Source organism: Janthinobacterium sp. PC23-8, from assembly GCF_002250505.1.
Taxonomy (GTDB): domain Bacteria; phylum Pseudomonadota; class Gammaproteobacteria; order Burkholderiales; family Burkholderiaceae_D; genus Janthinobacterium.
This window is the reverse complement of record NZ_NJGY01000001.1, coordinates 2775082-2832752: the sequence shown is the minus strand read 5'-3', so window position 1 is coordinate 2832752 and position 57671 is coordinate 2775082. Positions and strand designations below refer to the sequence as shown.

The following is a 57671-nucleotide window of genomic DNA, read 5'->3' as shown; positions in this document are numbered from 1 at the left end:
CCAGCTTGCGCGCGGCCAGTCCCTGTTTGACCTGCGCCTGCGCGCTGGCGTCGACCATGTCGGGCTTGATGCGCACGATCAGGCTGCGCTCGCGGTATTCCAGCGAGGCCACCACGCCGCGCCCGGCCAGGCCCCCCAGGGCCTCGCCCAGCGCCGCGCTCATGCTGGTGAAGTCGTCGATGCTGGCCTGGCCACCCTGCAGACGGGCGGCGGCGATATTGCGCCGCATCTGCTCCGCTTCCAGGCCAAACACCGGCGCCTCGTTCGGATACGCGGCCTTGAAGGTTTGCTGCATCGAGGTGTTCACAGTGGCCGCTTCGCGCTTCAGGCGCGACCATTCGATATTGATGCCAAGCAGGTTGACGATCACGGCAAGCAGCGCCAGGCGCAATGGCCAGCGCCAGCGCACCCAGTCGCGCGCGGCCGCGCCGCCCGCCCCCAAGGCCGGCGCCAGATCCAGCGGCGCGCTCTTGCTGGCGGCGATCCAGTGCGCCCAATGGTCCGGCTCCACCGTCACGCCGGCCACGTCTTGCGCCAGCTGCCGGTACTGCGCCAGTTCATCCTGCGCCACGTAGAGCGTCAGCGGCACGTCGCCGGCAAACGCGCGCGCGGTCGCCAGCGCCGGTTGCGGCTGCGCCGGCAGCACCAGGCCCAGGCCTTCCTGCGGCGCCTGGCGCAAGGCCAGTTCGATGCCCTGGCTGCCCGTGTGCAGGCTGGCCGCTACGCCGCCGGGCGGCAAGGGCAGGCACAATTGCGATGGCAGCACGGCCACCTTGCGCGCGCCCTGCGCCAGCAAGGCCTGCACCAGCACGCCGACCCAGGCGCGCTGCGCCACGGCCACCGTGCGCAGGCCGGCGGCGTCAGGCGCGCCGGCAGCCAGCACGCAGTCCTGCGCGTCGCCGAGGATATGTTCCTCCACCAGCCCAGGCAGGGCCGCGCGCAGGCGCGCGCCGGCCAGCGGCGGGGTCTTCAGGCGCAGCAAGGTGACGTCGGCCGCCGCCAGCAACAGCACCACGCGTTGCGCGCCGGCGATCAGCTGGCCCAGGCTGCCCAGGGCGGCACTGCCCTGCTGCTGCAGCGCACCGCCGTCGCCGGCCAGCACGAAGGCGCACACTGCGGCGGCGTCAAGGGACGCCTTGGCCGGGTGGCGGATATACAAAGTTGTCAAAGGAACTCGCTTTCAGGTTTTAATTTTCCCGCAACCAGACCAGGCTGGTGGTGCGCTGTGGGTTCGGCTGGCGCCACACCAGCGCCTGCGCGTCGAGCGCCGCGCGGTCCAGCCGCACCCGGATCACGGTGAGGAAATACTGGCTCTTCACATCGATATCCACACCGTCGATCACGTTCTTGCCGTTAATATTATTCTTGAAGTTGCCCGCATCGACAAACTTTTTCCGTGGATTGCTCAAGGTCAGCGCGCTCGCTTCGGAAACCGACATGTCGGTCACCGCCGACAGCACTTCGGCCGAGGCGGTATTGACGTTGACCGGCGTTGCCTGCGGCAGCACGATCACGTAATCGCGCAGCGTTTCGATCGCTTGCGCGGTATAGCCGGGCACCGCCAGCAAATCCTCGATCTGCGTCATGGCCACCGGCTCGCTGCCGCCGGAGGTAGCGGTGTCGGTTTTTTTGTCGCTGCCATCCGTCGGTGCGCGCGTCCTGGGACGCGCGCGCGCCACCGCATCGGCAGTGGCCTGCGCCAGGGCGCTATCGAGCCGCAAGTTGGCGAGCAGGCGCTGGTAAGCGCGCAACTGCCCGGGACTGGGCATGCCCGTGATATCGACCAGGTTGGTCAGATTGAAACGCGCCTGCGCATCGAGCGCGCGACCCGACACGGTGGCGTCGAATTTCTCCATCTCGACCTTTTCACGGTCGACGTAATCATCGAGGCGCGCTTCCTCGATCGGCGTGGCCCAGATGCCGTCAAGCGCCGTCAAGGACGGATTGTCCTGGCGCAGCCAGAAGCGGGCAAAGTCGACCATGCCGCGCATGGCCCATTGCGTCTGCAGGCGCTGGCGCTGGTTTTCCATCGAGCGCACCTGCACCTGCTGCTGCCAGAACAGGCTGGCCACCACCGTGATGGCCAGCGCCGTCAGCAGCAGGGCCGTGATGACGGCCACGCCGCGCTGGCGGGAGGGAACGATAAACGGTTTCATCCCGGCCCCAGCAGGAAAACCTTGGACAGGCCGGCGGCCTGGCCCGGCAGCTGCAAGGTCACTTCCAGGCCGGCCAGGTCGTCGGTCTTGCTGCCGGCGCCCAGGGTGATCCAGTCGGGCGTGCCATTGCTGGCCAGGCTGCGCTGGCCGCGCATCGCCATGCTGCCGACGCCGCGCAGCAGCACCACGCTGGCGTTGGCGCCATCGGTATCGTCGCGCGCCGCCTGCCACAGGGTGTCGAGCACGGCCAGGTCGCGCGTGCCGTTCGACTCGCGCCGCGTCAGCACGCCGCCGACCAGGCGATAAGTTACCACCTGCAGTTGCTGCGGCTGCTGCTCGGCGACGGCCTGGCGCACCAGGATCAGGCGGTCCGGCTCGGCCGACAGGTAGCTGCGGCCATTGAGCAGGGTCTTGCCGCCGGCGGTGACGGCGCTGGAACCGGCCAGGTGCTCGCAATCGCTCTGCATCTGCGCAAACGTCAGCTGCATGCCGCGCGACTGCTCGAGCTGGGCGTTCAACACCTCGCGCGAGCGCACGATGCTGTCCAGGCCACGCCAGCCCAGCACGGCGACCATCGCCAGGATGCCGATCGCCACCAGCAGTTCGATCAGCGTAAAGCCCGCGGCCGAATGTGGGCGCGCCATCAGTCGTTGAACGCCAGCAGGACCAGGCGCACGATGCGCCGGGCCGGGTACTGCGCGTCATAGACGTTCACGCGCACTTGCCGCATGCGCGGATTCGGCGTGGCCACCACTTCTTCTTCGCAAATCAGTTTCAGGTCGCCCTGCGGGCAATCCTCGGTCCGCTTGCCGGTCTGCGGAAAGGTCTTGGCCAGGCGCAGGCGCACCAGATGGTTTTCGGCCGACCAGGTGGCCATCATGGCGCTGCGCAGGCCGTCGCTGTTTTGCGTCAGGCTGCCCACCGCGCGCAGGGATGCGCCCAGCGCGGTGCCGACGATCACCAGCGCGACCAGTACTTCTAGCAGCGTGAAACCGCGTTGCGATGCAAGCAGAGGCGGACGGCGGGAAAGACAATTCATTATTGCTCGACCGTAAAGTGGCCGATGCCGTCGGCGCGGATGGCGACGCTGCGCTCGCCGCTGGCCAGGGTCAGCACGAAGGGCTTGTCGACCGGCTCGCGGCCGAACACGATGCGCAGCGGCTGGGCCACGCTGGTCGACGGCTGCACGCTGAGCAGCATCGGCGTATTGACAAAGCTGCGCTCGCGCAGCAGGTCATCCTTCGTCACGGCCTGCCACAGCTTTTCATTGAGGACCAGAAAACGGTACTGGTTTTCATCGGCTTCGAACGCCACCTGCCGGCTGCGCACGATGGCTTCATCGCGCGCCAGTTGCAGCAGCAGCGCGATGCGCTCGGCCTCTTTTTGCAGCGCCTGCTGGCCGTTGGGCATGGCGTTGAGCGACACCAGGCCCAGGGTGATGCCGATAATGACCATCACCACCAGCAGTTCAATCAGCGTAAAGCCGCGCTGCAACTGGCGTTGGGCACGCATGAAAGGCATGGAATAAAAGCTTACTGGTCCCAGGAGCCGATATCGGCGTCGTCGCCGCTACCGCCTGGCTGGCCGTCAGCGCCCAGCGAGATGATGTCGACTTCGCCCTTCAGGCCCGGCGACAGATACTGGTAGGGATTGCCCCATGGGTCTTTCGGCATTTTTTCCAGGTAGCCGCCCGCTTTCCAGCCATTCGCGGCCGGGCCGGCGGTCGGTTTTTCCACCAGCGCGCGCAAGCCCTGCTCGGTGGTCGGATAGCGCTGGTTGTCCAGCCGGTACAGTTTTAATGCCTGCATCACGGTGGCGATATCGACCTTGGCGGCCGCCACTTTCGATTCACCGGTACGGGCGATCAGCTTGGGCACCACCAGCGAGGCCAGGATGCCCATGATCACCACCACCACCATGATTTCGATCAGCGTGAAGCCGCGCGCGCGGCGCTGCGGTATCGAACGGGTTGCTGCATTTTGCATAAGAAAAGAGAGAAGTAGGTCAGTGGAATGCAGAGTATAAAGCCGAAATATGACAAAGCTTGTCATATGGGGACAATTTACGAAAATTTATCGCCGCGTGTTCAGACTGACAAGACGCATTGGGCCGCTTGATCGCCACACACCGGGCAGGCCGGGTCGCGCGCCACGCGCATGCTGTCCCACTCCATGCGCAGGCCGTCGAGCAGCAGCAAGCGCCCCGCCAGCGACTCGCCGATGCCCATGATGAGCTTCAACGCTTCGGCCGCCTGCATGCTGCCGACCACACCCACCAGCGGCGCGAACACGCCCATGGTGGAGCAGGCCTCGTCGGTAAACGACTGGTCCTGCGGGAACAGGCACGAGTAACACGGCGCGCTGCCCGTGCGCGTATCGAACACGCTGACCTGGCCGTCGAAGCGGATCACGGCGCCCGACACCAGCGGCACCCTGTGCGCCACGCAGGCGCGGTTGACGGCGTGGCGGGTGGCGAAATTGTCGGTGCAGTCGAGCACCACCGTGGCGCAAGACACCAGTTCGGCCAGGCGCGTGTCGGCAACGCGCTCCTGCAGCGCCACGATCTCGATCCCGGGATTGATGTCCATCAGCGTCATGCGCGCCGAAGCGGCCTTGGGCTGGCCCACGCGCTCGGTGGTATGGGCGATCTGGCGCTGCAGATTGGTCAGGTCGACCGTATCGTCGTCGACCAGCGTCAGCGTGCCGACGCCGGCAGCGGCCAGGTACATGGCGGCCGGCGAACCGAGGCCGCCGGCGCCGATCACCAGCACCCGCGCGGCCAGCAGCGCCTGCTGGCCTTCGATGCCGATCTGGTCCAACAGGATATGGCGCGAGTAGCGCAGCAGCTGGTTGTCGTTCATCGGCGCTCAGGGCTTGCGGACGGGGATCTTCTTGTCATCGGCCTTGATATCGGACTTGATCTCGGGCTTGTCGCTGATTTTGTCGGCCTTCGGACCGGCCTTGGACAATTGCACCGGCAGGCCCTGGAAGTGGTTCAGCGCCTGCTGCAATTGAAAATCGTCCTTGGCGCCGTATTCGAGCGGCTTGCGCTTTTTTGCCGTGGCGATCAAACGCTGCTCTTCTTCCAGTTGGCTTTGCACGGCGCCCAGCGTCGGCGCGGCCGCTTCGGGCTTGCCGTCGTCGCTGTTCAGGTGTTTTTCCAGGTCCGCTTCGCGCACGCGCAGGCTATTCCAGCCGTCGCCGTCGGCCGTTTCATCGACCAGCAGGTCGGGCACGATGCCGCGCGCCTGGATGGTGCGCCCTTTCGGCGTGTAGTAGCGCGCCGTGGTCAGCTTGACGGCGGTGTCGGCCGTCAGCTGGCGCAAGGTCTGCACCGAGCCCTTGCCGAAGGTTTGTGTGCCGATCACGGTGGCGCGCTTGTAATCTTGCAGCGCGCCGGCGACGATTTCCGAGGCCGAGGCCGAGCCGGCGTTGACCAGTACCACCAGCGGCACGGTTTTCAGCGCCACCGGCAGCTTGGCCAGCGGGTCGGCCTTGGCGCCCGGTGGCGCATAGAACTCGCGTCGGCCGTAGAACACCTGTTTCGATTCCGGCAACTGGCCGCTGGTCGAGACGATCACCGAATTGCTGGGCAAAAAGGCGGCCGACACGCCGATGGCGCCCGGCACCACGCCGCCCGGGTCATTGCGCAAGTCCAGCACCAGGCCCTTGAGCTTGGGGTCCTGCGCATACAGGGCGTTGATCTTCCTGACCATGTCGTCGACGGTCGGCTCCTGGAACTGGGCAATGCGCAGCCAGGCGTAGCCGGGCGCGACCATCTTGGCCTTGACGCTTTGCACGCGGATTTCCTCGCGCACGATGGGAAATACCAGCGGCTTGCTGTCGCCCTTGCGCGACACCGTCAGCACCAGCTTGCTGTTCGGCTGGCCGCGCATGCGCTTGATGACCTCGTCGAGCTGCAAGCCCTTGAGCGGCACGTTGTCGAGGCGGGTGATCAGGTCGCCGGCCTCGATGCCGGCCTTGGCGGCGGGGCTGTCCTCGATCGGCGAGACCACCTTGACGTAACCGTCTTCCATGCTCACTTCGATGCCGATGCCGACAAATTTGCCCTGCACGCTTTCGCGCATTTCCTTGAAGGCACTCTTGTCCAGATAGACCGAGTGCGGGTCCAGCGACGCCACCATGCCGGCGATCGCTTCGGACAGCAGCTTCTTGTCTTCCACCTTTTCGACATAATCGCTCTTGATCAGGCCAAACACGTCGGACAGCTGGCGCAGTTCATCGAGGGGCAGCGGCGCGCCGACCTTTTGCGCGATGGCCGGGAACTGCAGCGTGGCGCCGATGCCGGCCAACAAGCCCAGACCGATCAAGACTATGCTTTTTACTTTGATGCCCATGTGTGATTCGCAATCTGCAAGTACGTTGTTTCTTAAAACTTGACCCAGGTGGCGGGATCGAAGGCACGGCCCTGATGGCGTAGCTCAAAGTATAGCCCCGATTCCTCGTTGCCGCCGCTGTTGCCCGCGCTGGCGATCGCGTCGCCGCTTTTGACGCTGTCGCCGGCCCGTTTCAACAGGGACTGGTTATTGCCATAAATGCTCAGGTACTGGCCGCCATGGTCAACGATGATCAGGTTGCCGAAGCCGCGCATCCAGTCGGAAAACACCACGCGGCCGGCGGCCACGGCGTGCACTTCGCTGCCTTCGCCGGTCTTGATGAACACGCCCTTCCAGCTGGGACCGTCACCGCGCTTGCTGCCAAAGCGGGCCGCCACCCGGCCCGACACGGGCGCACGCAACTGCCCTTTCAGGCTGGCAAAGGCGCCGTCCGGGGGTGCCGACGCCAGGGTCGGACGGGCCGGCTCGGGTTTCGGCTCGGTTTTCGGCTCGGGTTTCGGTTCGGGCCTGGGTTCCGGCTTCGGTTCGACCCTGGCGATCCGCGGCGGCTCGTCGTTGTCGATCGGCTCGAGTTTTACAGGCGGGACCGGGACCGGGACCGGGACCGGGACCGGGACCGGCACGGGCGTCTGCGGTTTGATCTTTCCCGTTTTGCTCTGCTGCTCGCGCGCCAGGCGTTCGCGCTCGGCCAGCGCCCGTGCCTGTGCCTGGGCTTCTACCCTGGCACGCGCGGCGAGCAAGCGCTCACGTTTTTCCTCGGCGACCTTGGCGGCGGCGGCCGCCTTCGCGGCGGCGCGTTGTTCTGCCAGCAATTGCTGGCGTTTCTTTTCAGCGGCGGCCGCAGCCGCCTGCTCTTCGATCAGCTTGGCCAGCTTGTCGACCAGGTTGCCCATGCGCTGCTCGTCGCGCTCGACATTGCCCGCTTCCTTGCGCTTGGCCACCAGGCGCTGCGACAGATTGGCCAGCATGCTGGCGCGGCGCGCCTTTTCCTGTTCCAGCACGACCTTCTGGTCACGCTCTTCCTGGGCGATTTCTTCCAGCTCGTCCTTGGCGTTCTGCACGTCGGCCTGGTTTTTTTCCACCGCCAGCAAGTTCGCGCGCAGCGATTCGAGCAAGCGCGCCTGCGCCTGCGACACATAGGCCATCAGCTGCAGGTCGCGGTTGATGCGGTTCGGGTTGTCGCCCGACAACAGCAACTTCATGCGGTCTTCATTGCCTGCGACATATTGCTCGCGCAGCAATTTCGACAATTGTCCTTTTTGTTTCTCCACCGTCGCTGTCAGCTCGCGGTGTTCTTTTCCCAATGCATTGAGCTTGACGCTGGTCTCGCTTTGCTCCTGCGCCAGCTCGCGCAGCGCACGGTTGGCGTTGGAGATCGCCTCTTCCGACTCGGCCAGGGTATCGGCGGCGTCGTCCTTGGCGCTCTCGGTCTGGCTGATATCGCGTTTCAGGGCCGTCAGTTTTTGCTGCAGGCCGGCGCGTTGCAATTGCGCAGCCGCCTTCTGCTTGCTGCGTTCGGTGGGTCTGGCGCCATGCGCGGCACCGCTGGAAAACAGCAGCGCCAGGCATAACACGGCGCCGGCACGCCAGGCCGGCAGGGGACGTTCAGCAGAGGGGGCGATCACTGTGCCGCGAAAAAAAGACTGCAAAGTTACTTGGCCTTCCCTTGGTTCGCCACGGCAGCCTGGGCTGCCGCAATCGCTGCCGGGTCGCCCAGGTAGTAATGACGGATCGGCTTCAGGTCGGCGTCCAGCTCATACACGAGCGGCTGGCCATTCGGGATGTTCAGGCCAACGATGTCGCTGTCGCTGATCCCATCCAACATCTTGATCAGGGCGCGCAGGCTGTTGCCATGGGCCGAAATAATGATCTTCTTGCCGGCGCGGATGGCCGGCGCGATTTCTTCGTCCCAGGCCGGCATCACGCGCGCCACGGTATCCTTCAGGCATTCGGTCAGCGGAATCGACGCTTTCGGCAGGCCGGCATAGCGGGGATCGTTGAACGAGGCGCGCTCGTCGCTCTCGGCCAAAGCTGGCGGCGGCGTGTCATAGCTGCGGCGCCAGACCAGGACTTGCTCGTCGCCGTATTTGGCGGCCGTTTCCGCCTTGTCCAGGCCCTGCAGAGCGCCGTAGTGGCGCTCGTTCAGGCGCCAGTCGTTCTTGATCGGCAGATACATCATGTCCATTTCGTCCAGCGCCAGCCACAGCGTACGGATGGCGCGCTTGAGCACCGAGGTGTAGGCCACGTCGAAGGTAAAGCCTTCTTCCTTCAGGATCTGGCCGGCGGCCCTGGCTTCGTTGATGCCCTTGGCCGTCAGATCGACGTCGGTCCAGCCGGTGAAGCGGTTATCGAGGTTCCAGGTGGACTCGCCGTGACGCATGAAAACGATTTTGTACATGGTTCTATCTTCTAAAAGGTTTCAATCAAAAAAGCAAAGGTAAAAAAGAACTGTTCCGGCTTCTATTTTATAATGCGCGCATTGCCTTAAACCATTGGACTCTTCGTGAAATTCATTATCGACCATATTTTTCTGCTTGCCATCGTCATCCTGTCGGGCGGCGCCCTGCTCTGGCCACTGCTGTCGATGCGCGGCAAACGCGCCACCGTACTCGAAGTGACGCAGTTGATCAATCGTGGCAAGACCATCATTGTCGACGTGCGCGCGCCGGAAGAATTTGCCAAGGGTCATCTGCCTGACGCCAAAAATATTCCACTGCCGGAACTGGCAAAACGCACGGGCGAGCTGGAAAAATTCAAAACGCGCCCCATTGTAGTGGTTTGCCAGAAAGGGTCGCGCTCCGCAACTGCGCTGGCCGTGCTGAGCAAGGCTGGCTTTACTGAAGCGACCAGCCTGGAAGGCGGCATCGATGAATGGAGCAAGCAGGGCTTGCCGTTGAAAACGCTGTCGCTGGCCAAACCGTCGCTGGCCAAATAAGGCCGGCCACTTTGCCTCAGGCACTCACATAAGGAGAACACCATGTCCGTCCCCGTCACCGTGTATAGCACCGCCGTGTGCCCGTATTGCATCCGCGCCGAGCGCCTGCTCGAAGCCAAAGGCGTGACTGTGCAAAAGGTGCGCGTCGACCTCGATCCGGCTGAACGCATCAAGATGATGGAACGCACGGGCCGTCGCACCGTCCCGCAAATTTATGTCGGCGAGACCCATGTGGGCGGTTTCGATGATCTGTATGCGCTCGATCAAGCGGGCAAGCTGGACCCCTTGTTAAATGGCACGGCAACCTGATATAAAGTGGGGTCGAGAAATTGCTTGGTTTTTGGCGGTATTGTTTTGATACAATTGCCCTCGTACCCCCGCAAGTTGCGCCTATCCGGCGCCGTTTGTTGAAAGCACCGTATTTGTACGCACCCTATTTGAACGGTGTGCCGTTCTTGTCCATTACAACGAAAGCGTTCCATGTCTGACGAAAATCTGCAACCAGTCTTCCAAATCCAACGCGTCTACCTGAAAGACATGTCGCTGGAACAACCAAATTCCCCAGCCGTGTTCCTGGAACAAGAAGCACCGGCCATCGAAGTCGCGCTGGACGTGGGCGCCGAGCCCCTGGCCGACGGCATCTTTGAAGCCACCGTGACCATCACCGTGACGGCCAAGGTTGGCGAAAAAGTCGCTTTCCTGGTTGAAGGCAAGCAAGCTGGTATCTTCGAAGCACGCAACATCCCTGCCGATCAACTCGATCCGCTGCTGGGAATCGGCTGCCCGAACATCATCTACCCTTACCTGCGCGCCAACATCGCCGACGTGATCACCCGTGCCGGCTTCCCGCCAGTGCACCTGGCCGAGATCAACTTCGAAGTGTTCTACCAGCAACGTCTGCAAGCGATTGCCGACGCGACCGCGGCAGCACCGAACGAAACCATCAATTAAGTTTCAGCATCACTTCGCCAGCCCGTCCTGGGTTGGCCAGACACGGCGGCTTGCTAACTTGGGCCGCCGTGTTTCATTCAAGGTTCACAAAACATCATGTTGAAAAATACGGTCATGAGCAAATTGCGTTGGATGTCGGGCGCCCTGCTGTTGCTGGCCAGCGCCGCCAGCCACGCCGTCGACTTCAAGACGGTCGGCGCCGCCCCCGTGATACTGTACGACGCGCCGTCCTCCAAGGGTGGCAAGCTGTACGTGGCGCCACGCGGCATGCCGCTCGAAGTCGTGCTCAGCTATGGCGAATGGGTCAAGGTGCGTGACGCCAGCGGCGAAATGGCCTGGACCGAGGCCAAGGGCCTGTCCGCCAAGCGCAACCTGGTGGCGCGCGTGGCCAACCTGAAAGTGCGCGCCAGCCCGGACGAGACCTCGTCGGCGGTGCTGTTGCTCGACAAGGGCGTGCTGCTGGAAATGATGGAACAGCCCGGTAGCGGTTGGATCAAGGTGCGCCACAAGGATGGCCAGGTCGGCTACGTCAAGACCAGCGAAGTGTGGGGCCTGTAAGCCATGCCCGTTCAAGACAGCAGTAACACCGCCACGCGCCGCCGCATCACCATCCTCGGCGCCGGCGCCTGGGGCACGGCAGTGGCGATGGCGCTGGCCGCCCGCCACGATGTGATGTTGTGGGGCCGCAACGCCGAGGCCATGGCCGCCATGGCCGCCAGCGGCGAGAACCCGTATTTGCCCGGCTTTGCATTGCCGCCGCAGTTGGCCATTGGCGCCGATATCGACGCCGCCGTCGCCCATGCGGCTGGCGAGCATGCGCTGCTGATCGCCGCCTGCCCGGTGGCCGGCCTGCGCCCGCTGCTGCTGCAACTGAAAGACCAGACCATTCCCAACCTGGTATGGCTGTGCAAGGGGTTTGAAAACGGCACCGGCCTGTTGCCGCACCAGATTTTCCGGGACATCCTCGGTGACAAGGTAGCCGGCGGCGCCCTGTCCGGTCCCTCGTTCGCGCAGGAAGTGGCGCGCGGCCTGCCGTGCGCGCTGACCATCGCCTCGCATGACCCCGTACTGCGCGCCTGCGTGGTGTCGGCCTTGCACGGCGGCAGTTTCCGCGTGTATGCCAGCGATGACCTGGTGGGCGTGGAAGTGGGCGGCGCCGTGAAAAACGTGCTGGCCATTGCCACCGGCGTGGCCGACGGCCTGGGCCTGGGCCTGAACGCCCGCGCCGCGCTGATCACGCGCGGACTGGCGGAAATCACGCGCCTGGGCACGGCGCTGGGCGGCCAGACGGAAACGTTCATGGGGCTGACGGGCATGGGCGACCTGATACTCACCTGCACCGGCGATCTGTCGCGCAACCGCCGGGTCGGCCTGGGCCTGGCGCAAGGCAAGGCCTTGGCCACCATCGTGGCCGAACTGGGCCATGTGGCCGAAGGCGTGCCCTGTGCGAAAGCCGTGCGCGAACTGGCGCGGCGCATGCAGGTGGACATGCCGATCACCGACGCGGTGGCCGGCGTGCTGTTCGACGGCGACTTGCCGCAGGAGATGGTGCAGCAACTGCTGGCGCGCGATCCGCGCGATGAAGCCAACCGGGTGTAAGCAGGCTTAGCGGCCGGCCTTGGTCATTAATATCGTCAGCAATAACAGACTGTCCTCGCGCGCTGCGAGCGCGTGGGCCTGGCCGCCGTTCAGATACACCATCTGCCCCGGCCCCAGCAACTGCACGCTGCCGTGGGCATCGAGCGCCACCTGGCCTTGCAGGCACAGCACGGTAGTTTCGCCCGGCACATGATGCTCGGGCATGGTCTTGCCCTTGGGCATGCACATACGGATCAGTTCCAGCTCGTCCGTCTTGGCCAGCGCGATGGCGGAAAACTGCGTCAGGTCCGCGCCGCTAGCCCCCAGCACATCGATGATCTGTCCTGAAGTTGCGTGGTGTAATGCCATCATGCGCTCCCTTTAGTCAGCTTGCCGCGTCTTCCTGCGGCTCTTTGGCACCACGCATCCATTGCACCAATGGAAACGCATCCTTGAGGCCTTCGGCAATCAGCGGCAACAGTTTTTCCGGCTCGTTCAATGGCAACGGCAGCTCGGTCCAGACAAAAAAGCTTTTCAGCTTGATCAATTCGATATGCTCGGCATCCGCATCAAAGCCTTTCGGCGGGCGCTGCAACTTGCCCTCGTCCTGGATGGTGCCAAAACGGGCTTTCAGGCGCCTATTCTTGAGCACTTTGGAAAACCCCGGCGCATCGTTGACCATATGCTCGCGCAGCGCCTTGAGGCGGCCAGGTGGCGGCATATATTCGCCGGCGCCGAACAGCACCTGGCCCTGGCCATCGATCTGCATGTAATAGGTGGGACCACCGGCCTTGCTGGGGCGGCGCATGTCGTTGGGGGCGATGGCGGCCGAAAAACGCGTTTTATACGGGCTCTTGTCATGCGCGAAGCGCACGTCGCGGTTAATGCGAAACATGGCCTTCCTGGGATTGCAGAATTTCACGGCAGGGTCGAACTTGCCCAGCTCACCGATCAGGCTGGTCACCAGCGCCAGGAATTCCTCGCGCAGGATATCGTAGCGCGGCTTGTTCATCACAAACCAGGGACGGTTGTTATTCTCGCTCAGTTCACGTAAAAATTGGGTCAAATCACGCACATGCATGTGTCAGTTTCCGATATACAACGAGTTGTTCTGTCTATTTCGCGACATTCCTGGCAATGGGACGCTTGCCCACCACCACCTCGAGCGCCGCCTCGCGGCTCTTGCGCAGCACCGTCATTGTAGCTTTTTCACCGGGCGGCAGTTGCGCGATCAGGTTCAGCATTTCAGTGGTGTCGCCGACCGGCTTGCCATCGACCGACAGCAGGATGTCGCCCGGCTTGATGCCGGCCTTGTCGGCCGGGCCGCCGCGCACCACGCCGGCGATAATGGCGCCGGTGCTGCGCTGCAAGCCAAAGCTGTCGGCCAGTTCCTTGGTGATGTCCTGGGTTTCCACGCCGATCCAGCCGCGCACCACATGACCGTTCTTGATGATCGCTTCCATCACCGTCTTGGTGGTGGAGACGGGAATGGCAAAGCCGATGCCGACCGAGCCGCCGCTTTGCGAATAGATGGCGGTGTTGATGCCGATCAAATTGCCGCGCGTGTCGACCAGGGCGCCGCCCGAATTGCCGAAGTTGATCGCCGCATCGGTCTGGATGAAATTCTCAAAACTGTTGATATGCAGGTTGTTGCGGCCCAGGGCGGAGATGATGCCCATGGTCACCGTCTGGCCCACGCCGAAGGGGTTGCCGATGGCCAGCACGGCGTCGCCCACGCGCGCCTGTTCCGACTGTCCCAGCACGATCACCGGCAGTTTGTCGAGCTTGACCTTGATCACGGCCAGGTCGGTTTCCGGGTCCAGTCCCACCACCTGCGCCGGCGCCTTGCGCCCGTCGGTCAGCACGACTTCGATTTCGTCGGCACCTTCGACCACATGGTTGTTGGTCAGGATATAACCTTCATGGCTGACGATCACGCCCGAGCCCAGGCTGTTTTTCATGCCGTCGCCGTCTTCTTCCATGTCGGGCGTGCGGTCGCCGAAAAAGCGCTTGAAGAAAGGGTCGCGCAGCAGGGGGTGGCTGCCGCGCCTGGGCGCCTGGGAGGTCAGGATATTGACCACCGCCGGCATGGCGCGCGCCGCCGCGTCACGGAAGGAGCCGGGCGCCAGGCTGCTCGACGCCGTTTCCACCACGGGGATCGGCGTGGCGGGCGAACCGAGCTGCTGGACCCGGCTGGCCGGGCGCAAGGCGCCGTACACAAAATACAACGCCAGCGCGATGGTCACGGTTTGCGCAAACAACAACCAGAAACGACGCATAAAACTCCACCCAGGTCAGCCGGCCCACGCCGGAACGGTTTATTGTGCCAGATCGTTGTTTTTTGGTGCGCCTTTGAGCGCGTCGCGAATTTCGCGCAGCAGCATGATGTCTTCCGGCGTGACCGGTGGCGCGGCCGGCGCCGGCGGCGGTGTCTGGACGCGGCGCGCCTTGTTCATCAGGCGTACCATCTGGAAGATGATAAAGGCGAGAATGATGAAGTTGAGCAGGATGGTCAGGAAGTTACCATAGGCCAGCACGGCGCCGGCTTTCTTCGCTTCCACCAGCGTCATGGTGGTGGCCTGGCCATTCAAGGGCAGGTAGTAATTGGCGAAATCGAGGCCGCCGAAAATGCGGCCGATCGGCGGCATGATGACGTCTTGCACCAGGGAGTCGACGATCTTGCCGAAGGCGCCGCCGATGATGACACCGACCGCCAGATCGACGACGTTGCCCTTCATTGCGAACTCTTTAAATTCTTTCATCATTGCCATGAGTTTCTCCTTCGCATAGGGATCAAAAAACATGACAATCATACTATCGATTGCATTTGCATCCGGATTTTGCATGTGCGACCGCAGCATTCTGGCCCGATACAAACTTTCTAGTTCGAAAGAACTAGCCACTCCCTGCAAAAGTATATAAATTATGGTACAAGCAACGTTTTGGTTTGATTCGTTGTTTGCTTCACTTATAATTTGCGGTTGCCAGCGGGCGCGTTTTCACCGTGTGGCGATTAACAAGAAAATGGCACGGGCTGCGCCATTTGACCGGAGTTCCGCAGGGATATTGCCACGTTACCGTCCGCAGAGACGGCGTGCGGCAAACAGTGGGAAAGCGCTTCGGCGACGGATGTTTCGCGGCTGCCATTCATAATAAAGATTCGCATTTTGACTGATTGGGGTTTGCATGAGTAACGAAAAGCAGGTCGATTCAGGCCGCCGCGGCTTGCTCGTCGCCACGTGCGCGGCGGGCAGTGTAGTCGGGTTGGCAACCGCAGGAGCCTTGGTAAGCACCTTCCAGCCGTCGGAGCGCGCGAAAGCGGCCGGTGCGCCGGTCGAAGTAGACATCAGCACCTTGCAGCCCGGCGAAATGCGCACCGTCGAATGGCGCGGCAAACCGGTCTGGATCCTCAAGCGCACCCCGGAGATGGTGGCGTCGCTGAAAAAAACCGACGGCAAGGTCGCCGATGCCAACTCGCAACGCAACCCCGCCGAGTTCACGCCGTCCTACTGCATGAACGAATGGCGCTCCATCAAGCCTGAAATCCTCGTCGCCGTCGGCATCTGCACCCACCTCGGCTGCTCGCCGTCTTCCAAATTCACCCCCGGTCCGCAACCGTCCCTGCCCGATGACTGGGAAGGCGGCTTCCTGTGTCCTTGCCATGGCTCCACCTTCGACATGGCCGGCCGCGTGTACAAGAACAAGCCGGCGCCGGACAATCTGCAAGTGCCGCGTCATATGTATTTGAGCGACACCACCCTGGTGATTGGTAAAGACGACAAAGGCGAGGCTTGATCATGGCTGCTTTCAAAGAAACCAAATTCCCGGCCGACGCGCCCGCCGCCGAAAAGGCGCTGGGCTGGGTCGACGACCGCTTCCCGCTGACCAAGCTGTGGAATGACCAGTGGGGCAAGTACTACGCGCCGAAAAACTTCAATTTCTGGTACATCTTCGGCTCGCTGGCGATGCTGGTGCTGGTGCTGCAGATCGTCACCGGCATCTTTCTGACCATGCACTACAAGCCCGATGCGGCGCTGGCCTTCAATTCGGTCGAGTACATCATGCGCGAAGTGCCGTGGGGCTGGCTGGTGCGCTACATGCACTCGACGGGCGCCTCGGCCTTCTTCATCATCGTCTACCTGCACATGACGCGCGGCCTGATGTACGGCTCCTACCGCAAGCCACGCGAACTGATCTGGCTGTTCGGTTTTGCCATCTTCCTGTGCCTGATGGCCGAAGCGTTCTTCGGCTACCTGCTGCCATGGGGCCAGATGTCGTACTGGGGCGCCCAGGTGATCGTCAACCTGTTCGGTGCGATTCCCTTCATCGGCCCTGACCTGTCGCTGTGGATCCGCGGCGACTATGTGGTGTCCGACGCGACCCTGAACCGCTTCTTCGCCTTCCACGTGATCGCCATCCCGCTGGTCCTGCTGGGACTGGTTGCAGCGCACCTGATCGCCCTGCACGAAGTCGGTTCGAGCAATCCCGACGGCATTGAAGTAAAAGAAACGCTGGGCGCCGACGGCCATCCGCTCGATTCGATTCCGTCGCATCCTTACTACACCGTGCACGACCTGTTCGGCGTGTCGATCTTCCTGATCATCTTCAGCGCGGTGGTGTTCTTTGCGCCGGAAATGGGCGGCTATTTCCTGGAATACAACAACTTCCTGCCGGGCGACTCGCTGAAAACCCCGCTGCACATCGCGCCAACCTGGTACTTCACGCCGTTCTACTCGGTACTGCGCGCCACCACGGCCGACTTCATGTACGTGCTGATGGGCGCCGTGGCCGCTTACGTGGTCTTTATCTGGCTCAAGTCGCGCCTGTCGATCAAGGTCAAGACGGCCATTGCCGTGATCGCGTTGCTCGCCATCGTCGGCATGCTGCCGCAGGTGCTGGACGCGAAATTCTGGGGCGTGGTGTTCTTCGGCGGCTCGGTGGTGATCCTGGCGTTCCTGCCATGGCTCGATCATTCGCCGGTGAAGTCGATCCGCTACCGTCCGAGCTGGCACAAAATCATCTATGCCATCTTCGGCCTGTCGTTCCTGGTGCTGGGCTACCTCGGTACGCAAGCGCCAACCGACGCCAAGACCATCGTGTCGCAAGTGTGCACCCTGATTTACTTCAGCTTCTTCCTGCTGATGCCATGGTGGAGTGCAATGGGCAAGTTCAAGACCGTGCCGTCGCGTGTGACGTTTCACCCGCACTAAGCCGATCCCACGCCACGCTCAAAGGACATACATCAAATGAAGATTGCAAAAAAACTGCTCGCCATCCTGGCGTTCGTGCCCGCCCTGGCCCTGGCCAGCGAAGGTGGCTTTCCGCTGGACAAAGCGCCTGACCGCCAGACCAACATGGCGGCGCTGCAACATGGCGCCAAACTGTTCGTCAATTATTGCCTTAATTGCCACGCCGCCGCGTCGATGCGCTATAACCGCCTGAAAGACCTGGGCTTGACGGAAGACCAGATCAAGACCAATTTATTGTTCAGTGGTGATAAAGTAGGCGACCTGATGACCACCGCGCTGGCGCCGAAAGACGCCAAGACCTTTTTCGGCGTGGTGCCGCCCGATTTGTCGGTAATTTCGCGTGCGAAATCATCTTCCGCTGGCACAGGCGGCGACTACCTGTATACTTACCTGCGTACGTTCTATAAAGACGACACGCGGCCGACCGGCTGGAACAATATGGTCGTGCCAAATGTTGCCATGCCGCATGTGTTATGGGAGTTGCAAGGTATCCAGACTGCCAAGTTCGTGGAAGAGACTGATCCGCATGATGCGGCCAAGAAAATCCACAAATTTGTCGGCTTCGAACAAGTCAAGCCAGGCACGTTGAACAAGATCGAGTATGACACTGCGGTGGCCGACCTGGTCGGCTACATGGAGTGGATGGCCGAACCGGCACAACAGACACGCAAGCGCCTGGGCGTTTGGGTACTGCTGTTCCTGTCGGTTTTTGCTCTGCTGGCATGGCGCCTGAATGCGTCGTTCTGGAAGGAAGTCAAATAAGTGAGGCACCGGCGGACAGCCGGTTAATGCCTGTTTTTGCGTTGTCCGCATGAGTGGACAAGCGACCTGGGGTGAGCCGTTCGCGGCTTCACCCCCTTTGTTTCTAAGGAACTATAAAAAATGATGGTTCTCTATTCGGGTACAACCTGCCCATTTTCGCAACGCTGCCGCCTGGTTCTGTTTGAAAAAGGCATGGACTTCGAAGTGCGCGACGTCGACCTGTTCAACAAGCCGGAAGATATTTCGACCATGAACCCGTACGGCCAGGTGCCGATCCTGGTCGAGCGCGAACTGATCCTGTATGAATCGAACATCATCAACGAGTACATCGATGAGCGCTTCCCGCATCCGCAACTGATGCCGGCCGATCCGCTGATGCGCGCCCGCGCGCGCCTGATGCTGTTCAACTTTGAAAAAGAACTGTTCGTTCACGTGCACGTGCTGGAAAGCGAACGCGCCAAGAGCAACGACAAGAGCCACGACAAGGCGCGCGCGGAAATCCGCGACCGCCTGACGACCCTGGCGCCACTGTTCCTGAAAAACAAGTACATGCTGGGCGACGAATTCTCGATGCTCGACGTGGCTGTCGCGCCGCTGCTGTGGCGCCTGGACCACTACGGCATCGAACTGTCGAAAACGGCCGCGCCGCTGATGAAATACGCTGAACGCATCTTCTCGCGCCCGGCGTATATCGAAGCGCTGACGCCTTCCGAAAAAGTCATGCGCCGCTAAAAGAGTGCCCGGCAGGCTGCGCCCGCCGGGCAACTCTTGAGCTTTCTCGTTGCTCTGTTTCATTGAATTACCGGTGTGCCCGCCCTGTCCCTGACGGCGGCGCTCCCGCCTCACAGTGCCTATCATGTCTGAAATCTCAACCAAACCTTATATGCTGCGCGCCATCTACGAGTGGTGCACCGACAGCGGCTACACGCCCTACCTCGCAGTCAAAGTCGATTCGCGCACCACGGTACCGATGGAATACGTGAAAAAAGGCGAAATCGTCCTGAACATCAGCTTTGGCGCCACCAGCGGCCTGAAGATGGACAACGACGCCGTGCGCTTCCACGCCCGCTTCGGCGGCGTCTCGCGCGAAATCTACGTCCCGGTCGACAATGTGATGGCCATCTACGCCAACGAAAACGGCCAGGGCATGGCGTTCGAACCCGTCCTCGGCAACGACGACCCGCACGGCCAGCCCACCGACAGCCCGGCGTCAAGCGACGCGCCGCCACCACCGGCCCCGGCCCCGGCAGCGACTGGCCCGACCCTGTCATCGGTCCCGACCGGCAACCCGGCCCCCCGCGAAACGCCCCCGCCCGGCGACGACGAGCCACCAAAAAAAGGCGGCCGCCCGACCCTGATCCGCATTAAATAGCGTATAATTCGCAACGCGCAGTTTTTGCCGACTTAGCTCATTTGGTAGAGCAGTTGATTTGTAATCATCAGGTGGCCAGTTCGAAACCGGCAGTCGGCACCAGGAATACCCAGCAAAAAGCCCAGCCTTTCAGGTTGGGCTTTTTGCTTTCTGGATGCCATCTAACCGCTGTGTAACCCGGCTTGATCAATCTATCAAGCCGGACGGGCCAGCGGCCTGTTGCACCATGCACCATTGAGCGTCTTCGAAATTCATCCACACTACCGGCCTCGTGCCGTCAAACCTGCCTGGAGGGCGTTCGCACCGCCAATCTTGCACCTTCCGCAAGGTATTAAAAACAACAACTTGCCGAAATTCAGCGCTAAACATTGTATATTTGAAATTAATTGTGGCAATATAAAATTTCCCATTTGAAAGCTTGTGGATTTTATCAGGCGCTCGAAGGCTACGATAATCCAGGGCACTGAGCAGGTTGTACCCTGACTATGAAAGGATAAAAATGCGTCACGCTATATTTCTTGCTGCAGTATTGGCCAGCGGTGCAGCACAGGCTGATTGGTCACCTTCGTACCGGAGCAACAATTATGTCGTCACTGTCAGCTATAACGGTGGCTCGGTCTCATATGGGGAAAGCGCCACGGCGGATAACGGCAGGGTCACACCGTTTGCGCGCGAAATGCTCGGCATCAGTACGGTACTGGAAAACAGTATCAACGGCGCGGTCGGGGCGGCTGTTGCACAGCAGGGGGCCGGCTTCCAGGGCGGCACCCTGAGCGGCAACCTGCATGCCCATATCCAGCCCGCTGCACCAGACACGCTGTTGATGCGTATCGATGGCCTCAATTATGAAGCCCGCAGCACTTACTCTGGTAAACGCTGGGGGATTGTCAGCTATAGTTGCACCAATACGTTTTCGGCAAAGAATCTGGTGTTGACGGGGCAGTACGGCGCCAACAATGGCGTGCTACTGCCATCGGTAGGCGTAACGTCCGATGTCAACTCGTCTACCGACTGCGATTCCAATCTGAGCTGGATGTTGCCCATCGTCGGTGATCTACTGGTCAACAAGGTGACCGGCAAGCTCGATACCCGCCTGGAAGAGGGCGCGCGCAGCGCCATGAACGGCATCAAGGACAAGTTGCTGTACACGCCCGATCCAAACTGGGGCATTGGCGTACTGCGCCTGGTGCCGGCATCCCTGCAGATCACGACTGCCGATGGCCGGCCGTTTAACATCGGGCAGTTCATTGCCAACAATCTGCCTTACCTGCTGGGCAATAGCCAGATCGATCTGCAATTCGGCCGGGGTGTCAGTGTCAAGCTCGTCCCGGGCATCGCTGAGCCGATGAAGACGTTCTACGATGAGAATATCGTCACGATTAACATTTCATCGCCGTCGGCGACGTTTGCTATCCGCGTGAGCCAGCAGACCAATGTGGACTGGAAATGGCGCTGTCCGGGGACGAGGCCGTGTTCCATTCCTTGATGCCATTTGCTTGATTCTGCTTTGCAAGAAAGACGCATGTATCGGAATAAGCGATCGGCAGGTTCTCTGCTTTATCTGTCCCTCAGCTATTTCTGATACATCCGTTATTCAGATACCTTGGTTTTATCTGCATTTCAGATATTATTGATATATCTGAATAACGGATACCACACATGCCCTTCTCGCCCACCACCCACCGTCTCCTCACGGCGTCGCAGTTCGGCCAGTTGCTCGCATCGACCCGCAAACGACACAAAATGACCCAGGCTGCTGTAGGCACGCGTGTCGGCTTGAGCCAGAATCGCATCTCGCACCTGGAGAGCCATCCTGACGAAATCAGCGTCAAGCAATTACTCAGCTGGTGCTCCGCACTCGAACTGGAGCTGCAGTTGGGCGAACGCGATACGTCCGCTGCAAGCAATCCGGCCGAGTAGCAGCCATAGGCCGCCGCTGACACAGCCAGACGCTCTATCTTCGGGGAAATGGCGACTATGCAGGACGCTGGATGGTCAAGGCCAGCGGCGACGCAGAACTCCAGTACGTTGCGGCCTGGCAAAGCGCAAGGGTGCCAGCTTGCAAACTGCTTTGCGGGAGTCCCTCGCCACCGTGCAATTTGCCAAACCTGACAACTCAAGTTATAGTGAGAATAATTCTCATTAAGATTGCAATGTCTGGCCCTTCGCTGAACGGGAACAAGCATGTCCAACGCTGATGCACATCGACAAATAGGCACGCTCTACAATGAGCATCACGGCTGGCTGGCTACCTGGCTGGGCCACAAGCTCCATTGCCGCAACCTGGGCGCCGAACTGGCCCAGGATACCTTTCTGCGGCTGCTGACAGCGCGCCTGCCGCAGGATTTGCGCGAGCCGCGCGCCTATCTGACCGCCGTCGCCAAGGGGCTGATGGTCAGCCATCTGCGCCGCCGGAAACTCGAAAACGCTTATCTGGAGGCGCTGGCCACCCAGCCCGAGGCCGTCCAGCCGTCGCCCGAGGATCGCCTGGCCGTGCTCGCTACGCTGACGGAGATCGACAACATCCTCGACCGCCTGCCCAGCAAGGCACGCCAGGTATTCCTGCTGGCCCAGCTCGACGGCTTGAGCTACGCCGAGATCTGCGCGCTGCTGGACTTGTCGCTGAGCACGGTCAAGCGCCACATGGTGCTGGCGTTGCGCCGCTGCCTGGCGGCGCTGTGACGGGCGCGGCGTGAGCGTGGCGGCACGGCTCGCCCCGCTAGAGGGGGCGGCGATTTCAAAGCAGATCCTGACCGAAGCGGCCACCTGGCTGATGGAGTTGCACGAAGGACCGCTGAGCCAGCGTCAACGCGCACAGCTCGACGAGTGGCGCCAGCGTAGCGCCGAGCACGAACGGGCGTGGCAAAAAGCCACGGCGCTGATGGGCAAGTTCGACGCCCTTTCGCCTTCCGGCGCGGCCGCGCTCAGGACGGTGTCGATGCGCGAGCGGCGCGGCGCCGTCAAGCTGGTGGCGCTGCTGCTGGTGGCCGGACCGGCCGGCTGGCTGGCCTGCCGCAACGCCCCGTGGCCCGACGCCGGCCGCTTGCGCACCGCGACCGGTGAACGCCGCGACATCGTGCTGGACGACGGCACCCAGCTGACGCTGAACACCGATACCCACGTCGACATGAGCTTCGATCACGCGCGCCGCATGCTCCATTTGCGTCGCGGCGAGATCCTCGTCACGACCGCCAGGGATAGCGCCAATGTGCCGCGTCCGTTCCTGGTGGGCGTCGGCGAAGGTGCGATCCGGGCCCTCGGCACCCGCTTCGCGGTGCGCCAGCTCGACGGGCGCAGCCAGGTGGCGGTGTTCGAGGGCGCCGTCGAGCTGCGCCCGCGCGACGCGCCATCGATCGCGACCGTGATCCCGGCCGGCCGCCAGTCGGCGTTCTCGCGCGCGCGCGTCGAGCCGTCCTCCGAGGCCGACGAGACCGCCATCGCGTGGCAACACGGCATGCTGATCGCCGACCGCATGCCGATGGCGCAGTTCGTCGCCGAGCTGAACCGCTATCGGCGCGGCACGCTGCGCTGCGACCCGGCCGTGGCGGGGCTGACGGTATCGGGCGCGTTCCCGCTGGTCGACATCAGCCTGACCCTGTCACTGCTCGAGCAAACCCGGCCGGTCAAGCTGCGCTATGTCAGCCGTTTCTGGGCCACCGTCGGGCCGGCCTGAAAAATATTTAAAAATTCCGAAAATAAGTGAGCCTTTCCGCGATCTCGTTCGACATATCAGACAAGAACACCCCCATTTGATCAAGGAAAAGCCAGTAATGAGTCATCAGCAGCAGACCTCGCGGACCGCCGGCAAGGCCGTCTTCCAGCGCACCGCGTTGTCGGTGGCGATCACCTATGCCGCCGCCATCTTGTCGGCGGCCGCCGTGGCGCCGCTCGCCCAGGCACAGTCGGCGGCCGACGCAGTCCAGTCCTACGCTATTTCCGCCGGTCCGCTGGGCCAGGCGCTGTCGCGCTTTGCCGCCCGCGCCGGCGTGGCGCTGTCCTTCGATGCAGCGCTGTTGGAAGGCAAGACCAGTAAGGGCCTGCGCGCGACGGTTTCCGTCAACGATGGCTTCTCGCAGCTGCTGCAAGGCAGCGGCCTGCAGGCCCGGCGCCTGCCCAACGGCGGCTATACGCTCAAGCCGGTGGCGGTGGCCGCCACCACAGCCGAGCCCGTGCCCGCACCGGTGGCGGTCAGCGCGCCCGCCCGCGCCGACATTGCCGTCACCGACATGCCGGCCGTCGAGGTGAGCGCGCAGCGCACCAACAGCACGCTGATCCGCCCGACGCGCCAAAGCACCGTCATCGACCGCGACGAGCTCGACGAACTGCGCCAGGCCTCCGACAGCCTGACCACCGTGCTCAGCAAAACCGTGCCGGGCATGGCCGATTCCAGCCGCACCATCACCGACTATGGTCAAACGCTGCGCGGGCGCAGTTCGCTGGTATTGGTCGATGGCATTCCCCTCAACACCAACCGCGATTCGGCGCGCAATATGGCGTCGCTCAACCTGGCCAGCATCGACAAGGTCGAAGTGCTGCGCGGCAGCAGCGCGATCTACGGTTCCGGCGCCAGCGGCGGCATCATCGCCATCACCACGCGTCCGGCCGGCGGCGCGCCGTATGCCGAGACGGCCTTCTCGCTGCGCTCGCCGTTGTCGCGCATCGGCAGCGACGGCCTCGGCGGCGAGCTCAGCCACTACATGTCCGGCGCCAGCGGCACGCTCGACTACACGTTCAACGTCGGCCTGCAGCACATCGGCGCCTCGTACGATGGCAAGGGCAAGCGCATCGCGCCCGAGCCGAGCCAGGGCGACCTGTTCGACAGCGACAACTACACCTTCGGCGGCAAGGTCGGTTTGCGCCTCGACCGCGACCAGCGCGTGCAGCTCGCCGCCAGCCGCTATGTCGCCGGGCAGGACAGCGACTACGGCTCCGATCCGTCGGTGGCGCGCCTGCCGGCTGGCAGCGCCGTGGCGCGGCCGGTCGACGGCCTGCAACTGAACGACCAGAACCAGCTGCGCAACACCCTGCTGAGCGCGAGCTACCAGCACAAGGACATCGCCGGCAACGCGCTGACGACCCAGTTGTACTACCGCGATTACTTCACCCGGTTCACGCCGTTCGACGCCCGCGCCGTCTCCACGCGCGGCAACAATGTCGATCAGGTGCTGCAAAACTCGCAAGTCTGGGGCGGCCGCGCCACCGTCGACACCCCGCTGGCCGCCGACCTGAAACTGCTGTGGGGCCTGGACTTCAACCAGGAACGCAGCGACATGCCGGACGACTTCTTCAACGCGGCCGCGTACGACGCCAGCGGCGGCAAGGTCTTTCAACTGAGCCGCACGGTGCTGTACATGCCGCCGCTGACGACGCGCAGCATCGGCGGCTTCGGCCAGGCGCAGTACAAGTTGAACCAGCAGTGGTCGTTCGAGGGCGGCCTGCGCTACGAGCACGCGCGGGCGCGCTTCGACGACTTCGTGCCGCTGTCGCAGATCCGCTTCGCCAACCCGCAGCAGGTACGCGGCGGCACGCTGTCGTACGACGCGTGGATAGGCAACGTCGGCGCCGTCTTCAAGCCGGTGCGCGGCCAGGAACTGTACGCGTCGTTCAGCCAGGGTTTCCAATTGCCGGACATGGGCCTGCAGATCCGCAACGCCACGCCGGCGTTCAACCTGGCCTCGTCCGCGCTGGAGCCGGTCAAGACCAATAACTACGAGCTGGGCTGGCGCGGCGGTGTCGGCGAGGTCAACGGCACGCTGGCGCTGTTCTACACCACGTCCAAACTGGGCGATGTGCAAAGCTTTAACAACGGCCTGATCCTGACGCGCACCGCCGAGAAGATCCGCGGCGTGGAAGCGAGCCTCGACTACCTGCCGCAGGCGAGCCCATGGGGCGGTGGGGCGACGTTGACCGCGATGTCGGGCCGCGAAACGCCGCAAGGCGGCAGCGCCGACCAGGCCATGACGGGCTACCGCATTGCGCCGACCAAGGTCACCGCCTACGCGCAGTACAAGCCGGGCGGCCGCTGGAGCGCGCGCCTGCAGGCGACCCATTTCGGTTCCCGCGATTCGCGCCTGAACGGGGTGGCCAGCTTTGGCCGGCGCGACGTATCGAGCTACACCACGCTCGACCTGACCGCGCGCCTGCAATGGACCGCCCGCGACACGCTCGTCGCCGGCATCGAAAACCTGCTGGACCGCTACTACCTGCCCGCCTACAGCCAGCTTATGCGCAACAGCAACAACACCAGCCGTTTGCCGGCCTCCGGCGCCGCCTTGAGCGTCAGCTATCACCGCCGCTGGTAGAGCGTCATCAAGTTCTGAGCCGGCACTGGCCGACCGGGGCGTGTACATCGCCGCGGCATCGAAGCACAGGGCTTGAGGTAGATACAGTGTTAACGTCTTGCCATTAATACTGTATGCATGTACAGTTAATATGCGTCACTCGCACACAACAATCTACCTCAGGAGTAAATCACCATGCTTGATCACATGACTTTCCGCGTGACCGATATTGCTCGTGCTAAAGCGTTTTACAGCGCGGCACTTGCGCCATTGGGCTACAGCGTATGCTTCGAAGGCAACTACGGCGTGAATATATTAGGGTTTGCTTACCCTGACTGCGCTGAGCCTGACGGCAAAAAAGCCGATGTATGGTTCATCGATGGCCCATCACCATACGGTGGCCCATCAGCAACTACCGGCTGCCACCTGGCATGGCGGGCAGAAACTCGTGCGCAAGTGGATGGTTTTTACCTCGCAGCGATCGCCGCCGGAGGAAAAGACAATGGTGCCCCAGGCGTGCGCCCGGACTATCACCCTGACTACTATGGTGCCTTTGTCATTGATCCGGAAGGCAACAACATTGAAGCCGTGTGCCACCTGCCAGGATGAGTAGCGCTCAGTGATCAGGCGTGAGCGGCCCGGTATACAGCCTGCATCGCTTTAATTTAACGTACACCGCTGAGCAAGTGCTTGCAGAAATGCCGGCGCCAGCAGTATGGACCGGTGGTCAACACCGGCAATGACGGTGGTACCGGCATGGGTGGCATGAACCGTCCAGTCACGTAGCTGCGGTGTGCGCTGGCGCAATGAAGCTTCGGCCAGGAAAGCGTGCAGCGGCGCCTGCACTTTCCGATAGTGGTAACGGCTCATGGCTATCGCGTTATCGAACGCAACCCACAGGCTGTACTCGCTGCTGCCCAATTGCGGGCCATCGAGCGGCAATTCGGATTCTTGCAACAGATGTGCCAGGGCCGCGTTGCGCTCCTCTGCGGTCATGCGCAGGAACAGCGCCGACCACCGCTCCGCCATGGCCGATTGCGCCAGCCATTGACTCAGGCGCAGCTCGGCGCTTGCCGCCTTGGCGTCGGACAGCCTCCTGGTTTCCAGGGTCTCGGCTTCAAACACGTCGACCATGCACACAAGCGCCACGGCGTGCTTGCGCCGCTCCAGTTCGCAGGCTGTGGCGAAAGCCAGGTCGCCACCAAACGACCAGCCGAGCAAAATACATGGACGGCCGTCGCCGGCGGCGCAGATGTGGTCCGCGTAGCCGCGCGCCAGCTCCTCGATCGACAGCCCCTCCCAGCGCGCCGCCGTCAGCGCATGGCTGACGAAGCTCTGCACGGGCCGCTCATGGCCCTGCTCCGCCACCAGCGCCGCGTATTCGCTGGAATTGACGTTCAGGCCGGGGAAACAATACAGCGGCAATTGCCTGCCATTGCGGTTCAGGTACACCACTTCGCTGAGCACCGCGCCGCGCTTGTCCAGACGCTCTGCCTGCTGCATCAGCAGCGGAAAATTGAAGATATCGGCCAATGCCAGCGCGCCTTCGCCGCAGCGCTGCTGTATCTGCCGCAGCAGCCGCAGCGCCAGCAGCGAATTGCCGCCAAGCGCAAAGAAATCGTCATGCAACCCGACCTGCTCCACCTGCAGCAGCTCGCACCAGATCGCAGCGAGCATGGACGACGTCCCGTCCGCCGGCACATCGAGGGCGGCCGCTTCGCTGCGTTGCGGCCGGGGCAAGGCCAGGCGGTCCACTTTGCCTGCGGGGCTGAGTGGCAGTTGCGCCAGCGTGACGATGCGCGACGGTACCATGTAGTCTGGCAGCGTGCGTGCCAGCGCTGCCTTCAGTGTGGTTTCCTGCAGCGCCGCGCCATCGACGCCGGTGACATAGGCCAGCAGTTGCCCGGCGTCGGCAATCACCGCCGCTTCGCGTACGTGGGGCTGGCGCAGCAGCTGCGTTTCGACCTCGCCCAATTCGATGCGGAAGCCACGCACCTTGACTTGCTGGTCGATCCGGCCGAGATACAGCAGTTGTCCATCTGCGCGCCAGCGCACCAGGTCTCCGGTGCGGTACAGGCGCGCGCCGGGTGCGCCACCGGGATCGGCGATAAAGCGTTCGGCCGACAATCCCGGCCGGTTCAGATAGCCGCGCGCCAGCAGGCTGCCGCCGATACATAGCTCGCCCACCGCGCCCGCCGCCACCGCATTGAGGTCGCCATCGAGCACGTGGAAATACCGTCCCGCCAGCGGCCGTCCGATCGGCGTGGCGGCCGGCAACGCTTCGGCACCGGACACGCAGGGATGGCAATCGTAGACGCTCGCGGTCACAATGGTCTCGGTCGGACCATAGCTGTTGAGCAGCCGCACGCCTTGCAGAGCCGCCCTGCCCCAGGCGCCCATGCCTTCCGGCGGCATCGCTTCGCCGGTGGCGTGTACCTGCCGCAACGGTGCATAGTCGCGCGGCCCGTGCTGTGCAAAATCCTGTGCCAGCAGCAGCCAGTAGGCGGTACTGAGGTCGGCCACGCTGATGCGCTGTTGCTTCACCTCGCGGTAAAAACGCGCGCTGTCCCACAATTGCGGTCCGCGCACCACCACGGCCGCGCCCATGCACAACGGTGGAAACAGCTGTTCGACAAAGCCGTCGAAATTAATCGTCGAGAACAGCAGCACGCGGTCGGCCGGCGTCAGTCCGAAATAGCCGATCGCCACCCGGGTGTGCGAAGTCAGCGCATGGTGCTCCACGCCGATGCCCTTGGGCCGTCCGGTCGAGCCGGAAGTGTAGATGATGTAGGCCAGCTGCTGTTCATGAATGGACAGCGGCGGATTGGCGTCGCTGTAGTCGGCCAGCGGCAGCCGATCGAACGCCAGTACCTGCCGCACCGCCGGCAGCTCAGGCGCCAGTGAGCTGATGGTCAGCAGCAGGCCGATCGCGCTGTCTTCCACCATCGCGGCCAGGCGCTCCTGCGGATAGTCGGGATCGAGCGCCACGTAGGCGGCGCCGCTTTTCAGTATTGCCAGCACCCCGACCACCAGCGCGATCGAACGTGGCAGCGCGATGCCCACGCGCTTCTCCGCACCTGCGCCGTGCGCCAGCAGGCACTGCGCCAGCTGATTGACGCGCCGGTTCAACTGCGTGTAGGTCAGCAGTTCGCCGTCGTACGACAATGCCGGTGCGTCCGGCGTGTCCAGCACCTGCTGCTCGAACATCGCCGGCACGCAGGCACGCGCAGCCAGCGGCAAGCGATGCTCGCCCAGCTGGCGCAGCTGCGCCAATTGCGCAGCGTCGAGCGCCGTCGCATCGCCTGTGCACGACTGCGGCGCCTCGGCCATGGCCTGCAGCAGCCGCAGGTACTGGCTTTCCAGCGCGTCGGCATCGCCAGCGTCGAAGCGCCGGCTGTCGTATTCGAGTATGCAATGCCATTGCTCACCGCCCGCGATCACATCGAGCGACAGTTCGGCCTTGCTGCCGCCGGAATTGAGCGGCAAGGCGCGAACCTGCAGCCCGTCCATCGCCAGGCTGCGATCTTGCGCCGACACTTCCAGGCCGAACATGGCCTGGAACAGCGGATGGCGGCCAGGCTGGCGGCTGCCACCGGCGCCGCGCTCGAGCAGCAGTTCCAACGGCACATCCGCGTGCGCCAGTGCGGCCAAGGTACCGGCGCGCAGTTGACGGCACAGTGCAGACCAGCTTTGCTGCGGCTGCAGTTGCGCGCGATGGATCTGCATGGTGACGCAGAAGCCAACCAGCTGTTGCAGCTCGGAGCGGGCGCGGCCGGCATTCGGTACGCCCACGGCAAAGTCCCGCTGGCCGCTGGTGCGCCCCAGCAGCACCTGCCAGGCGGCGAGGCAGGCGACGAACGCGGTGCAGCCTTCGCTGCGACAGTAGGACTGCACCGCCGCCGTCAGCGCGGCAGGCAGCTCAAAGCGCCGCCGTTCAAGCGCCTGCCGCTGGTGGCGCGGCTCGGGCAGCGATAGCGGCGGCACGTCACGCAGATACGCTTCCCAATAGGCGAGCTGCTGCTCCAGGCCGGCTCCCGGCATACCCTGCCGCTGCCACGTCGCATAATCGGCATAGGAGAGCGCGGGCGCGGGTGCGAGCTGCGCTGCATCGCCGGCCAGGCGATAAGACTGCGCCAGCTCGCGCAGCAGCAGGTCATTGGACCAGCCGTCGCTGACGATGTGATGCATGCCCAGCACCAGCACATGGTGCTGCGCCGAGACCCGGCAAAGCCGGGCAAACAGCAACGGCGCCACACCGAGGTCGAATACATGATGCGCCATGCGCTGCAATTGCGCCGTCAGCGTGCCCGCATCAGCGGCTTCTTCAATGTCGAGGTGAAATGGGGCCGACTCCTGCACGATCTGCACAGCTTCGCCATCGTGCTGTTCGAAGCGGGTGCGCAGCACGGCATGGCGCGCAATCAGCGTCTGCAGCGAGGCCTGCAGCGAGGCGATGTTCAACGCACCGCCAATGTCGAACGCGCGCACCATGTTATAGCTGGTCAGTGCCGGATCGAGCTGCTGCAGCATCCACAACTGGTGCTGGCCATGCGTCAGCGGCGCCACCGCACCGCCGGCCAATCCGGGGCGCAAGCCCTGCCCGGCATCCCCGGCGTCATCGTCCATCAATAACGCCAACAGTTCATCATCCATTTCACTCATCTTGTTACTGCCTTGGCGGTCAATTTACCGAGTTTTTGCATTTTCCCCGCCATCGCGCCGGCCTTGCCGGCCGCCGCCTGCGGGTCCTCCACCATCGCCTGCAGCAGTGCGATCCAGTCGGCGGACAGCCTGGCGGCAGTGGCCTGGCCAAACAGCTGCGTGGCGTACACCAGATTGGCGCCATAGCCGCCATCGTCGGCCGGGGTCACAAACATCGCCATGTCGAACTTGGACGATACCTGCCGGTCGCGCAGCACTTCCAGCTCCACTTGGGCAATCTCCAGCTTGCCCTGGTCCGTGTTCTGCAGTACGAACAGCACTTGCAGCAGCGGGTTCCAGCGCCGGTCGCGCTCCATGCCGGCCAGTTCCACCACCTGGTCGAACGGCAGTTCCTGATGTTCGAACGCGTCCAGCACGGCGCCGCCGCTGGCCAGCAAAAAGTCCAGATAACGCATGTTCGGCGCCAGCCTGGAACGCAGCGGCAGCACGTTGACGAAAAATCCGATCAGGCCTTCGAGCTCCTGCCGCGAGCGGCCTGCCACATCGGTACCGACGACCAGATCGGCGGCGCCGGAATGCCGATGCAGAACCAGCTGGAACGCCGCCAGCAGCACCATGAAGGGCGTCAGTTGATGCGCCCTGGCCAGTCCATGCACCGCGTCGGCCAGGGTGGCAGGCACGGTGCAACGCACGACATCGCCGCTGTGGCTCGGTTGCGCGGGACGCGGCTTGTCGCCTTGCAGTACCGGCGCTTGCGGCGCGGCGTGCAGATAATCGCGCCAGAACGCTTCCTCCGCGGCCAGTGCACCCTGCACCCTGCGTTGATGCTGCCATGCCGCGTAGTCTGCATACTGCACCGGCAGCGGCGGCAGTTGTGCCGCCTGACCTGCCACACTTGCGCGATAGCAGGCGGCAAATTCCTTGACCAGCACCCCCAGCGACCATCCGTCGGCCACGATATGGTGGACGGCGAACGACAACACATGCTGATGCGGCCCGGTGCGCAGCAGCGCGGCACGCAACAACGGCGCGCTTGCGAGATCGAACGGCCGCTGTGCATGGGCGGACAAGGCCTGCTCCAGTTCATCTTGCGTGCTTCCGGCCAGATCGATCAGCGGCACATCGAGCGCCACTTCCTGTTCAATCACGGCGCGCGGCTCTCCTTCGTCGTCTTCAATATAGCAAGTGCGCAGTACTTCGTGACGGGCCACGATCTGCTGCAGCGCGTGGCGCACGGCGCCCTGCGACAGCGCGCCGCTCATCCTGACGGCGCACGCCATGTTGTAAGCGGCGCGCTGGCCGGCGCTGCCGGCCAGCCGGTCCAGCATCCAAAGCCGGTGCTGCGATAGCGACAACGGCATGGTGGCGCCACGCGCCACTGGCAACAGCGCAAGCTCATTTGCCGTTGCAGGCGCCAGGCACGCGGCCATCGCCGATAGCGTACGATGCTCAAACACCGCCCGTAGCGCCAGCGCTCCCAACGCGGCCTGTTTCAAGCGCGCAATCAGGCTGATCGCCAGCAGCGAGTGGCCGCCCAGCGCAAAAAAGTCGTCGTCGCGGCCGACCTTGTCGACTCCCAGCACCTCGCGCCACACCGCCGCCAGCGCCTGCTCGGCGGCGCCCCGAGGCGCGCCATAGTCGCCCGCCGGCAGCTGCGGCTGCGGCAGGGCTTTGCGATCGACCTTGCCGCTGGCGTTCAGCGGCAAGGCCGGCAAGGTCACGATCTGCGACGGCACCATATAGTCCGGCAGCCCCGCCAGCAGCGCCTGCTTCAACGCCGCTTCCTCGCCCTGCGGCGCAACGTAGCCCACCAGCCGCATGCCGCCAGAACCTGCGAGCGCCACCACCACCGCTTCGCGCACACCAGGCTGCGCCAGCAAGGCCGATTCGATCTCGCCCAGTTCGATGCGCAGCCCACGCAGCTTCACCTGGTGGTCGAGCCGGCCCAGGTATTCCAGCTGGCCGTCGGCGCGCCAGCGCACCAGATCCCCGGTGCGGTACAAACGCCCGCCGCTGCCGAAAGGATCGGCGACGAAGCGCTCCGCCGTCAGCGCGCCGCGCCGCAGATAGCCGCGCGCCAGCCCGATGCCGCCCAGATACAGCTCGCCTGCGGCGCCGCGCGGCGCCAGTTGCAGATCCGGTCCCAGCACGTGCACTTCGGTGGCCGTGATCGGTGCGCCGATCGGTACGCTGGCACCGCCGTCGTCCACGCAGGTCCAGTGCGTGACGTCGATCGCCGCCTCGGTCGGGCCGTAGAGGTTGTACAGCGCTGCCTGCGGCAGGCAGGCAAACACGCGCGCCTGCAATGGCGCCGGCAGCGCCTCGCCGCTGCACACGATGCGCCGCAAACTGGCGCAGTCGCTACTACCCTCGGCTTCCAGATGGGCCACAAAAGCCTGCAGCATCGACGGCACGAAGTGCAGCGTGGTGATCCCGTGCCGGGCGATGCGCGCCAGCAGCAGCGCCGGATCCTTGTGCTCTCCCGGCGCCGCCATCGCCAGGCTGGCGCCTTCGCTCAATGGCCAGAAGAACTCCCACACCGAGACGTCAAAACTGAACGGCGTCTTTTGCAGCACGATGTCGCCGGCCTGCAGGCCATAGGCCTGCTGCATCCAGGCCAGCCGGTTGTTCAGCGAGCCATGGCGGTTGGCCGCGCCTTTCGGCTTGCCGGTGGAGCCGGAGGTGTAGATGGCGTAAGCCAGGTTTTCGTCGTGCAGCGGCGGGGCCGGATCGTGTTGCGGCTGTCCGCCCAGATCGAGCGTATCGAGCTGCAGCACCTGCGCCTGCGGCGCCCACGGCGCGCCATCGTTTGCGGTCAGCAGCAGCGCCACGCCGCTGTCCTGCGCCATGTAAGCCAGCCGCTCGGCCGGATAATCGGGATCGAACGGCACATAGGCGCCGCCAGCCTTCAGGATCGCCAGCAGCGCGACCACCATCGACACCGAACGTTCGATGGCGATGCCGACCAGGCGATCCGGCCCCACGCCGCACAGGATCAGATAATGCGCCAGTTGGTTGGCGCGCCGGTTCAGTTCTGCATAGCTGAGCGACTCTTCGCCGCACAGCAAGGCCAGCGCATCGGGCTGCGCCGCCGCCAGCGCCTCGAAGCGCCGCTGTACCGGTGCCATGGCAGGATAACGCTGCCGGTTGCGGCCCAATGCCAGCATCTGTGCGGATGTTGCCGTGGCGTGCGGCGTCAGGTCGGCCAGCATGACCTGTGGCGCCGACGCCATCTGCCGTAACAAACCCGCAAGTTCGGCCGCCATGGCCGCTGCCGCATCATCCGCAAAGCACGCGCGGTCATAGGACAGGCGCAGCCGCAGCCCGGCGTCCTGCACCACCGACAGCGCCAGCGCATAACCGGTTTCGTCATGTGTGCGCGCGGACGAAAAGCGCAAGCCACCGGCGTCCGACTGCGCCAGCATCTGGTCGACCGGATAATTTTCAAACACCAGGATGGAATCGAACAGCGCCTGCCCGCCATGACCGGCACGCTGCTGCAGCGTGTACAAGGGCGTGTATTCATGCTCGCGCAGCGCCAGGTTGTGCTCCTGCAGCGCGCGCAGCCAGTCGCCCAGATTCAGCTCGGGCCTGGGCGCACAAATCAGCGGCAGGGTATTGATAAACAGTCCCACCCAACGGTCCGCTCCCGCCAACGCCGCCGGCCGCCCCGAGACGGTGACGCCAAAAGCCACCTCGTCCCTGCCTGTGTAGCGCTGGAGCAGCAAGGCCCATGCCGCCTGCACCAGCGTATTGACCGTCACTCTTTGTTCGCGGGCGAAGCTTGCCAGCTGTGCTGCATAGTCGTCCGACAAGCGCTGCATTTGCTCGCTGCGTCCCGATCGTCCGGCCGGCGCGGCCAGGGCTTGCGCCATCAGCACCGGCTCTGGCAGCCGGCGCAGCTGCTGGTCCCACCATGCGTCACTGGCTTGCTGCTCGCGTCCCGCCAGCCAGGCGATATAGTCCCGATACCGCCCGGCTGGCGAGGATACGGCTTCGCCGCTGTAATCGCGCAGTATTTCGCCAAGCAGCATCGACGTGCTCCAGCCGTCGAGCAGAAGATGGTGAACGCTCCACACCAGATGGCAGGCATGGGTGCCGGTGCGCACCAGCGTCAGACGCATCAGCGGCGGCCGGGCCAGATCGAAGCCCTGGGCCAGATCGGCTTGCGCCAGTTGATCGAGCGCCTGCGGCAGGTCACCCCTGCCGTGCCAGTCATGCACCACGATCGGCAAAGGCAGCTCGCGCGCAAGCCATTGCAGCGGGCCGCCGGGCAGCATCAGGAAGCCGGTGCGCAGCACGTCGTGCCGCTGTATGGCCTGGTTCCAGCATGCCTGGAACCGCCGCAGGTCCAGCCCGCCAATATCGACCCGCAACTGGTTGACATACGTGGCGCCGGCGCCATCATGCAGACTGTGGAAAAACAGGCCTTGCTGCATCGGTGACAGTGGGTACAGGTCGGCCAATTGCGCCGGCGCTATCGGCAAGCCGTCCAGCGCCGCCTGATCCAGTCTCGCCAGCGGCACATCGGATGGCGTCAGGCCGGCCGCACCGCTGCAGCAGTGGGTGATCAGCGCGCGCAACTCCTGTTCGCAGGAGCGCACCAGCGCGGCGACGGTATCGGCTTCATACCTGGCATTGCTGTAGCTGAAGTCCAGCCGCAACTGACCTTGATACACCTGGCCATTGACCGATACTTCATAGTCGAGCGGCGCATCCGGGCTCAGATTTGCGCCGGCCGGCTCTTGCGCCGGCCGCCACAAGGCGTCGGCGTCAAACGCGGCATCGAACTGGCCGAGATAATTGAACAGCACCTGTGCTTGCGGCAGTGCCGCCAGGGTTTCACGCGTCGCCGCATCGCCCAGATAGCGCAATGCGCCGTGGCCCAGGCCCTTGTCGGGCGCGCAGCGCAAACTCTCCTTCACGCGCTTGAGCGCAGCGCCAGGCGCGCCGTGCGCGTACAAGGCCACCGGGTAGACGCTGGTGAACCAGCCCACTGTGCCGGAGAGGTCGAGTTCATGCGACAGCTCTTCGCGGCCGTGGCCTTCAAGGTCGATCAACACGCCGTTCTCGCCGCTCCAGGCGCAAAGCGCCCGCGCCAGTGCGGTCAACAGCATGTCGTTGATTTGCGTGCGGTACGCGGCGGGCGCCTGGCGCAGCAATGCGTCTGTGGCGGCGGCGTCGAGCGTGAAGCCGGCCCGATCGCGCTGGCGTTGTGTGCGCGCGCCGTCAGCATGGTCGCAGGGCAGCGATGCCGGTGCGCTGCTGACCGTCCGCCAATACCCGAGCTGATGCTGCTGCTGGTGCGCGTAGTGCCGCAGTTGTATGGTCCAGGCGTGATAGGCGTCGCCGTCCGCCCGGAGCGGCTGCTTGCCGTCATACAGCGCCGCCAGCTCTTCGAGCACAATGCGCCAGGATACGCCATCAATGGCGAGATGGTGGATGGCCAGCAGCAGGCGCGAGCTGCCGTCGGCCAGCTCGATCAGCATGGCGCGTATCAGCCGCCCATCTGCAATATTCAGGCTGCGCTGCGCTTGCTCGCACAGCGCGCTCGCCTGCCCGGAGCTGGCCGCCTGCCGCCGCCACAGGATGGGCTGGCGCGGCACCGGGCCATAGGCTTGCTGCCATTCGTCCTGGCTGTTGCGGGTGAAACGCAGGCGCAAGCTTGCATGGCGCGTCGCCAGCGCCTGCAAGGCCTGCTCAAGGCGTACCGGGTCGAGCCGCGCGTCGCTGTGCAGGAGCAGGGATTGATTCCAGTGACTGGCCGATGGCGGCGAACGTTCGAAGAAAGCCGCCTGTATCGGCAGCAGCGAAAAAGGCTGATCGGACTGCGGCATCGTCACGGCGACCGGAGCGGCGGCCTCCAGGGGCTCGGCCAGCGGCGCCAATTGCGCGATGCTCTGACGCTCGAACAGCTGGCGCGGGGTGAGCTTCCAACCGGCGCGCCGCGCGCGCGCCACAATTTGCAGGCTGATGATGGAGTCGCCGCCCAGCGCAAAAAAGTTGTCGTCGCGGCCGACCTTGTCGACTCCCAGCACCTCGCGCCACACCGCCGCCAGCGCCCGTTCGGCGGCGCCCCGAGGCGCGCTATAGTCGCCCGCCGCCTGCTGCGGCAGCGGCAGGGCTTTGCGATCGACCTTGCCGCTGGCGTTCAGCGGCAAGGCCGGCAAGGTCACGATCTGCGACGGCACCATATAGTCCGGCAGCCCCGCCAGCAGCGCCTCTTTCAGCGCCGCTTCCTCGCCCTGCGGCGCAACGTAGCCCACCAGCCGCATGCCGCCAGAACCTGCGAGCGCCACCACCACCGCTTCGCGCACACCAGGCTGCGCCAGCAAGGCCGATTCAATCTCGCCCAGTTCGATGCGCAGCCCACGCAGCTTCACCTGGTGGTCGAGCCGGCCCAGGTATTCCAGCTGGCCGTCGGCGCGCCAGCGCACCAGATCCCCGGTGCGGTACAAACGCCCGCCGCTGCCGAATGGATCGGCGACGAAGCGCTCCGCCGTCAGCGCGCCGCGCCGCAGATAGCCGCGCGCCAGCCCGATGCCGCCCAGATACAGCTCGCCTGCGGCGCCGCGCGGCGCCAGTTGCAGGTCCGGTCCCAGCACGTGCACTTCGGTGGCCGTGATCGGTGCACCGATCGGTACACTGGCACCGCCGTCGTCCACGCAGGTCCAGTGCGTGACGTCGATGGCCGCCTCGGTCGGTCCATAGAGGTTGTACAGCGCTGCCTGCGGCAGGCAGGCAAACACGCGCGCCTGCAATGGCGCCGGCAGCGCCTCGCCGCTGCACACGATGCGCCGCAAACTGGCGCAGTCGCTACTACCCTCGGCTTCCAGATGGGCCACAAAAGCCTGCAGCATCGACGGCACGAAGTGCAGCGTGGTGATCCCGTGCCGGGCGATGCGCGCCAGCAGCAGCGCCGGATCCTTGTGCTCTCCCGGCGCCGCCATCGCCAGGCTGGCGCCTTCGCTCAATGGCCAGAAGAACTCCCACACCGAGACGTCAAAACTGAACGGCGTCTTTTGCAGTACGATGTCGCCAGCCTGCAGGCCATAGGCCTGCTGCATCCAGGCCAGCCGGTTGTTCAGCGAGCCATGGCGGTTGGCCGCGCCTTTCGGCTTGCCGGTGGAGCCGGAGGTGTAGATGGCGTAAGCCAGGTTTTCGTCGTGCAGCGGCGGGGCCGGATTGTGTTGCGGCTGTCCGCCCAGATCGAGCGTATCGAGCTGCAGCACCTGCGCCTGCGGCGCCCACGGCGCGCCATCGTTTGCGGTCAGCAGCAGCGCCACGCCGCTGTCCTGCGCCATGTACGCCAGCCGCTCGGCCGGATAATCGGGATCGAACGGCACATAGGCGCCGCCAGCCTTCAGGATCGCCAGCAGCGCGACCACCATCGACACCGAACGTTCGATGGCGATGCCGACCAGGCGATCCGGCCCCACGCCGCACAGGATCAGATAATGCGCCAGCGCGTTGGCGCGCCGGTTCAGTTCTGCATAGCTGAGCGACTCTTCGCCGCACAGCAAGGCCAGCGCATCGGGCTGCGCCGCCGCCAGCGCCTCGAAGCGCCGCTGTACCGGTGCCATGGCAGGATAACGCTGCCGGTTGCGGCCCCACGCCTCCAGCTGCAGCTGCTCGGCGGGCGCAAGAAAGTCCACCTCGCCCAGCTTGCAGGCAGGATCGGCCACCATCAGCTCCAGCAGCCGCTTGAAATCCTGTTGCACGCGCGCGGCAGTGGCGGCATCGAACATGCCGGTGCTGTATTCGATGGCGCACTGCACTTTGCCGGCGGTGACAAACATCTCCAGCGCCAGATCCAGCTTGGCGCTGCCCTCCTCCAGTTCCAACATCTCCACCTTCAAGCCGTGCAACGTGGGCAGCGCCGCGCCGTCGATCACTTGCAGGCCGAACATCGCCTGGAACAGCGGCTGCTGGGCGCCGCGACGTCGCTCCAGCAGCAACTCCAGCGGTACCTGCGCGTGATTCATCGCCGCCAGTGCATCGGCACGCAGTTGCGCACACAAGCCGGACCAGGTCATTTCCGGCGCCATGCGTACACGATAGGCCTGCATGGTGACGAAGAAGCCGACCAGATCGTGCAGCTCTTCGCGCGGCCGGCCGGCGCTCGGCACGCCGATGGCAAAATCATCCTGGCCGCTGTAGCGGGCCAACAGCAGCTGCCAGGCGGCGAAATAGGCGACGAATTCGGTGCATCCCTGCTGGCGGCAGAACCCCTGGATGTCTTCAGACAGCGCCGCAGGCAAGGCAAACCTCAGACGCGCTCCCGCATAGTCAAGCTCCTTGCGCGGCGACTGCGCAGGCAGCGTCAATGGCGGCACGCCACGCAGATAGTTGTCCCAATAATCGAGCTGGGACTGCAGCGCCGGCGTCGCGGCGCTGTCGCGCTGCCATTCGGCGTAGTCCGCGTATTGCAAGGACGGTGATGGCAGGGCCACCGGTACGCCCTGCAAAGCGCCACGATAAGCCAGCGCCAGATCGTCCATCAGCACCGCATTCGACCAGCCGTCGCTGACCAGATGATGCATGCCGATGACCAGCACGTGCTGATCCGGCGTCAACCGGTACAGGCGCGCAAACAGCAGCGGCGCAATCGACAGATCGAAGACGTGGGCGGCGGCGGCCTGCAGCTGCGGCTGCAGTTCGGCCGCGTCCATCAGGACCACGCGCTGCAGCGTGAAAGCCGCATGCGGCTCCACGATCTGCATCGGTTCATCATCGATGACGGTAAAGCGCGTGCGCAGCACGTCGTGGCGTGCAAGCAGCGCCCGCAGGGCCGATTCCAGCGCATCGGCGTCCAGCACACCGGACAGGCGGAAGGCCCGCAGCAGGTTGTACGCAGTGAGCGCAGGCTCCAGTTGATGCAGCAGCCATAGCTGGCGCTGTCCGTAGGACAGCCTCGCAGGGGCGTCCGGGTTGCCTCGACGAGCGATTCCATCGTGCGCCATATCGTCGCCATCGTCGCCATCCTCGCTCAGCAATAGCGCCAGCAGATCGTCATCCATCTCACTCATTGCATCTTCCCATATTGTTCGATTATCAGGCCGCTTTGCCTTGTCGGCCGCGCTCTTGCAAAGCGGCGCGCTGCTCGGGCGACATCTGCGCCAGCTTGCGCTGCGCCTGCGCCAGCCTCTCCAACTGGACCACGTCGCTGCTGCTTGCGCGCAGCAGACGCGCCAGCGCTTCGACGCTGGCATGGTCAAACACCAGGCCAGGGGCGATCTCTGTTTTCAACAGCTTGCGTATGCGCGCGGTCAGCTTGATGACCAGCAGGGAATGGCCGCCAAGGTCAAAGAAATCCTCGTCCACGCCGACCTGTTCGCACGCCAGCAGTTCAGCCATGCAGCCGGCCAGCACGAATTCAAGCGCGTCGCGCGGCGCCAGCAAGTCCGTCCTGCGTTGCTGCGGCGCGCACGCCGCCAGCGCGGCGCGGTCGATCTTGCCGTTGGCCAGGCGCGGCAACGCGGCAAGCAAGGCATAGCGGCCTGGCAGCATGTGCGCCGGCAGGCGCGACGCCAGGTGTTCGCGCAAGGCCGCCTCGCTTGCGGCGGCGTCGTTGTCCGGCACCACGACCGCCACCAGCGTCGCCTGGCCGGCGTCGTCGGCCACGGCCAGCACCACTGCCTGGCGCACGCCGGCGGCACTGAGCAAAGCTGCCTCGATTTCAGCCGGTTCGACGCGATAGCCGCGTATTTTCAGCTGATGGTCGGCACGGCCGGCCAGCACCAGGCCGCCGCGTGGCAGCAGCCAGGCCAGGTCGCCGCTGCGATACATGCGCTGGCCGGGGCGTTGCGGATCGTCGACAAAGACTGCGCCGCCATCACGGTTCAGGTAACCGCGCGCCAGCTGCGCGCCGCCGATATACAGTTCGCCTTGCGCGCCGGCGGGTACCGGCCGCAGCTGCGCATCGAGCACCTGGATGCGGCAGTTCGGCAGCGCGGTCGTGAGCGGCAACACCGCAGCCGACGCTGCGCAGCCGTCCACCGCATGAATCATCACGCCGATGGTGGTCTCGGTGGGGCCGTAGTGGTTGTAGATGCGGCAGTCAGGGCGCAGGTGCAGCAGGCGTGCGACGAACGCCGTCGAAGCGGGCTCGCCGCCGAGCACTACGCATTGCGGCAGCGTGGCCGCGTCGCCGTCCAGCAGTGCCTCCAGATGCGAAGGCACCATCTTGACGGCGTCAACGGCGTGCTCGGCCAGGAAACGCGCGAACGATGGCGCGTCCTGCATTTCGGCAGCCGAGGCGATGACCAGGCAGGCGCCGTTGAACAAGGCGCCGAACAGCGCCGTGTTGCCAAGATCCGCCGCCACCGTGCCGGTCAGCGCCCAGCGGCGGCTTGCGGCCAGTTGCATGGCCTGCGAGGCGCCAGCCACGTAGTTCAACAACTGGCCATGTTCGACAATCACCCCTTTCGGCGTGCCGGTGGAGCCGGAGGTATACATCACGTATGCCACGTCGCTGGCGCTGCAGACGGCGGTCGGTACAGGCTGCACATCGACCGCACCGGCGATCGCGGCCGCCAATGCATCCGCATCAACCGTCAGCGCCGGCGCGGCATCGGAGACAATCGCGTCACGACGGCCGGCAGGCCAATGCGGATCGAGCGGCAGGTAGCCCGCGCCCTGGCGCCAGGCGGCCAGCAGCGCCACGACGAAGCCGGCGCAGCGCTCAAGATCGAGCGCGACCAGGTCGCCGCGCTGCACGCCCTGCGCCGCCATCCAGAGCGCCACGCGCGCCACATTCTGTTCCAGCTCCTGATAGCTGGTCACTACGCCCTGCTCCGACAAGGCCGGCGCCTGTGGCGTTGCAGTGCTCCATGCTGCGATGCGCTCGCCCAGCAAAGCCTGTCCAGGGTCCAGCGGCCGACCTTCGATGACTGGCCCGGCGGGCAGCGGCGCATCCATGACGGCGCTGTCCGGCCGCTGCGCGATCGCCGCCAGCAGCGCGGCGTATTGCTCCAGCAGGCAGGCGCTATCGGCCGCATGGTAGTGCAGGCCGTCGCTGTAAAGCGACGCGTCTGCACCGGCGATGAGCAACGCCAGTTCAGCGGGCGCGCCGGGTGCGCTCAGGTCGTCCACGTGCCAGCCCGGCAGTTTGGCTGGCGCCTCGCGATAGCTGAAGCTCACCGCCGGCCGGAGCGACGCAAGGCAGTATTCCTGGGCCCCGCGATGTGCCTCCAGCGCCGTGGCCAATTCGGGCAGCAGGGCATTGAAGCTGCGCCCGGGAACCGCCTGTACCGCAACCGGCATCAGCTTCTCGTATACGCCGATGGCGCCTTCCATCACATCGTAGTCGCGGCGGCAGTCATGCAGCCAGCCGCCGCTCACATGCGCGCTACCCTGCAGGCGCGCCAGCAGCAGCCACCACGCCAGTTGCAGCGCCGTCTCCAGCGTTGCGCCTTGCGCTTTCGCCAGCGAGGCCAGGCGCGCCAGCACCTGCTCATCCAGATTCGCGCGCGCTGCGGCGTACTGCGGCACAGCGTCCGCCGGCGCGGCAATACGCCAAGACAGCTGTACCGGTTCGGCACCCGCATGCTGCTGCAGGTAGCCGGCCCAGTAGGCTCGCCCCTGTACCGCTTCGGGATCGTCGTCCAGATCCTGGCGCCATTCGATGTATTGGCTGTACTGGAACACCTCGTCCGGCAGCGGCTGGCCGTCGTAAGCGGTTTTCAGCTCGCGCCACAACATTGGCAGGCTGGCCTGGTCGGCCGCCAGCGCTGTCATTGTCAGCGCGATGTGCGACGCTGCGCCATCATGCGTGACGGTTGCCGCAATGCCGGGCGGACCGCCTTCCTGCTGGCGCAAGCCGCGATAGCCCGGCAATTCACGATACGCGAAGCGCAAGGCTTGATGACGCGCGGCGACCTCGGCCAGCGCCCGCTGCAAACGCTGTGCGTCGATGTGCTCGTCACTGCGCGCACTGCTGACATGCACGGCGCTGCCGTCAGCCAGTTGGCGCTGTTCCGGCCCCAGCGGCCAGTGTTGAAGATCCTGCGTCGTATCCATTTAGTTTTCCTGTATCGGTTGCGGTGTCTCGGCGGCGGCGGCAATGAGGTCGGCGCGGCTGACCATCTCCCCCATCGCCACCACGATCTTGCGCGGGCCTTCGAAGGGATCGCGGGCATGCGCGGCCAGCATGTTGTCGAGCATGATGACGTCGCCCTGGCGCCAGTCAAAGCGCACCGCGCACGCTTCGTAGGTACGGCCGATCAGCTCCATCGTTGCATCGGGAATCGGCGTACCGTCGCCGAAGCAGACCTGGCGCGGCAGGCGCCGAGGACCGACCATGGTCAGCAGATCGGCGCGCAGCTCCGGCTCCAGGCAACTGACATGGTGCAGCTGCACCTGATTGAAAAAGGCGCGTTCACCGGTGACCGGGTGGGCGATCACCGCCGGGCAGCGCGTGCGCGTCTGCAGTTCGTCGTTATCGAGCCAGGTGAATTCGATGCCGGCCAGACGCAGGCGGGTTTCGACTTCAGCGCGCTGCGTGGTCTTGAAGAAGTCCTGCCAGCTCACATCAAGCCGGTGATTGAAGGTGCGGATGTACAGCAGTTGCTTGCGTTCGAACTCCTCCACCAGTGCGGCCGGCAGGCGGCGCAGCATTTCGCGGCAATCGACAATCGGCGTGGCGCCGCCGACCGGCGACGGCAGTTCACAGTAGAACCACTGCTTGCGCGGCCACTGGTCCAGGTGAGCGCTCTCGTTATGGAACAGGATCATCTGCCGTTCCGGATAGGGCGTCGAACGGTAAGTGTTGCGCCCGCCCTCCTTCTTCGGCAGGTCGCCGTAGTCGCCATGCAGCTGCGGCTCGATGGCTTCGGCGAAACTCTCGAACTCCTGCGGCGTGCGCAGGTCAAAGCCACGGAACAGGATGCCGCCGTGACGCAGCAGCATGCTTTCCACCAGATCGCGTTGTTCGCGCGCCCAGGCAACGGCGTCCAGTCCTTCGTCGCGCGCTTCGATCACTGCCGGGAACTGCTGGTCCGGCTGCAGAAAAGACATGGAAACTACCGGCCGGGGGGCACTGCGCACAGCCGGCTGCTGCTTCAAACGGTCCAGTTTTCCGGCCATCGAGGCTGGTTTGTTCATGATGGGTTTCTCCTCTGTTTCAATATCGGTCAGATGCTCAATTGCCTGCTGCCAGGCTTGCGCCGCACGAGCCACAACGGCACGCTCATGGCGGCCGGCGTGATAGATCCATTCCGCCTGCAAGCCGCCTTCCACTTCCGAGATGAATACGGCCAGATCAAATTTGGCCGGCGCGCCTTGATCGGCCAGCACTTCGATCTCCAGGCCGCCGATATCTGCCTGCGCCGCAGGCGTGTTTTGCAGCACGAACAGGGTTTGCAGCAACGGATGGCGGCCACGTTCGCGTGGCACATTCGCCGCCTCGACGATCTGGTCGAACGGCATGTCGCCATGCTCGAAGGCACGCAGTACGCTGTCCTTGACCTGCTTCAGCCAGCGGCCGAAGTCCTGCGCCGGCGCCGTCATGCGCGAACGCAGCGGAACGACGTTGACGAAGAAACCGATCAGGCCTTCAAGTTCAACCCGGTCGCGGCCTGCGGCATCGGTGCCGACCACCAGGTCGTCCTGGCCGGACTGCCGGTGCAGCACTTGCAGGAAAGCGGCCAGCAGGACCATGAACAAGGTAGCGCCGTGCTGGCGGGCCAGTTGTTCCAGCTGCCGCACCACAGACCCGGGCAGCGTGAGGACCGGCAGCGCATTGCGCTCGGCCGCCACCGGCGCCAGAGCGGCCCTGGCCGGCAAGGTCGACAGCGCGGGCGCGGCGGCCAGATAGCTGCGCCAGAACGCCGCCGACGCCGCGCCTGCCGGGCCGGCGGCGCGCGCCGCATGCCAGGCCGCGTAGTCGGCATACTGTACCGGCAAGGCCGGCAGGCCGACGCCCCGATAGGCGGCGCCCAGTTCGCGCAGCAGCACTGCCTCGGACCAACCGTCAAATACCATGTGGTGCACGCAGAACAGCAGCACGTGCTCCTGCGGCGCCAGGCGCAACAGCTGTGCGCGCAGTAGCGGTGCCTGCGACAGGTCGAACGCCCGGCCACGCTGTTCGCTCGACAAGGCCGCCACCTGAGCCGCCTGGCGGCCTGGCGGCAGCGGCGACAGATCGAGCACCGGCATGGGCAGATCGAGCGCCTGCAACATGGCGGCATGGGGATCGCCATCCTCGCTCTGCGGATAAGAGGTACGCAGCACTTCATGGCGCGCCACCACCGTATTGAACGCGGCCTGCAGGCGCGGCACGTCGAGCTCGCCGCGCAGGCGCAGGGCGGCGGCGATGTTGTAGGCGCTACGCTGTGCCGGCGTGGCCAGGCGATCCACCAGCCATAGACGGTGCTGGACCGGCGACAGCGGCATCTGCTGGCGCCGCGCCACCGGCAGCAGCGCGTCCGCCGCCGGGGCATCGCCGGCGCTGCGGATGCGGGCCGCCATATCGGCCAGATGCGGATGCGCAAACACGTCACGCAAAGCCAGCTGCGCGCCCAGCGTTGAACGCACGCGCGCGCATAGCTGGATCGCCAGCAGCGAATGGCCGCCGGCATCGAAGAAGTGGCTATCGCGTCCCGCCGGCACGCCTCCCAGCAGCTGACGCCATAGCGCCGCCAGCGCATGCTCGATGGCGCCGTCCAGCGGCTGGGCCTGGTCCACGCTCAATTGCGGCGCCGGCAAGGCCTTGCGGTCGATTTTTCCGCCTGGGGTCTGCGGCAGCGCCGCCAGCACCACCACCGCTGCGGGCACCATATACTCCGGCAGCGCGGCCGCCAGCGCAGCACGCAGCGCCGTACCATCCAAATCCATGCCGGCGACATAGGCGGCCAGGCGCGCGCCCGGCAGTGCCACCGCGACCGCTTCCCTTACGCCGGCTTGCGCCATCAGCTGTGCTTCGATCTCGCCCAGCTCGACGCGGAAGCCGCGCACCTTGACCTGGTGGTCGAAACGGCCCAGATATTCCAGCGCGCCGTCCGCGCGCCAGCGCGCCAGGTCGCCGGTGCGGTACAGCCGCGCGCCGTCGTCGCCGTATGGGTCGGCAACGAAGCGTTCAGCGCTCAGGGCGGGACGGCCCGCATAGGCGCGCGCCAGCAGTTCGCCGCCCAGACACAGCTCGCCCGCAACGCCAGGGGGCGTCAAGCGCAGATCGGCATCCAGAATATAGGCGCGTCGTCCGGCCAGCGGACGGCCGATCGGCATGTGCGCCGGCAGCGGCAACTGTCCCGAAACATACGGCGCGCAATCGAAGGCGGTCGCGGTGACGATGGTTTCGGTGGGGCCATAAGTGTTGAGCAGTTTGACATGCCCCAGGCCCGCGGCGCGCCAGGACTGCAGCGCCTCCGGCGGCATGGCCTCGCCGGTCGCCTGCACCTGCCGCAGCGCGCCATAGTCACGCACGCCGTGACGGGCGAAATCCTGCACCAGCATGCTCCAGTAGGCGGTGCTCAAATCGGTGATGGTAATGCGCTGCTCGATCAGCGCGCGGTAGAACGTCTCGCTGTCCCATAGCGCCGGGCCGCGCAACACCAACGCGCCGCCGGACGCCAGCGGCGGGAACAGCTGTTCTACAAAGCCATCGAAATTGATGGTCGAAAACAACAGCATGCGGTCGGCCGCCGTCAGCCCGAAGTAGCCGATGGCCACTTGCGTGTGCTCCGCCAACGCCTGATGCGCGACAGCGATCGCTTTCGGTTTGCCGGTCGATCCGGAGGTGTAGATCAGATACGCCAGCGACGCCGGATGCACGGCGCACTGCGGATTGCACTCGACCTCGTGTCCGTGCGCGCCCCACGGTTGCGGCGTGTCCAGCAGCAGCTGCTGCATGCCGGGCAGCGCAGGCAAAGCCGGGGCGACACTGGTCTGTGTCAGCACCAGCCTCGCTGCGCTGTCTTCCATCATGGCCGCCAGCCGCTCGGCCGGATAGCCAGGGTCCAGCGGCACGTACGCGCCGCCGGCCTTGAGCACGGCCAGCACCGCCACCACCATTTCCGGCGAACGCTCCAGGGCGATGCCCACCCGCTGTTCCTGCGCGACGCCAAGCAATAGCAGATGGTGCGCCAGACGGTTGGCGCGGCGGTTCAGCTCATCGTAGCTGAAGCTCAGATCCTCATACACCAGCGCCACAGCCTGCGGCCGCATGGCGGCCTGGCGCTCGATCAGGCGATGCGCCGGCTCATGCCACCGATAGCGCTGCGGATTGTCGCCGGTGGCCAGCAAGGCTGTTTGCGCCGGCGGCGGCAGCATGGCCAATTCGCCGCAGGCCATGCCCGGCGAGGTACATAATGCGCCAAGCAGATGGGCGATCTGCTGCGCCATGTGCTCGATCTGGCCGCTGCCGAAGCGCGCGCTGTCGTAGCTGTACTGCAGGCGCAGGGCCGGCGCGCCGGCGCCGCCAGGTACGACCGTCACGGTCAGCGGATAGTGCGTGTCATCCTGCCCGCCGAGTTCGCCAAAACGCAGGCCGCCCGGAGCCTGGTTCAGCAGAACCGCATCCATCGGGAAGTTTTCAAACACGATCAAGGTGTCGAACAAGGCTTGTCCGCCATGGCCGGCCCACTGCTGCAGCTGCGCCAGCGGCGTATGTTCATGCTCGCGCATGGCCAGATTATCGGCCTGCAGCGCGCGCAGCCAATCGGCTGCGCGCATGTCTGGCGCGGGCGACGCGGTCAGCGGCAGCGTATTGATGAACAAGCCCAGTATCTGCTCGGCGCCGGCCAGCTCGGCCGGGCGACCGGAGGTGGTAACGCCCAGCGTCACCGCAGCCTGGCCGGTATGGCGCTGCAACAGCAGCAGCCATGCGGCCTGCACCAGGGTGTTCAGGGTCAGGTGCTCCTGGCGCGCCGTCTGTTGCAGGCGCGCCGTCAACTCGCCGCTCAATACCTGCAGATGATTGCCCAACGGCTGCGGCCCAGCATGCGCCGGCGCCGGCAGGCTGTCGGCCAGCCGCGTCGGTTCAGTGATCGTCGCCAGGCGGCGCTGCCACCAGGTTTGCGCAGCTTGCCGGTCTTGCTGCTGCAACCACGCGATGTAGTCGCGGTAGCGGGCCGCCGGCTCGGCGATCCGCTCGCCGGCGTAGGAGCGCAGTATTTCCGCCAGCAGGCTGCTGCTGCTCCAGCCGTCCAGCAGCAGATGGTGATAGGTCCAGATCAGATGATGGGTGTCTTCGCCGGTGCGCAACAGCAGTAGCCGCATCAGCGGGGCCTGCGCCGTATCGAAGCCGCGTGCCAGTTCATCGCGCGCCAGCCGGATGCTTTCGCCGCCGGCATCGGCATGCGCGCGCAAATCGATTTCGCGCAACGGCAACGCAACGTCACGCGCTACCCATTGCAGCGCAGGGTCGGCATCGGCCACGAAAGCGGTGCGCAGCACGGGATGGCGGCGCATCGCGTCCTGCCACGCGCCCGCAAATGCCGTCGGTTGCAGCGCGCCGATATCGACGCAGAGCTGGTTGACATATGCCGAAGCATCGGGCTGCAACTGGCCGTGGAACAGCATCCCGGCCTGCATGGGCGACAGCCGATACAAGTCTTCCACTTGCGGCGCTGGCAAATCGAGCCGATCGAGCGCCGTTTGTGCGAGGCCGGACAGCGGAACGTCCGCAGGCGTCAGGCGGGGGCGTGCCACATGCACGCAATGCGCGACGATCTGCCGCAGGCGCTCCAGAAACGCCTGCGCCAGCGCCTCGGCGGTGGCGCGACGATGCAGCGCGATGCTGTAGGTCCAGTCGAGCTGCAGGCAACCATCGCGGATCGCCAGCGTCAGGTCGAACCAGCAGCGGCGCGGATTGCCGGCGGCCCGCGATGCGGCGCCGGTTTCGTCGGCCAAGGCCCAGCCATCGGCAGCCTGGCGTTCGATACGCCCCAGATAGTTGAACGTGATCTGCGGTGGCGCCACGTCCGCCAGCTGCGCACCTGCAGCGTCGAGATAGCGCAGCAAGCCATACGCCAGACCTTTGTCCGGCACCTGGCGCAGTTGTTCCTTGACGGCGACCACGCCGTCCGCCAGCGCCGATGGCGGCGACAGGCGTACCGGGTACAGGCTGGTGAACCAGCCGACGGCGCGGCTGGCGTCCGGCGCACCGGGCCAGTCCTCACGGCCATGACCTTCCAGCTCGACCACCACATCGGCGTTTCCGGACCAGTCGCACAAGGTCCGGGCCAGCGCCGCCAGCATCAGTTCTTCCGGACGGCTGCGATAGGCCAGGCATGCACCGCCCAACAATTCGGCGGTATCGCCGGCGGACAGCGCCAGATGGCAGGTACGCGCCGACGCTTCCGTATTGACGCCGCCGGCGTGATCGCATGGCAGTGCGGCGGCGCTTTGCGCCCGCCAGAACGGCAGTTGCCGCAGCACCGTCGCACTGGCTGCATGCAGCTGCAGCGCGCGCGACCAATCGGCGTAGCCCACGCTGGCAGCTTGCGGTTCTGTCGCAGCACCGTGTTGCAGGCCGCTGTAGATCTGCTGCAGGTCTTCCACGACAATGCGCCATGACACGGCGTCCACGGCCAGATGGTGGCAGACCAGCAGCAGGCGGCTCGCTTGCACGTTGCCGGCATCGAGCCAGGCCGCATGCAGCAAGTTGCCCTGATCCAGGTGCAGCGAAGCCTGCATCGCCACGGATGCCCGCGCGATGGCGGCGTCCAGCCCATCGTCCGTGACATGCAAGGCGATGCGCTGGTAATGGGACGACGGGGTAGCGCTATCGACGCGCTGGCGCCATTGCGCGCCATCGCGGGCGAAGCGCAAGCGCAGCGCGCCATGGCGCACGCTGAGCCGGGACAAGGCCTGTTGCATCAAGCGGTCGTCCGGCTCTCGTTCCAGGGTCAGGAGCAAGGACTGATTCCAGTGCTGCGGCTGCGGCATGTCCTGCTGGAAGAACCAGCGCTGTACCGGCGTCAGTGCAAACCATTCCTGCTGCTGCGGCCCGGGCGTGGCGGCCGCTGCGGGCGCGGACGACCGGGCCACGGCCGCCAACGCGGCGATGGTCTGCTTTTCCATCAACTGGCGCGGCGAGAAGCCGATGCCGGCCTTGCGCGCGCGGGCGACGATTTGCAGCGTCAGGATGGAATCGCCGCCGAGGGCGAAGAAATTGTCGTCGCGTCCGACCTGCTCCATTTTCAACACCGCCGCCCAAATGGCGGCCAGGGTTTGTTCCACCGCCCCTTGTGGCGCGGCGCTGAGCGCCGCCTGCGGCGCCACCGGCGATGGCAGGCGCTGACGGTCGACCTTGCCGTTGGCCGTCAGCGGCAGTTCGTCCAGCACGGTGATGAACGCCGGCACCATGTAGTCCGGCAGCGTGGCGGCCAGCTGCTGCATCAGCGCGACGCTGTGCGCATGCGAGCCGACCACATAAGCGAGCAATCGCAAACGGCCGTCATCGTCTGCAGCGGCCAGCACCTCGGCGGCCGACACGCCATCGAAGGCCAGCAAGGCCGCCGCCACCTCGCGCGGTTCGACGCGGTAGCCGCGTATCTTGACCTGGTCATCGATCCTGCCGAGGAATTCGAATGCGCCGCTGGGCAGCAGGCGCGCGCGGTCGCCGCTGCGATACAGGCGTTCGCCGGGCCGCAGCGGATGCGGCACAAAACGCTCGGCCGTCTGGCCGGTACGGCCCTGATAACCGCGCGCCACACCGGCGCCGCCCAGATACAGTTCGCCGCCAACGCCGACCGGCACCGGATTCAAATCCTCGTCCAGCACGCAGGCACAGGCGTTGGCCAATGGCGCGCCCACCGGCAGCGGCGCGCTCTCGCCTGCCGTTGCGGCGTGGGTCAGCAGGCCAACCGTCGTTTCGGTCGGCCCGTAGTGGTTGACGATGCGGCATGCCGGGTTCAGCGCGCCAATCCGCTCGAGCAGGGCTTGGCCGGCGCTCTCGCCGCCGATCACCAGCGTGTGGTGCGGCAGCGCATCGGCCGCCTGCGCGGCATGCAGCAAGGCCTGCATGTGGCCGGGGACGATTTTCAGCACGTCCACCGCATGCTGGCGCATATAGGTGGCGAAGCGGTCCGGGTCAAACGCCCGTTCGGCCGAAATCAGGTGCAGCAGGCGTCCGGAGCACAATGCGCCGAATAGCGTGGTGTGTCCAAGGTCGGCGGCCACGGTGGAAATCATTGCCATGCTGCGTACCGAGTCCGGCAACTGCAAGCGCGCCAGCACTGCCTGCACGTAGTTGGCCAGCGCGCCGTGCGTGACCACCACGCCTTTCGGGCGACCGCTGGAACCGGAGGTGTAAATCAGGTAGGCCATCTGCTGTGGATGGGGAACGTGGCGCGGCGCCGGCGCAGCGGCTTGCGCGCCGCCGAAACCCAGCCCGATCAGCGGCAGGTCGCCGGCCCAATCGGGGGCGCTGGCGCCAAGCAGCAGACACGCCGCGCTGTCACGCAGCTGATACGCCAGGCGTTCGGCCGGCAGTTGCGGATCCAGCGGCACGTAGGCGGCGCCGGTCTTCAGGATCGCCAGCATGCCGAGCACGAATTCACAACCGCGCGCCGCATGCAGCGCCACCGTCTTTTCAGGTGCGGCGCCGGCGGCGGCCAGCAGGCCGGCCAGGCGATCGGATTGGGCATCGAGTTCGGCGTAACTGTATTGGCTCTCCTCGAAGCGCACCGCGCCGGCTTGCGGCGCCGCCATCGCGTGCTGCCGCCACATGGCCAGCACGTCGTGCGCCGCCAGCGCCGTGGTCTCGCCGTCGAGCATGGCAACCGGCTGCGGTGCGCCCAGAGCGCGCAGCGCGGCCTGTGGCTGGGCCGATATCTGCGCGGCGCACGCTTGCAGCAGCCGGGCCCAACGCTGCATGGTGGCGGCGTCGAACAGCGCGTCCGGATAGGCCAGCACGGCCTCAATGTCGTCGCCGTTGTCGAGATAATCGAAACCGAGGTCGAAGTGCGCTTCGCCGCCGGACAATTCGTCCAGCGACAAGCTCAGGCCGGCCACGGCGCGGCTCAGCGGCAAGGCGCTTTGTTCGGTGCACTTGACCTGCACCAGCGGGTGGACGCCGGGCTGGCGTTGCGGCGCCAGCGCCTCCACCAGCTGGTCGAACGGCACATCCTGATGCGCCTGGCCGCCCAGCACTGCCTCGCGCACGCGCGCCAGCAAGGCGGCAAAACTGTCGGCGCTGTCGAGCCTTGTCTGCAGCACTTGCAGATTGGTCAGGTAGCCGACCAGTCCATGCGTTTCCGCGCGCTGGCGGTTGGCCACCGGCGCGGCCACGCGCAGGACAGCCTGTCCTGTCAGGCGGTATAGCGCGAGCTTGAACAAGGCCAGCATCACCATATACAAAGTGGCGCCCTGCGCTTGCCCCAGTGCGCGCAAGGCGGCCGCAGTGGTGGCGTTGAAGCGGAAATGATGGCGTCCTTCCTTGCCAGCCTGACGACCGCGCTGGCGGTCGAGCGGCAACGCCAGGGCCGCATGATCGGTGCCCAATTGCGCGCGCCAGTACGCCAATTGGCGTTCGCGCTCGCCGGCGTCGAGCCAGCTGCGTTGCCAGCGCGCGTAGTCGGTGAACTGGATCGGCAGCGGCGCCGGAGGCGTATGCCGGCCGCCGGCATGCGCCGCGTACCGGTCCAGCAGCTCGCCGACCATGATCTGCAGCGACCAGCCGTCGGCGGCGATATGGTGCACCGCCAGCGCCAGGGCGTGATCGTCTTCCCCGACACAGATCAGCGCAGCGCGAAACGGCGCTTCCTGGTCCAGCCGGAACGGCGCGGCGGCAAAGCCCATGGCCAGGCGGCGCACTGCGTCCTCGCGCGCGGTTTCCGGCAAGGCGCTCAGGTCGTGCCGCGCCGGCACCAGCGGCGCGGCATCGTGTACGCGCTGCAGCGGCGCCTGGCCGGGAGCGGCATGGAAGCGGGTGCGCAAGGCGGCATGCCGCGCCACCAGATCATCCAGGCTCGCTTGCAGCGCCGCCTGGTCCAGCCGGCCGCGCAAGCGCAGCAAGCCTGGCATGCTATAGGCCGCGCTGTCGGGATCGAGCTGCCAGGTCAGCCACATGCTGTGCTGCGCCGGCGATAGTGGTGCTTCGACACTTTGCGCCGGCGCCGCCGCAACAATGGGCAGCGCGGAGAAATCGAGCCCCATGGCCGTCAGCTTTTCCAGGAAACCGCGTTGCGCCGCAGGCGCCAGGGCGGCAAAGCGCCGGGCTATTTGCTGGCTTTGTTGCTCATCGCGTTTCATCACTGACCCTCAAATTCACTTAAAAGACTGGCCATCTGGTCCAGTCGTGTTGCCAGGACGGCGGCAGCGCCGACGCCAAAGCCGCCGGCCTGCACGATTGCGGCCATGGCCGACAGCGTGGGCGCTTCAAAAAAATGACGCACCGGCAGCGTGCAGCCGTGACGCTGCGACAGCAAGGCGGTGACGCGGATCGCCGCCAGCGAATGGCCTCCCAGCTCAAAGAAATTGTCATCGCGGCCGACCCGTTCCAGCACCAGCACTTCCCGCCACAACTGCGCCAGCGCCTGCTCGGCCTCGCCTTGCGGCGCGGCGTATTCGCCCTCGCCGGCCGGCGTAACCGGTGGTAGCGCATGGCGATCCACCTTGCCGTTGGGGGTGAGCGGCAGCGCGCCCAGCACCATGACGGCCGTCGGCACCATGTAGTCCGGCAATACCTCGCGCAGGGCGGCGCGCAGGGCGGCGCCTTGCACACCGGCGCCGGTCTCGACGGCCACGTGGGCCACCAACAGCATGCCGTTGGCGCCGTGCTGGGTGCTCACTACCGCCGCCCGCACGCCGGGCTGCGCCAGCAGGCCGGCTTCGATTTCGCCCAGCTCCACCCGCAGCCCGCGCAGCTTGACCTGATGGTCGATACGACCCAGATATTCGAGCCGGCCGTCGGCCAGCCAACGCACCAGGTCGCCGGTGCGGTACAAGCGGCCGCCGGCGGCGTCGAACGGATCGGCGACAAACCGTTCGGCGCTCAGGCCAGGGCGATTCAGATAGCCGCGGGCAAGCAGCGCGCCGCCGATGTACAACTCGCCGGCTACGCCGGCAGGCGCCAGTCCCAGTGCTGCGTCCAGGACGTACAGGCTGCGGCCGGCCAGCGGCACGCCGATCGGCATCTGTGCCGGCAGTTGCGCGCCGGCTTCCAGATAAGGCGCGCAATCGAGCGTGCTGACCGTGACCGTAGCCTCGGTCGGGCCATAGGTGTTGAGCAGCTTGACCCGCGCCAGCCCGGCCGTGCGCCAGGCGTGCAGCGCTTCCGGCGGCAGCGCTTCGCCGCCGGCGTGCACCTGGCGCAGCGCGCCATACGGACGCGGTCCTTGCGCGGCGAAGTCCTGCGCCAGCACCGACCAGTAGGCGGTGCTCAGGTCGGCCACGCTGATGCGCTGTGCGATCAGCGCGTCGTAGAAGGTTGCGCTGTCCCACAGATCCGGTCCGCGCAGCACCACGGCAGCGCCGCTCGCCAGCGGCGGGAACAGCTGCTCGATGCAACCGTCAAAGTTCAGCGTGGCAAATTGCAGCATGCGGTCGTCGGCGCGCAGGCCGAAGAAATCAATCGAGACATCGATGTGCCGCGCCAGCGCGCCGTGGCTGATGGCGACGCCTTTGGGCGTGCCGGTGGAACCGGAGGTGTAGATCACGTAGGCCAGGCTATGTTCATGCAGCGCCACCAGCGGATCGCCATCCGGCTGCTCATCGAGCATCAGCTGATCCACCGCCAGCGCCGGGACGCCGTCGCTCGCGGGAAGACGCGGCGCCAGCCAGCTATGCGTCAGCAGCAAGGCCGCGCCGCTGTCGCGCACCATGTGCGCCAGGCGTTCGGCGGGATAGTCCGGGTCCAGCGGCACGTAGGCAGCGCCGCTTTTCAGGACGGCCAGCAGGCCGGCCACCATGTCGGGCGAGCGCTCCAGCGCCACGCCCACGACGACGCCCGGCCCCACGCCGGCGCCGATCAGCCGGTGCGCCAGCTGGTTGGCGCGACGGTTCAGCGCCGCGTAGCTCAGCGTCACTGTGCCAGACACCAGCGCGTCGGCCTGCGGCTGCAGCGCGGCCTGGCGGGCAAAGCGCACGTGGGCAGGCGCGCCGTCCAACGCCAGGCCATGATTGCGCCCCCAGGCCAACAGCTGCGCCCTGCCTGCGGCGCCTGGCAGGTCGATATCGGCCACATGCGCCGCCGGGGCCGCCGCGACCTGCTCCAGCACTGCCAGATAATGCTGCCCGTAGGCGGCGATGGTGGCCGGGTCGAACAATTGGGCCGCATAGCTGAAGGTGGCGCGCACGCGGCCATCCGGCGTTTCGACGGTATCGAGCGCCAGGTCGAACTGCGCATCAGGCTGGGCCAGCGGCTGCACGTCCACCGACACACCGGGCAGCGCCGACCACGCACGGTAGTCTTCCACCAAATGGTTGTACAACACCTGGAACAGCGGGTTGTGGCTGAGACTGCGCTGCGGCTGCAGCGCCTCGACCAGTTCGTCGAAGGGCAATTCCTGATGCGCCTGCGCACCCAGCGCCGCGGCCCGCGCCTGCGCCAGCACCGTCGATAGCGGCATGCGGTCGTCGATGCGGTTGCGCAGAACCTGGGTATTGACGAAGAAGCCGATCACGCCGGCCACTTCCGGCCGGCCGCGATTGGCCACCGCCACGCCGACCCGCACGTCTTCCTGCCCGCTGTGGCGGAACAGCAGTATCTGGAACGCCGCCAGCAGCACGGTAAACAAGGTGGTGTCTGCGGCAACTGCGCGCGCGCGCAAGCCGGCCAGCAGTTGCGCCGGCAGCTCGACGCCATGCTGTGCCGCTGTGTAGCGGCGCGCGGCGCCACGCGGACGATCGGTGCGCAGGTCCAGTGCCGGATGCTGCGTGCCCAGGGCCTCGCGCCAGTACGCCAGCTGGCGTTCACGCTCGCCGTCGTCCAGTCGCCGGCGTTGCCAGACGGCGTAGTCGGCATACTGCAGCGGCAGCGCCGCCAGCGCCGCCAGCGCGGCAGCGTGCTCCTGATAGCAGGCCGCCAGCTGTTCGATCAGCAACTGCATCGACCACGCGTCGGCGATGATGTGATGCAGGACAATGGTCACGCTGTGCTCATCTTTGGCGATGCTGTGCAGGCCGACGCGCAACAGCGGTCCGCGTTCCAGGTCGAACGGCTGCGCCAGCAAGGCGTCGCCGGCGGCGGCAGGCCCGGACTGTACGATCGGCGTCTGCGGCGCGGCGGCAATCACCTGCAGCGGCTGGCCGTGCGCGTCGATACGGAAATGCGTGCGCAGCGATTCATGGCGCCGCACCAGTTGCAGCACGGCCGCCTGCAGGCGTTCGCAGGACAGTGGGCCACGCCAATGCAAGGTGCCGCCGATATGGTAGGCGGTGCTGGCCGGATCGAGGCGCCACAGGAACCACAGGCGCTGCTGGGCCGGCGACAATGGCACGCCGGCCGCCCGCATGGCCGGCGACAGGACGTCGATGCTGCTGCGCGGCGCGCCGGCGCCGAGCAAGGCGTCGATGCGCGCGGCGGCAGCGGCCAGTCGCGGATACTCGAACACCAGTTGCGGCGGCACCTCGATCTGCCAATGCTCGCTCGCTTGCGCGGCCAGTTGCACAGCGCCCAGCGAATTGCCGCCCTTGCTGAAGAAATGTGCCTGCCGTCCCAGCGCCGTGGCGGCGTCCAGTTTCAGTACGCTGCGCCACAGGGCCGCAAGCTCGGTTTGCGTGCCGGCCAGCGGCGCGTCGCCGGCGCCGCCGCCCTCACTGCCGGCGCCCAGGACCATGCGCCCTTCCCGCCAGGCCGCATAGGCGTCCAGCGTGCCGTCCTGCCATCCCTGGCGACAGGCGCCGCGCCGCAGCTTGCCGCTGGAGGTCCTGGGCAGTGCGCCGGGATTGAGCAGCACCACCAACGTCAACGCGCTACGGCACACCCGGCTGGCAACCTCGCTCAGCATCTCTGCCAAGGCCGCCGGCGGCACCAGCTTTTGCAGCCCACGCGACACTTCAGCGCACACGCCCACGCCTTCGCCGCCGTCGGCGGCGCGCACCGCAAATGCTGCCACGCGGCCCTTGCGTACCGCGTCGACTTCCATCTCGATGACGCGCTCAAGGTCTTGCGGATAGTAGTTCTGCCCGCGCAGGATAATCACATCCTTCAGGCGGCCGGTGACGTATAGCTGACCCTGATGCTGGAAGCCCAGATCGCCGGTGCGCAGGTAGCGCCGGCCTTCGCGTTCGACAAAGGTTTCGGCATTGACCTGCGGACGGCGCCAATAGCCGCCGCTCACGCTGGGACCATGCACCAGAATCTCCCCCACCTGACCAGGCGGCACAGGCGCCAGCGTGTCCGGCGCCACCATCAGCACCTCATGGCCGGCGGCGATTTCGCCGCAAGCGACCAGCGCGGCGCCATCGCCGGCTGCCAATTGCGGGCTGCCGGCGGCCACGCTGGCATCGTCGAAACGGATTGCGGTCATGCCGGCGCCGGCAGCGCCACCGCTGACCAGCAGCGTGGCTTCCGCCAGGCCGTAGCATGGATAGAGCGCGCGCGGATTGAAACCGGCCGGCGCAAAGGCGGCGACGAAATCGTGCAGCGTATCGTGCCGCACCGGCTCCGCGCCGGAAAAGGCGACGCGCCAGCTGGACAAGTCCAGCGCCGCCAGCTGCGCCGGCTTGATGCGCTCCAGGCAGAGACGGTAAGCGAAATCGGGGGCGCCGCTGACGGTGCCGCGGTAGCGCGACACCGCCTCCAGCCAGCGCATCGGCCGCTGCAGGAAGTACGCGGGGCTCATCAACACCACCGGCACGCCGCGATGCAGCGGCTGCAGCGCGCCGCCGATCAGGCCCATGTCGTGATACAGCGGCAGCCAGCTGACAAAGACATCGTCCGCCGCCACCGCCATCGCCTGTTCGATGGCGCGCTCGTTGGCCATCAGATTGCCGTGGCTGACCATTACGCCCTTGGGCACGGCGGTCGAACCGGAGGTGTATTGCAGGAAGGCGATGTCGGCGTCCTGCGGCGCGCATGGACGCCAGTCGCCAGCACGCGCGGGATCGATCGCGTCGACCGCCAGCGCGGCGACGGCGCCGAAACGCCGGGCACCGCCATCCTCGCCCAACAGCGCCAGGATGCCGCTCACGCCCAGGATGCAGCAGGCGCCGGCATCGGCGGCAATCGCCAGCAAACGTTCCAGATGCTGTTCGCGCGCCGATTCGGGCGGGAACACCGGCACTGCGATCAGGCCCGCGTACAGGCAGCCCAGGAACGCCACCAGGTAGTGCTGGTCGTTGTCCAGCAACAGCAAGGCGCGTTCGCCGGGGCCGAAGCGGCCTTGCAGTTCAGCCGCCATGGCGCGCACCAGCCGGTCCAGCGTGGCGTAATCATAACGCTGCTCGCCGTCGGCGTTGAGCGCGATCAGCGCGGTGTC

The 57671-nt window shown here is 65.4% G+C and carries 35 protein-coding genes and 1 tRNA gene (2 of these 36 only partly in view); 17 read left to right on the top strand and 19 right to left on the bottom strand.

What is annotated here, in order from left to right; translation table 11 throughout:
* The 10 genes from gspL to gpmA form a co-directional block, all read right to left on the bottom strand.
* A protein-coding gene (gene gspL, locus CD932_RS12145; protein WP_176460937.1) for a type II secretion system protein GspL crosses the window boundary here: on the bottom strand, positions 1–1168 show its 5' portion. 62 nt of this gene lie to the left of the window's left edge; 1168 of the gene's 1230 nt are visible here — the first part of the coding sequence; it begins with the start codon at positions 1166–1168; its stop codon lies beyond the left edge, outside the window.
* 19 nt (positions 1169–1187) lie between these two features.
* A complete protein-coding gene (gene gspK, locus CD932_RS12140; RefSeq protein ID WP_094442873.1) occupies positions 1188–2156 on the bottom strand; it encodes a type II secretion system minor pseudopilin GspK in 969 nt (322 codons plus the stop codon).
* Positions 2153–2800, bottom strand: a complete 648-nt coding sequence (locus tag CD932_RS12135; protein ID WP_094442872.1) for a type II secretion system protein J — start codon at positions 2798–2800, stop codon at positions 2153–2155. Before CD932_RS12135 ends, gspK begins: the two co-directional genes overlap by 4 nt.
* A complete protein-coding gene (gspI, locus tag CD932_RS12130) occupies positions 2800–3195 on the bottom strand; it encodes a type II secretion system minor pseudopilin GspI (RefSeq protein ID WP_094442871.1) in 396 nt (131 codons plus the stop codon). The genes CD932_RS12135 and gspI overlap by 1 nt, the downstream gene beginning before the upstream one ends.
* Positions 3195–3668, bottom strand: coding sequence for a type II secretion system minor pseudopilin GspH (gene gspH / locus CD932_RS12125; protein WP_094442870.1), 474 nt, complete (start codon positions 3666–3668; stop codon positions 3195–3197). Before gspH ends, gspI begins: the two co-directional genes overlap by 1 nt.
* 20 nt (positions 3669–3688) lie before the next feature.
* Positions 3689–4141 carry a type II secretion system major pseudopilin GspG gene (gene gspG / locus CD932_RS12120; protein ID WP_094442869.1) on the bottom strand — a complete coding sequence of 151 codons (453 nt, stop codon included), beginning with the start codon at positions 4139–4141 and terminating at the stop codon, positions 3689–3691.
* Positions 4142–4242: 101 nt separating this feature from the next.
* Positions 4243–5016, bottom strand: coding sequence for a molybdopterin-synthase adenylyltransferase MoeB (locus CD932_RS12115; protein ID WP_094442868.1), 774 nt, complete (start codon positions 5014–5016; stop codon positions 4243–4245).
* Positions 5017–5022: 6 nt separating this feature from the next.
* On the bottom strand, positions 5023–6513 hold the full coding sequence (locus CD932_RS12110) for a S41 family peptidase (protein WP_094442867.1): 1491 nt from the start codon (positions 6511–6513) through the stop codon (positions 5023–5025).
* Positions 6514–6545: 32 nt separating this feature from the next.
* The gene (locus CD932_RS12105) at positions 6546–8087 is read right to left on the bottom strand and encodes a murein hydrolase activator EnvC (protein WP_094443604.1); all 1542 of its coding nucleotides are present in this window, start codon (positions 8085–8087) and stop codon (positions 6546–6548) included.
* A 77-nt stretch (positions 8088–8164) separates the two neighbouring features.
* Positions 8165–8911, bottom strand: a complete 747-nt coding sequence (gene gpmA / locus CD932_RS12100; RefSeq protein WP_094442866.1) for a 2,3-diphosphoglycerate-dependent phosphoglycerate mutase — start codon at positions 8909–8911, stop codon at positions 8165–8167.
* A 105-nt stretch (positions 8912–9016) separates the two neighbouring features.
* Between gpmA and CD932_RS12095 the strand changes: the two genes are divergently transcribed.
* From CD932_RS12095 to CD932_RS12075, 5 genes are all read left to right on the top strand, one after another.
* Positions 9017–9448, top strand: coding sequence for a rhodanese-like domain-containing protein (locus CD932_RS12095; RefSeq protein WP_094442865.1), 432 nt, complete (start codon positions 9017–9019; stop codon positions 9446–9448).
* A gap of 42 nt (positions 9449–9490) precedes the next feature.
* The gene (grxC, locus tag CD932_RS12090; RefSeq protein WP_094442864.1) at positions 9491–9757 is read left to right on the top strand and encodes a glutaredoxin 3; all 267 of its coding nucleotides are present in this window, start codon (positions 9491–9493) and stop codon (positions 9755–9757) included.
* Between the two features lie 171 nt (positions 9758–9928).
* Entirely contained in the window at positions 9929–10399 is a 471-nt protein-coding gene (gene secB / locus CD932_RS12085; RefSeq protein WP_065310238.1) for a protein-export chaperone SecB, read from the top strand.
* Positions 10400–10513: 114 nt separating this feature from the next.
* Entirely contained in the window at positions 10514–10957 is a 444-nt protein-coding gene (locus CD932_RS12080; RefSeq protein ID WP_176460936.1) for an SH3 domain-containing protein, read from the top strand.
* Between the two features lie 3 nt (positions 10958–10960).
* On the top strand, positions 10961–11998 hold the full coding sequence (locus CD932_RS12075; RefSeq protein ID WP_094442862.1) for an NAD(P)H-dependent glycerol-3-phosphate dehydrogenase: 1038 nt from the start codon (positions 10961–10963) through the stop codon (positions 11996–11998).
* Between the two features lie 6 nt (positions 11999–12004).
* Here the strand turns inward: CD932_RS12075 and CD932_RS12070 are convergent, their stop codons facing one another.
* Genes CD932_RS12070 through mscL form a run of 4 tightly spaced genes read right to left on the bottom strand, consistent with a single transcriptional unit; the run spans position 12005 to position 14748 of the window.
* Complete coding sequence (locus tag CD932_RS12070) at positions 12005–12349, bottom strand: cupin domain-containing protein (protein ID WP_369679830.1); 345 nt, start codon at positions 12347–12349, stop codon at positions 12005–12007.
* A 13-nt stretch (positions 12350–12362) separates the two neighbouring features.
* Positions 12363–13058: a DUF2461 domain-containing protein gene (locus CD932_RS12065; protein WP_094442861.1), complete on the bottom strand. Its 696-nt coding sequence runs from the start codon at positions 13056–13058 to the stop codon at positions 12363–12365.
* Positions 13059–13092: 34 nt separating this feature from the next.
* Entirely contained in the window at positions 13093–14256 is a 1164-nt protein-coding gene (locus CD932_RS12060) for a Do family serine endopeptidase (RefSeq protein ID WP_094442860.1), read from the bottom strand.
* Positions 14257–14295: 39 nt separating this feature from the next.
* Complete coding sequence (gene mscL / locus CD932_RS12055; RefSeq protein ID WP_094443602.1) at positions 14296–14748, bottom strand: large conductance mechanosensitive channel protein MscL; 453 nt, start codon at positions 14746–14748, stop codon at positions 14296–14298.
* Between the two features lie 415 nt (positions 14749–15163).
* On the opposite strand from mscL, the gene petA reads away from it, so the two are divergent.
* The 12 genes from petA (at position 15164) to CD932_RS11995 (ending at position 26250) form a co-directional block, all read left to right on the top strand.
* Positions 15164–15772, top strand: a complete 609-nt coding sequence (gene petA / locus CD932_RS12050) for a ubiquinol-cytochrome c reductase iron-sulfur subunit (protein ID WP_094442859.1) — start codon at positions 15164–15166, stop codon at positions 15770–15772.
* Positions 15773–15774: 2 nt separating this feature from the next.
* Positions 15775–17187 carry a cytochrome bc complex cytochrome b subunit gene (locus tag CD932_RS12045; RefSeq protein WP_094442858.1) on the top strand — a complete coding sequence of 471 codons (1413 nt, stop codon included), beginning with the start codon at positions 15775–15777 and terminating at the stop codon, positions 17185–17187.
* A 36-nt stretch (positions 17188–17223) separates the two neighbouring features.
* Positions 17224–17988 (top strand): cytochrome c1, encoded by a 765-nt coding sequence (locus CD932_RS12040; RefSeq protein ID WP_094442857.1) that lies wholly within the window; start codon positions 17224–17226, stop codon positions 17986–17988.
* Between the two features lie 120 nt (positions 17989–18108).
* Positions 18109–18720, top strand: coding sequence for a glutathione S-transferase N-terminal domain-containing protein (locus tag CD932_RS12035; protein WP_008443913.1), 612 nt, complete (start codon positions 18109–18111; stop codon positions 18718–18720).
* Positions 18721–18844: 124 nt separating this feature from the next.
* The gene (locus CD932_RS12030; RefSeq protein ID WP_094442856.1) at positions 18845–19360 is read left to right on the top strand and encodes a ClpXP protease specificity-enhancing factor; all 516 of its coding nucleotides are present in this window, start codon (positions 18845–18847) and stop codon (positions 19358–19360) included.
* Positions 19361–19386: 26 nt separating this feature from the next.
* A tRNA-Thr gene (locus tag CD932_RS12025) sits at positions 19387–19462 on the top strand.
* Between the two features lie 397 nt (positions 19463–19859).
* Entirely contained in the window at positions 19860–20846 is a 987-nt protein-coding gene (locus CD932_RS12020) for a hypothetical protein (RefSeq protein WP_141213234.1), read from the top strand.
* A 173-nt stretch (positions 20847–21019) separates the two neighbouring features.
* Positions 21020–21280, top strand: coding sequence for a helix-turn-helix domain-containing protein (locus tag CD932_RS12015; protein WP_094442854.1), 261 nt, complete (start codon positions 21020–21022; stop codon positions 21278–21280).
* Positions 21281–21544: 264 nt separating this feature from the next.
* Positions 21545–22042, top strand: coding sequence for a sigma-70 family RNA polymerase sigma factor (locus tag CD932_RS12010; protein WP_094442853.1), 498 nt, complete (start codon positions 21545–21547; stop codon positions 22040–22042).
* A gap of 10 nt (positions 22043–22052) precedes the next feature.
* Positions 22053–23033: a FecR domain-containing protein gene (locus CD932_RS12005; protein WP_369679829.1), complete on the top strand. Its 981-nt coding sequence runs from the start codon at positions 22053–22055 to the stop codon at positions 23031–23033.
* A 97-nt stretch (positions 23034–23130) separates the two neighbouring features.
* Complete coding sequence (locus CD932_RS12000) at positions 23131–25662, top strand: TonB-dependent receptor (protein ID WP_094442851.1); 2532 nt, start codon at positions 23131–23133, stop codon at positions 25660–25662.
* 174 nt (positions 25663–25836) lie between these two features.
* Positions 25837–26250, top strand: a complete 414-nt coding sequence (locus CD932_RS11995; protein WP_094442850.1) for a VOC family protein — start codon at positions 25837–25839, stop codon at positions 26248–26250.
* Between the two features lie 51 nt (positions 26251–26301).
* Here CD932_RS11995 and CD932_RS11990 read toward each other — a convergent pair whose 3' ends face one another.
* The 5 genes in view from CD932_RS11990 to CD932_RS11970 are tightly spaced (at most 25 nt apart) and all read right to left on the bottom strand, a layout consistent with a single transcriptional unit that may run on beyond the window.
* A complete protein-coding gene (locus CD932_RS11990) occupies positions 26302–30303 on the bottom strand; it encodes a non-ribosomal peptide synthetase (RefSeq protein WP_094442849.1) in 4002 nt (1333 codons plus the stop codon).
* The gene (locus CD932_RS11985) at positions 30300–39332 is read right to left on the bottom strand and encodes a non-ribosomal peptide synthetase (protein WP_094442848.1); all 9033 of its coding nucleotides are present in this window, start codon (positions 39330–39332) and stop codon (positions 30300–30302) included. Before CD932_RS11985 ends, CD932_RS11990 begins: the two co-directional genes overlap by 4 nt.
* Before the next feature lie 25 nt (positions 39333–39357).
* Positions 39358–42324, bottom strand: coding sequence for an amino acid adenylation domain-containing protein (locus CD932_RS11980; protein WP_094442847.1), 2967 nt, complete (start codon positions 42322–42324; stop codon positions 39358–39360).
* Positions 42325–52500, bottom strand: a complete 10176-nt coding sequence (locus tag CD932_RS11975; protein WP_094442846.1) for a non-ribosomal peptide synthetase — start codon at positions 52498–52500, stop codon at positions 42325–42327.
* Positions 52500–57671, bottom strand: partial view of a non-ribosomal peptide synthetase gene (locus CD932_RS11970; protein WP_176460935.1) — the 3' portion only. The gene runs 81 nt beyond the window's last position; the window shows 5172 of its 5253 coding nt (coding positions 82–5253); the start codon falls outside the window, past its right edge — the gene reads right to left on this strand; the stop codon is at positions 52500–52502. Before CD932_RS11970 ends, CD932_RS11975 begins: the two co-directional genes overlap by 1 nt.

Excerpts from the sequence above, each read along its gene's own strand:
- gspK (WP_094442873.1), bottom strand. The coding sequence starts at position 2,156 with ATGAAACCGTTTATCGTTCCCTCCCGCCAGCGCGGCGTGGCCGTCATC.
- CD932_RS12135 (WP_094442872.1), bottom strand. The coding sequence starts at position 2,800 with ATGGCGCGCCCACATTCGGCCGCGGGCTTTACGCTGATCGAACTGCTG.
- gspI (WP_094442871.1), bottom strand. The coding sequence starts at position 3,195 with ATGAATTGTCTTTCCCGCCGTCCGCCTCTGCTTGCATCGCAACGCGGT.
- gspH (WP_094442870.1), bottom strand. The coding sequence starts at position 3,668 with ATGCGTGCCCAACGCCAGTTGCAGCGCGGCTTTACGCTGATTGAACTG.
- gspG (WP_094442869.1), bottom strand. The coding sequence starts at position 4,141 with ATGCAAAATGCAGCAACCCGTTCGATACCGCAGCGCCGCGCGCGCGGC.
- CD932_RS12115 (WP_094442868.1), bottom strand. The coding sequence starts at position 5,016 with ATGAACGACAACCAGCTGCTGCGCTACTCGCGCCATATCCTGTTGGAC.
- CD932_RS12110 (WP_094442867.1), bottom strand. The coding sequence starts at position 6,513 with ATGGGCATCAAAGTAAAAAGCATAGTCTTGATCGGTCTGGGCTTGTTG.
- gpmA (WP_094442866.1), bottom strand. The coding sequence starts at position 8,911 with ATGTACAAAATCGTTTTCATGCGTCACGGCGAGTCCACCTGGAACCTC.
- grxC (WP_094442864.1), top strand. The coding sequence starts at position 9,491 with ATGTCCGTCCCCGTCACCGTGTATAGCACCGCCGTGTGCCCGTATTGC.
- secB (WP_065310238.1), top strand. The coding sequence starts at position 9,929 with ATGTCTGACGAAAATCTGCAACCAGTCTTCCAAATCCAACGCGTCTAC.
- CD932_RS12080 (WP_176460936.1), top strand. The coding sequence starts at position 10,514 with ATGAGCAAATTGCGTTGGATGTCGGGCGCCCTGCTGTTGCTGGCCAGC.
- CD932_RS12075 (WP_094442862.1), top strand. The coding sequence starts at position 10,961 with ATGCCCGTTCAAGACAGCAGTAACACCGCCACGCGCCGCCGCATCACC.
- CD932_RS12070 (WP_369679830.1), bottom strand. The coding sequence starts at position 12,349 with ATGATGGCATTACACCACGCAACTTCAGGACAGATCATCGATGTGCTG.
- CD932_RS12065 (WP_094442861.1), bottom strand. The coding sequence starts at position 13,058 with ATGCATGTGCGTGATTTGACCCAATTTTTACGTGAACTGAGCGAGAAT.
- CD932_RS12060 (WP_094442860.1), bottom strand. The coding sequence starts at position 14,256 with ATGCGTCGTTTCTGGTTGTTGTTTGCGCAAACCGTGACCATCGCGCTG.
- mscL (WP_094443602.1), bottom strand. The coding sequence starts at position 14,748 with ATGGCAATGATGAAAGAATTTAAAGAGTTCGCAATGAAGGGCAACGTC.
- petA (WP_094442859.1), top strand. The coding sequence starts at position 15,164 with ATGAGTAACGAAAAGCAGGTCGATTCAGGCCGCCGCGGCTTGCTCGTC.
- CD932_RS12045 (WP_094442858.1), top strand. The coding sequence starts at position 15,775 with ATGGCTGCTTTCAAAGAAACCAAATTCCCGGCCGACGCGCCCGCCGCC.
- CD932_RS12040 (WP_094442857.1), top strand. The coding sequence starts at position 17,224 with ATGAAGATTGCAAAAAAACTGCTCGCCATCCTGGCGTTCGTGCCCGCC.
- CD932_RS12035 (WP_008443913.1), top strand. The coding sequence starts at position 18,109 with ATGATGGTTCTCTATTCGGGTACAACCTGCCCATTTTCGCAACGCTGC.
- CD932_RS12030 (WP_094442856.1), top strand. The coding sequence starts at position 18,845 with ATGTCTGAAATCTCAACCAAACCTTATATGCTGCGCGCCATCTACGAG.
- CD932_RS12020 (WP_141213234.1), top strand. The coding sequence starts at position 19,860 with ATGCGTCACGCTATATTTCTTGCTGCAGTATTGGCCAGCGGTGCAGCA.
- CD932_RS12015 (WP_094442854.1), top strand. The coding sequence starts at position 21,020 with ATGCCCTTCTCGCCCACCACCCACCGTCTCCTCACGGCGTCGCAGTTC.
- CD932_RS12010 (WP_094442853.1), top strand. The coding sequence starts at position 21,545 with ATGTCCAACGCTGATGCACATCGACAAATAGGCACGCTCTACAATGAG.
- CD932_RS12000 (WP_094442851.1), top strand. The coding sequence starts at position 23,131 with ATGAGTCATCAGCAGCAGACCTCGCGGACCGCCGGCAAGGCCGTCTTC.
- CD932_RS11995 (WP_094442850.1), top strand. The coding sequence starts at position 25,837 with ATGCTTGATCACATGACTTTCCGCGTGACCGATATTGCTCGTGCTAAA.
- CD932_RS11990 (WP_094442849.1), bottom strand. The coding sequence starts at position 30,303 with ATGAGTGAAATGGATGATGAACTGTTGGCGTTATTGATGGACGATGAC.
- CD932_RS11985 (WP_094442848.1), bottom strand. The coding sequence starts at position 39,332 with ATGAGTGAGATGGATGACGATCTGCTGGCGCTATTGCTGAGCGAGGAT.
- CD932_RS11980 (WP_094442847.1), bottom strand. The coding sequence starts at position 42,324 with ATGGATACGACGCAGGATCTTCAACACTGGCCGCTGGGGCCGGAACAG.
- CD932_RS11975 (WP_094442846.1), bottom strand. The coding sequence starts at position 52,500 with ATGAAACGCGATGAGCAACAAAGCCAGCAAATAGCCCGGCGCTTTGCC.